The 54332-nt window shown below is 72.3% G+C and carries 58 protein-coding genes and 2 riboswitches (2 of these 60 only partly in view); of the genes, 19 read left to right on the top strand and 39 right to left on the bottom strand.

Features of this window, described 5'->3' with window-relative positions; translation table 11 throughout:
- From ABD978_RS23505 to ABD978_RS23465, 9 genes are all read right to left on the bottom strand, one after another.
- Positions 1–944 carry the 5' portion of an aldehyde dehydrogenase family protein gene (locus ABD978_RS23505; RefSeq protein ID WP_345358331.1) on the bottom strand. 481 nt of this gene lie to the left of the window's left edge, so 944 of the gene's 1425 nt are visible here — the first part of the coding sequence; its start codon is at positions 942–944; its stop codon lies off the left edge, out of view.
- 4 nt (positions 945–948) lie between these two features.
- The gene (deoC, locus tag ABD978_RS23500) at positions 949–1860 is read right to left on the bottom strand and encodes a deoxyribose-phosphate aldolase (RefSeq protein WP_345358438.1); all 912 of its coding nucleotides are present in this window, start codon (positions 1858–1860) and stop codon (positions 949–951) included.
- 25 nt (positions 1861–1885) lie between these two features.
- Complete coding sequence (locus ABD978_RS23495; RefSeq protein ID WP_345358328.1) at positions 1886–2884, bottom strand: ABC transporter permease; 999 nt, start codon at positions 2882–2884, stop codon at positions 1886–1888.
- A 19-nt stretch (positions 2885–2903) separates the two neighbouring features.
- Positions 2904–4379, bottom strand: a complete 1476-nt coding sequence (locus tag ABD978_RS23490; protein ID WP_345358325.1) for a sugar ABC transporter ATP-binding protein — start codon at positions 4377–4379, stop codon at positions 2904–2906.
- Positions 4380–4511: 132 nt separating this feature from the next.
- Positions 4512–5468: a sugar-binding transcriptional regulator gene (locus ABD978_RS23485; protein WP_345358322.1), complete on the bottom strand. Its 957-nt coding sequence runs from the start codon at positions 5466–5468 to the stop codon at positions 4512–4514.
- Positions 5465–6961, bottom strand: coding sequence for an FGGY-family carbohydrate kinase (locus ABD978_RS23480; protein WP_345358319.1), 1497 nt, complete (start codon positions 6959–6961; stop codon positions 5465–5467). Before ABD978_RS23480 ends, ABD978_RS23485 begins: the two co-directional genes overlap by 4 nt.
- Complete coding sequence (locus ABD978_RS23475; RefSeq protein ID WP_345358316.1) at positions 6958–8004, bottom strand: galactitol-1-phosphate 5-dehydrogenase; 1047 nt, start codon at positions 8002–8004, stop codon at positions 6958–6960. Before ABD978_RS23475 ends, ABD978_RS23480 begins: the two co-directional genes overlap by 4 nt.
- 30 nt (positions 8005–8034) lie before the next feature.
- The gene (locus ABD978_RS23470) at positions 8035–9015 is read right to left on the bottom strand and encodes a substrate-binding domain-containing protein (RefSeq protein WP_345358313.1); all 981 of its coding nucleotides are present in this window, start codon (positions 9013–9015) and stop codon (positions 8035–8037) included.
- 708 nt (positions 9016–9723) lie between these two features.
- On the bottom strand, positions 9724–10602 hold the full coding sequence (locus ABD978_RS23465; protein ID WP_345358311.1) for a bifunctional 5,10-methylenetetrahydrofolate dehydrogenase/5,10-methenyltetrahydrofolate cyclohydrolase: 879 nt from the start codon (positions 10600–10602) through the stop codon (positions 9724–9726).
- A gap of 24 nt (positions 10603–10626) precedes the next feature.
- Positions 10627–10708: riboswitch (ZMP/ZTP riboswitch) on the bottom strand.
- 70 nt (positions 10709–10778) lie between these two features.
- On the opposite strand from ABD978_RS23465, the gene ABD978_RS23460 reads away from it, so the two are divergent.
- Positions 10779–11426: an HD domain-containing protein gene (locus tag ABD978_RS23460; RefSeq protein WP_345358309.1), complete on the top strand. Its 648-nt coding sequence runs from the start codon at positions 10779–10781 to the stop codon at positions 11424–11426.
- 40 nt (positions 11427–11466) lie between these two features.
- On the top strand, positions 11467–11940 hold the full coding sequence (locus ABD978_RS23455; RefSeq protein WP_345358307.1) for a GNAT family N-acetyltransferase: 474 nt from the start codon (positions 11467–11469) through the stop codon (positions 11938–11940).
- A 125-nt stretch (positions 11941–12065) separates the two neighbouring features.
- Here the strand turns inward: ABD978_RS23455 and ABD978_RS23450 are convergent, their stop codons facing one another.
- The 3 genes from ABD978_RS23450 to ABD978_RS23440 form a co-directional block, all read right to left on the bottom strand.
- Positions 12066–12464, bottom strand: a complete 399-nt coding sequence (locus tag ABD978_RS23450) for an NUDIX hydrolase (protein ID WP_345358305.1) — start codon at positions 12462–12464, stop codon at positions 12066–12068.
- 164 nt (positions 12465–12628) lie between these two features.
- Positions 12629–14035 (bottom strand): uracil-xanthine permease family protein, encoded by a 1407-nt coding sequence (locus tag ABD978_RS23445; RefSeq protein WP_345358302.1) that lies wholly within the window; start codon positions 14033–14035, stop codon positions 12629–12631.
- 99 nt (positions 14036–14134) lie between these two features.
- Positions 14135–15874: a PucR family transcriptional regulator ligand-binding domain-containing protein gene (locus ABD978_RS23440; protein ID WP_345358299.1), complete on the bottom strand. Its 1740-nt coding sequence runs from the start codon at positions 15872–15874 to the stop codon at positions 14135–14137.
- Between the two features lie 224 nt (positions 15875–16098).
- On the opposite strand from ABD978_RS23440, the gene ABD978_RS23435 reads away from it, so the two are divergent.
- From ABD978_RS23435 to ABD978_RS23425, 3 genes are all read left to right on the top strand, one after another.
- Entirely contained in the window at positions 16099–17037 is a 939-nt protein-coding gene (locus ABD978_RS23435; protein WP_345358296.1) for an oxamate carbamoyltransferase subunit AllH family protein, read from the top strand.
- A 41-nt stretch (positions 17038–17078) separates the two neighbouring features.
- Positions 17079–17984 carry an aldose 1-epimerase family protein gene (locus ABD978_RS23430; RefSeq protein WP_345358293.1) on the top strand — a complete coding sequence of 302 codons (906 nt, stop codon included), beginning with the start codon at positions 17079–17081 and terminating at the stop codon, positions 17982–17984.
- Between the two features lie 279 nt (positions 17985–18263).
- On the top strand, positions 18264–19460 hold the full coding sequence (locus tag ABD978_RS23425; protein WP_345358290.1) for a DUF6986 family protein: 1197 nt from the start codon (positions 18264–18266) through the stop codon (positions 19458–19460).
- Positions 19461–19478: 18 nt separating this feature from the next.
- Here ABD978_RS23425 and ABD978_RS23420 read toward each other — a convergent pair whose 3' ends face one another.
- The 6 genes from ABD978_RS23420 to ABD978_RS23395 form a co-directional block, all read right to left on the bottom strand.
- Positions 19479–19802 (bottom strand): hypothetical protein, encoded by a 324-nt coding sequence (locus tag ABD978_RS23420; RefSeq protein ID WP_345358287.1) that lies wholly within the window; start codon positions 19800–19802, stop codon positions 19479–19481.
- 144 nt (positions 19803–19946) lie between these two features.
- Positions 19947–20531, bottom strand: coding sequence for a nucleotidyltransferase family protein (locus ABD978_RS23415; RefSeq protein WP_345358284.1), 585 nt, complete (start codon positions 20529–20531; stop codon positions 19947–19949).
- 62 nt (positions 20532–20593) lie between these two features.
- The gene (locus ABD978_RS23410) at positions 20594–20734 is read right to left on the bottom strand and encodes a hypothetical protein (RefSeq protein ID WP_345358281.1); all 141 of its coding nucleotides are present in this window, start codon (positions 20732–20734) and stop codon (positions 20594–20596) included.
- Between the two features lie 165 nt (positions 20735–20899).
- Positions 20900–21997 (bottom strand): XdhC family protein, encoded by a 1098-nt coding sequence (locus tag ABD978_RS23405; RefSeq protein WP_345358278.1) that lies wholly within the window; start codon positions 21995–21997, stop codon positions 20900–20902.
- A complete protein-coding gene (locus ABD978_RS23400; protein WP_345358275.1) occupies positions 21990–23090 on the bottom strand; it encodes a vWA domain-containing protein in 1101 nt (366 codons plus the stop codon). Before ABD978_RS23400 ends, ABD978_RS23405 begins: the two co-directional genes overlap by 8 nt.
- Positions 23091–23092: 2 nt before the next feature.
- Positions 23093–24004: an AAA family ATPase gene (locus tag ABD978_RS23395; RefSeq protein WP_345358272.1), complete on the bottom strand. Its 912-nt coding sequence runs from the start codon at positions 24002–24004 to the stop codon at positions 23093–23095.
- 137 nt (positions 24005–24141) lie between these two features.
- On the opposite strand from ABD978_RS23395, the gene ABD978_RS23390 reads away from it, so the two are divergent.
- Entirely contained in the window at positions 24142–25617 is a 1476-nt protein-coding gene (locus tag ABD978_RS23390; protein ID WP_345358269.1) for a glycoside hydrolase family 71 protein, read from the top strand.
- Here ABD978_RS23390 and ABD978_RS23385 read toward each other — a convergent pair.
- Positions 25593–26081, bottom strand: coding sequence for a winged helix-turn-helix transcriptional regulator (locus ABD978_RS23385; protein WP_345358266.1), 489 nt, complete (start codon positions 26079–26081; stop codon positions 25593–25595). The genes ABD978_RS23390 and ABD978_RS23385 overlap by 25 nt on opposite strands.
- Before the next feature lie 66 nt (positions 26082–26147).
- On the opposite strand from ABD978_RS23385, the gene ABD978_RS23380 reads away from it, so the two are divergent.
- On the top strand, positions 26148–26801 hold the full coding sequence (locus ABD978_RS23380) for an NADPH-dependent F420 reductase (RefSeq protein WP_345358264.1): 654 nt from the start codon (positions 26148–26150) through the stop codon (positions 26799–26801).
- On the opposite strand, the gene ABD978_RS23375 is transcribed toward ABD978_RS23380, so the two are convergent.
- Together ABD978_RS23375 and ABD978_RS23370 are read right to left on the bottom strand one after the other, a co-directional pair.
- Positions 26779–27789: an aldo/keto reductase family protein gene (locus ABD978_RS23375; protein WP_345358261.1), complete on the bottom strand. Its 1011-nt coding sequence runs from the start codon at positions 27787–27789 to the stop codon at positions 26779–26781. The genes ABD978_RS23380 and ABD978_RS23375 overlap by 23 nt on opposite strands.
- Before the next feature lie 89 nt (positions 27790–27878).
- A complete protein-coding gene (locus ABD978_RS23370; RefSeq protein WP_345358258.1) occupies positions 27879–28331 on the bottom strand; it encodes a winged helix-turn-helix transcriptional regulator in 453 nt (150 codons plus the stop codon).
- Positions 28332–28418: 87 nt separating this feature from the next.
- Between ABD978_RS23370 and ABD978_RS23365 the strand changes: the two genes are divergently transcribed.
- The 3 genes from ABD978_RS23365 to pdxR all read left to right on the top strand — a co-directional run bounded on the left by ABD978_RS23365 (position 28419) and on the right by pdxR (position 30988).
- Positions 28419–29012, top strand: coding sequence for a dihydrofolate reductase family protein (locus tag ABD978_RS23365; protein WP_345358256.1), 594 nt, complete (start codon positions 28419–28421; stop codon positions 29010–29012).
- Positions 29013–29088: 76 nt separating this feature from the next.
- Positions 29089–29475, top strand: coding sequence for a PPOX class F420-dependent oxidoreductase (locus ABD978_RS23360; protein ID WP_345358254.1), 387 nt, complete (start codon positions 29089–29091; stop codon positions 29473–29475).
- A gap of 118 nt (positions 29476–29593) precedes the next feature.
- A complete protein-coding gene (pdxR, locus tag ABD978_RS23355) occupies positions 29594–30988 on the top strand; it encodes a MocR-like pyridoxine biosynthesis transcription factor PdxR (RefSeq protein ID WP_345358251.1) in 1395 nt (464 codons plus the stop codon).
- Here the strand turns inward: pdxR and ABD978_RS23350 are convergent.
- The 3 genes from ABD978_RS23350 to ABD978_RS23340 form a co-directional block, all read right to left on the bottom strand.
- Positions 30981–31835: an NAD-dependent epimerase/dehydratase family protein gene (locus ABD978_RS23350; RefSeq protein ID WP_345358248.1), complete on the bottom strand. Its 855-nt coding sequence runs from the start codon at positions 31833–31835 to the stop codon at positions 30981–30983. The genes pdxR and ABD978_RS23350 overlap by 8 nt on opposite strands.
- Before the next feature lie 2 nt (positions 31836–31837).
- A complete protein-coding gene (locus ABD978_RS23345; RefSeq protein WP_345358245.1) occupies positions 31838–32236 on the bottom strand; it encodes a cupin domain-containing protein in 399 nt (132 codons plus the stop codon).
- Positions 32237–32385: 149 nt separating this feature from the next.
- Positions 32386–33285, bottom strand: coding sequence for a LysR family transcriptional regulator (locus tag ABD978_RS23340; protein ID WP_345358242.1), 900 nt, complete (start codon positions 33283–33285; stop codon positions 32386–32388).
- An 84-nt stretch (positions 33286–33369) separates the two neighbouring features.
- Here ABD978_RS23340 and ABD978_RS23335 point away from each other — a divergent pair, with 84 nt between their 5' ends.
- Positions 33370–33924 (top strand): NuoB/complex I 20 kDa subunit family protein, encoded by a 555-nt coding sequence (locus tag ABD978_RS23335; protein ID WP_345358239.1) that lies wholly within the window; start codon positions 33370–33372, stop codon positions 33922–33924.
- An 81-nt stretch (positions 33925–34005) separates the two neighbouring features.
- On the opposite strand, the gene ABD978_RS23330 is transcribed toward ABD978_RS23335, so the two are convergent.
- Complete coding sequence (locus tag ABD978_RS23330; RefSeq protein ID WP_345358236.1) at positions 34006–35028, bottom strand: aldo/keto reductase; 1023 nt, start codon at positions 35026–35028, stop codon at positions 34006–34008.
- A 263-nt stretch (positions 35029–35291) separates the two neighbouring features.
- Between ABD978_RS23330 and ABD978_RS23325 the strand changes: the two genes are divergently transcribed.
- Together ABD978_RS23325 and ABD978_RS23320 are read left to right on the top strand one after the other, a co-directional pair.
- Complete coding sequence (locus ABD978_RS23325) at positions 35292–36134, top strand: helix-turn-helix transcriptional regulator (RefSeq protein WP_345358233.1); 843 nt, start codon at positions 35292–35294, stop codon at positions 36132–36134.
- 248 nt (positions 36135–36382) lie between these two features.
- A protein-coding gene (locus ABD978_RS23320) for an IS5 family transposase (protein WP_425550747.1) occupies positions 36383–37233 on the top strand; the annotation gives its coding sequence in 2 pieces (ribosomal slippage) (positions 36383–36740 and positions 36740–37233; 852 coding nt in all).
- Between the two features lie 208 nt (positions 37234–37441).
- Here the strand turns inward: ABD978_RS23320 and ABD978_RS23315 are convergent.
- Together ABD978_RS23315 and ABD978_RS23310 are read right to left on the bottom strand one after the other, a co-directional pair.
- The gene (locus ABD978_RS23315; protein ID WP_345358230.1) at positions 37442–37612 is read right to left on the bottom strand and encodes a DUF397 domain-containing protein; all 171 of its coding nucleotides are present in this window, start codon (positions 37610–37612) and stop codon (positions 37442–37444) included.
- Entirely contained in the window at positions 37600–38397 is a 798-nt protein-coding gene (locus tag ABD978_RS23310) for a helix-turn-helix domain-containing protein (protein ID WP_345358227.1), read from the bottom strand. Before ABD978_RS23310 ends, ABD978_RS23315 begins: the two co-directional genes overlap by 13 nt.
- Before the next feature lie 360 nt (positions 38398–38757).
- Between ABD978_RS23310 and ABD978_RS23305 the strand changes: the two genes are divergently transcribed.
- Complete coding sequence (locus ABD978_RS23305; protein WP_345358224.1) at positions 38758–39480, top strand: hypothetical protein; 723 nt, start codon at positions 38758–38760, stop codon at positions 39478–39480.
- A 267-nt stretch (positions 39481–39747) separates the two neighbouring features.
- Here ABD978_RS23305 and ABD978_RS23300 read toward each other — a convergent pair whose 3' ends face one another.
- Entirely contained in the window at positions 39748–40134 is a 387-nt protein-coding gene (locus ABD978_RS23300; protein ID WP_345358221.1) for an ester cyclase, read from the bottom strand.
- Positions 40135–40228: 94 nt separating this feature from the next.
- On the opposite strand from ABD978_RS23300, the gene ABD978_RS23295 reads away from it, so the two are divergent.
- Positions 40229–40870: a TetR/AcrR family transcriptional regulator gene (locus ABD978_RS23295; protein ID WP_345358218.1), complete on the top strand. Its 642-nt coding sequence runs from the start codon at positions 40229–40231 to the stop codon at positions 40868–40870.
- A gap of 93 nt (positions 40871–40963) precedes the next feature.
- Here ABD978_RS23295 and ABD978_RS23290 read toward each other — a convergent pair whose 3' ends face one another.
- Positions 40964–41638 carry an ABC transporter ATP-binding protein gene (locus ABD978_RS23290; protein WP_345358215.1) on the bottom strand — a complete coding sequence of 225 codons (675 nt, stop codon included), beginning with the start codon at positions 41636–41638 and terminating at the stop codon, positions 40964–40966.
- On the bottom strand, positions 41635–42789 hold the full coding sequence (locus ABD978_RS23285) for an ABC transporter permease (RefSeq protein WP_425550746.1): 1155 nt from the start codon (positions 42787–42789) through the stop codon (positions 41635–41637). Before ABD978_RS23285 ends, ABD978_RS23290 begins: the two co-directional genes overlap by 4 nt.
- 175 nt (positions 42790–42964) lie before the next feature.
- Between ABD978_RS23285 and ABD978_RS23280 the strand changes: the two genes are divergently transcribed.
- Positions 42965–44188, top strand: coding sequence for a sensor histidine kinase (locus ABD978_RS23280; protein WP_345358209.1), 1224 nt, complete (start codon positions 42965–42967; stop codon positions 44186–44188).
- Between the two features lie 46 nt (positions 44189–44234).
- Complete coding sequence (locus ABD978_RS23275) at positions 44235–44870, top strand: response regulator (protein WP_345358206.1); 636 nt, start codon at positions 44235–44237, stop codon at positions 44868–44870.
- A 66-nt stretch (positions 44871–44936) separates the two neighbouring features.
- Here the strand turns inward: ABD978_RS23275 and ABD978_RS23270 are convergent, their stop codons facing one another.
- From ABD978_RS23270 to ribD, 7 genes are read right to left on the bottom strand one after another with little or no spacing between them, the layout of a single operon-like run.
- The gene (locus ABD978_RS23270; protein WP_345358203.1) at positions 44937–45365 is read right to left on the bottom strand and encodes a PH domain-containing protein; all 429 of its coding nucleotides are present in this window, start codon (positions 45363–45365) and stop codon (positions 44937–44939) included.
- A gap of 40 nt (positions 45366–45405) precedes the next feature.
- Positions 45406–46281, bottom strand: a complete 876-nt coding sequence (gene hisG, locus ABD978_RS23265) for an ATP phosphoribosyltransferase (RefSeq protein ID WP_345358200.1) — start codon at positions 46279–46281, stop codon at positions 45406–45408.
- Positions 46282–46330: 49 nt separating this feature from the next.
- Positions 46331–46843: a 6,7-dimethyl-8-ribityllumazine synthase gene (ribH, locus tag ABD978_RS23260; protein WP_345358197.1), complete on the bottom strand. Its 513-nt coding sequence runs from the start codon at positions 46841–46843 to the stop codon at positions 46331–46333.
- 55 nt (positions 46844–46898) lie between these two features.
- The gene (locus ABD978_RS23255; protein ID WP_345358194.1) at positions 46899–48107 is read right to left on the bottom strand and encodes a bifunctional 3,4-dihydroxy-2-butanone-4-phosphate synthase/GTP cyclohydrolase II; all 1209 of its coding nucleotides are present in this window, start codon (positions 48105–48107) and stop codon (positions 46899–46901) included.
- Positions 48104–48751 carry a nicotinamide riboside transporter PnuC gene (gene pnuC / locus ABD978_RS23250; RefSeq protein ID WP_345358191.1) on the bottom strand — a complete coding sequence of 216 codons (648 nt, stop codon included), beginning with the start codon at positions 48749–48751 and terminating at the stop codon, positions 48104–48106. Before pnuC ends, ABD978_RS23255 begins: the two co-directional genes overlap by 4 nt.
- Entirely contained in the window at positions 48748–49347 is a 600-nt protein-coding gene (locus tag ABD978_RS23245) for a riboflavin synthase (RefSeq protein ID WP_345358188.1), read from the bottom strand. Before ABD978_RS23245 ends, pnuC begins: the two co-directional genes overlap by 4 nt.
- Entirely contained in the window at positions 49348–50490 is a 1143-nt protein-coding gene (gene ribD / locus ABD978_RS23240) for a bifunctional diaminohydroxyphosphoribosylaminopyrimidine deaminase/5-amino-6-(5-phosphoribosylamino)uracil reductase RibD (protein ID WP_345358185.1), read from the bottom strand.
- 67 nt (positions 50491–50557) lie between these two features.
- A riboswitch (FMN riboswitch) is annotated at positions 50558–50688 on the bottom strand.
- 188 nt (positions 50689–50876) lie between these two features.
- On the opposite strand from ribD, the gene ABD978_RS23235 reads away from it, so the two are divergent.
- On the top strand, positions 50877–51902 hold the full coding sequence (locus ABD978_RS23235) for an MBL fold metallo-hydrolase (RefSeq protein ID WP_345358182.1): 1026 nt from the start codon (positions 50877–50879) through the stop codon (positions 51900–51902).
- A 1-nt stretch (position 51903) separates the two neighbouring features.
- Here the strand turns inward: ABD978_RS23235 and rpe are convergent, their stop codons facing one another.
- Both rpe and ABD978_RS23225 read right to left on the bottom strand, forming a co-directional pair.
- A complete protein-coding gene (gene rpe, locus ABD978_RS23230) occupies positions 51904–52569 on the bottom strand; it encodes a ribulose-phosphate 3-epimerase (protein WP_345358179.1) in 666 nt (221 codons plus the stop codon).
- 124 nt (positions 52570–52693) lie between these two features.
- On the bottom strand, positions 52694–53626 hold the full coding sequence (locus ABD978_RS23225; protein ID WP_345358176.1) for a LysR family transcriptional regulator: 933 nt from the start codon (positions 53624–53626) through the stop codon (positions 52694–52696).
- Positions 53627–53754: 128 nt separating this feature from the next.
- Between ABD978_RS23225 and ABD978_RS23220 the strand changes: the two genes are divergently transcribed.
- Positions 53755–54332: the beginning of a pyridoxal phosphate-dependent aminotransferase gene (locus tag ABD978_RS23220; RefSeq protein WP_345358173.1), read on the top strand. Its footprint extends 706 nt past the window's final position; only the first 578 of its 1284 coding nucleotides appear in the window; its start codon is at positions 53755–53757; its stop codon lies beyond the right edge, outside the window.

Genomic DNA, 54332 nt, shown 5'->3' with positions numbered 1-54332 from the left:
GTCGCCATCCGCGCCTTCAGCCGGTCGAGCAGCCCGTCGACGACCGACTCCTGCACGAGCAGCCGCGAACCGGCGCAGCACACGTGGCCCTGGTTGAAGAAGATGCCGTTGACGATGCCCTCGACGGCCTGGTCGAGCGGCGCGTCGTCGAAGACGATGTTGGCCGCCTTGCCGCCCAGCTCCAGCGTGAGCCTCTTGTCCGTCCCGGCGACCGAACGGGCGATCTGCCGGCCGACCTCGGTCGACCCGGTGAAGGCGACCTTGTCGATCCCGGGGTGCTCGACCAGCGCGCGGCCCGTCTCCCCCGCCCCGGTGAGGATGTTCACGACGCCGGGCGGCAGCTCCGCCTGCGCGCAGATCTCGGCGAACGCCAGCGCCGTCAGCGGAGTCGTCTCGGCCGGCTTCAGGACGACGGTGTTGCCGCAGGCCAGCGCCGGCGCGACCTTCCACGCCAGCATCAGCAGCGGGAAGTTCCAGGGGATGACCTGGCCGGCGACGCCCAGCGGCCTCGGGTCGGGGCCGAACCCGGCGTGCGGGAGCTTGTCGGCCCAGCCCGCGTAGTAGAAGAAGTGCGCGGCGACCAGGGGCAGGTCGACGTCCCGCGACTCGCGGATCGGCTTGCCGTTGTCGATGGACTCCAGGACGGCCAGCTCGCGCGACCGTTCCTGGATCAGCCGCGCGATCCGGAAGAGGTACTTCGCCCGTTCGGCGCCCGGCATCGGGCCCCACACCGTGTCGTACGCGCGGCGGGCCGCCGCGACGGCGCGGTCGACGTCGTCGGCGCCGGCCTCGGCGACCTCGGCCAGGGTCTCCTCGGTGGCCGGGTCGATGGTCTTGAAGGTGTTCTTCGCCTCGACGAACTCACCGTCGACGAACAGGCCGTACGACGGCTTGATGTCGACGATGTCCCGTGACTCCGGCGCGGGGGCGTACTCGAAACTCATCCGCTCAGTCCATCGTGAAGTAGTCGGGACCGCCGTACACGCCGGTCGTGAGCTTGCGGCGCTGCATCAGCAGGTCGTTGAGCAGGCTGGACGCGCCGAGCCGGAACCAGTCGGGCGTCAGCCAGTCCGGCCCGGCCGTCTCGTTCACGAGCACGAGGTACTTGATCGCGTCCTTGGTCGTGCGGATGCCGCCGGCCGGTTTGACGCCCACCTGGCGGCCCGTCGCCGCCCGGAAGTCGCGCACGGCCTCCAGCATCACCAGGGTGACCGGCAGTGTGGCGGCCGGGCTCACCTTGCCCGTGCTGGTCTTGATGAAGTCGGCGCCGGCCAGCATCGCCAGCCACGACGCCCGCCGTACGTTGTCGTAGGTGACCAGTTCGCCGGTCTCCAGGATGACCTTCAGGTGCACGTCGCCGCACTCGGCCTTGACCGCGACGATCTCGTCGTACACCTTCCCGAGGTCGCCCGCGAGGAACGCGCCGCGGTCGATCACCATGTCGATCTCGGTGGCGCCGTCGTCGATCGCCCGGCGGGTGTCGGCGAGCTTGGCGTCGAGCGGGGCCCGCCCCGACGGGAACGCCGTCGCGACGCTCGCGACCCCGATCCCCGTGCCGTCCAGCGCGCGCACCGCCTCGCCGACGAGGTCGGAGTAGACGCAGACCGCCGCGACCTTCGGCACGCTCGCGTCGGCCGGGTCCGGATGGGCGGCCTTGGCGCACAGCGCCCGCACCTTGCCGGGGGTGTCCGCGCCCTCGAGCGTCGTCAGGTCGACCATCGAGATCGCCAGGTCGATCGCGTACGCCTTCGCCGCCTTCTTGATCGAACGGGTCGCCAGGCGCGCGGCCCGCTCCTCCGCTCCCACTTGGTCCACCGCCGGCAGACCGTGCAGGAAGCCGCGGAGCTCGGCCGGCGACATGGCCGTGTCCGCGAAGGTAGCCAGGTCAGGCACGGTTCCCCCTGTGCTCGAGTAGCCGGTTGAGGATGAGCGCCGCCACCAGGATGACGCCGGTGACGACCATCTGGAAGAACGAGCTCAACCCCAGAAGATTGAACAGGTTGTGCAGGACGGACAGCAACAGCACCGCGATGAAGGTGCCGAACACGCCGCCGCGCCCGCCGAACAGGTTAGTGCCGCCGAGGACGACCGCCGCGATCGCGTCGAGTTCGAGGCCGTTGAACGCCGTCGGCTGGCCGATGGTCAGGCGCGAGGTCAGGAGGATTCCGGCGAGCGCGGCGAGCAGGCCGCTGATCACGAAGACGGCGGCGGTGACCGCGCGGACGGGCAGTCCGGACAGGCGCGCCGCCTCGCGATTGCTGCCGACCGCGTAGACGTACTCGCCGAAGGTCGTCGCGCGCAGCACCAGCCCGGCGACGATCGTGACGCCGATGAAGATCAGGCCGACGATCGGGACGTAGCCGATGAAACCGCCGCCGAGAAGACGGAAGCCCTGCGGGAGGTTCCCGCCGGCCGGGGTGCCCCCGGTGAGCAGGTAGGTCAGGCCCCGGATGCTCGTCAGCCCGGCGAGGGTGGTCATGAAACTGGGCAGGGACAGGTACGCCGACAGGCCGCCCATGAGCAGGCCGGCGACCGCGCCGGCGACGAGGGTCGCCAGCAGGGCGAGGACGGGATTCACGCCGTGCGCGATCAGGACGGCGACGAGCATCCCGGCGAACGCGGCGGTGCTGCCCACCGACAGGTCGATGCCGGCGGTGAGGATGACCATCGTCATGCCGACCGCGACGATGCCGGTGAGGCTGGACTGCTGGAGAAGGTTGGAGATGTTGCGCGTGGTGAGGAACTCCGGCGCCAGCAACGACGCCACGACGCACAACAGCAGGAAGACGAGCAGGAGATTCGAGCCGCGGATCAGGTCGAGCCCCCGCCGGCGGGTGAGGGCGCCGGTCCACGTGAGCCTGGTCTCAGGCGCGGTCTGGGTCATGAGCCCTCGCTTCGCTCGGTCATGTGTGGCTCCCAGTGATGACGGTTTGCGCGATGTCGGCCTCGGGGGTGGTCCGCGGATCGAAGCGGGCGACGTTCCGCCCCTCGTGCAGCACCCAGATCGTGTCGGCGTGCGCGGTGAGCTCGCTCAGCTCGCTGCTGGCGAGCAGGACGGCGACGCCGTCGTCGGCGAGGCGGCGCACCTGGCGGTACAGGTCGGCCTTGGCGCCGATGTCCAGGCCGCGGGTGGGCTCGTCCAGCAGCAGCACCCGTACACCGCGTGTGATCCACTTGGCGAGGACCACCTTCTGCTGGTTCCCGCCGGACAACTGGCCGACCGGCTGTTCGGGCGAGGCGTGCTTGACCCCGAGATCGCCGAGGATCGGAGCGGTCATCCGCCGGCCTCGGGAGCGCGGCATCGTCCAGCCCAGCGCAGAGATGGCGGCGTTCCGGGCGACGGACAGACCGAGGAGGAGCCCCTCCTCCTTGCGGTTCTCCGGTACCAGGGCGAGTCCCTGCCGCACGGCGGTACGCGGGCCCGCGACCGGCAGGGGACGGCCGCCCAGCCGGGCGCTGACCTCGCCGCGGACGGCGCCGAACAGCGCGCTCAGCAGCGTCGTCCGCCCGGCGCCGCCGAGCCCGGCGAGCCCGACGATCTCCCCGGGCCGTACGTCGATTCCGGCGACGTCGAGGAGGCCGCCGATCCGGACGCGGTCGATGGTCAGCAGCGGATCGCCGCCGGGCACGGGCCGGTCCGCACGGCGCACGAGGTCGCGCGCCTGCCCGATCATCGCCGCGACCAGTTCGTCGTGGCCGGTCGTCGCCAGGTCGAAGACGGCGACGCTGCGTCCGTCGCGCATGACCGTCGCCCGGTCGCCGATCTCGGACACCTCGTCGAGCCGGTGGGAGATGTAGATCACCGCCCGGCCCTCGGCCACCAGGTCCCGGATGACGGAGAAGACGACCTTGAGCTCCTCCGCGCCGAGGGTCGCCGACGGCTCGTCCATGACGATCACCTTGGCGTCACAGGTCAGCGCCTTCGCGATGGCGGTGAGCTGCTGGGCGGCGATGGGCAGGTCGCGCACCCGCGCGTCCGGTGAGAACGACCCGCCGACCCGCTCGATGAACTCGGCGGCCAGCGCGGACCGCCGCCGGCGCCGGACGAACGGACCACTGGCCGGCGCCCGCCCCAGGAACAGGTTCTGCGCGACCGTGAGGTCGGGCGCGAGGTCCAGTTCCTGGTAGATGACGCTGATCCCGGCGGTGATGCCCTCGTGCGGACCGGCCAGACGCAGCGGCCGGCCGTCGAGGAGGATCTCACCCTCGTCCGGCCGGTACGAACCGGCGAGGATCTTCATCAGGGTGCTCTTGCCGGCGCCGTTCTCACCGAGCAGGCAGTGGACCTCGCCCGCGTGGACGGACAGGTCGGCGCCGGCGCAGGCGACCGTGCCGGGGAAGCGCTTGACGACGCCCTTCATCTCCAGGAGAGGTGTCATGCGGCCTCCTCCGTCGGCGGAGCGACCAGAGAGGCTGCGCTCATGATTCGCTCGCTCCGCTCACTCATGCGGCCTCCTCCGTCGGCGGAGCGACCAGAGAGGCTGCGCTCATGATTCGCTCGCTCCGCTCACTCATGCGGCCTCCAGCAGGTGGTCGGCGGTGCGATGGTCGGTGACGAGGACGTTGCAGATGCCGCTCGCGACGATCGCGTGGCAGACCCGGTGCTTGGCGGCGCCGGCGGCCACGGCGATCGACGAGGTGCCGGCGCGCAGGTCCTCCAGCGCCACGCCGAGGGTGCGGCGATCGAGGTCCTCGCGGACGACCTGGCCGTCCGTGTCGATGAACCGGCCGACGACGTCGCCGACGCTCCCGGCCGCGGCGAGTGCGTCGACGTCGGCGGAGGTGAGGTAGCCGGACTCCACGAGCACCGAGTCATGCGTCAGCGCGCCGGGGCTGAACAGGTAGGCGCCGCAGTGCCGGGCGAGTTTCAGCACGTCGGCCACTGACCGTTCGCTCTCCAGCGCCGCACGGGTCGCGTCCTGCTCGACGATGGCCGGGACGGGCAGCAAGGTGACGGTGCCACCGCCGTGATGGGCGATGCGGCTGGCCATGTCGGACGCCGACGTCGGCCTGCGCGAGCGGCTCAGCCCTCCGTTGACCTGGACGACGTGCACGCCCCGTGCCCAGCCGGAGGGGATGTGGCCGGCGACCGCGTCGAGCGTACGGCCCCATGAGACGCCGAGGGTGCGGGGCGCGGGGCGCAGGTCGGCGAGGTACTGCGCCGCCGCGGACGCCACCCGGTCGCGCAGTTCGACGTCGTCCGCGGTGTCGTCGGCGGGGACGACGACCGCGTCCCGCAGGCCATAGCGCTGGGTCAGGGCGCGTTCCAGCGCGTGCCGGCGATGCCGCGGGTGGACGATCTGGATCCGCACGATGCCGGCGGCGCGGGCCTCGGCGAGCATGCGCCCGACCTTCCAGCGGGTCAGGTGCAGCGCGCGGCCGATCTGCTCCTGCGTCAGGTCGCCTTCGTAGTACATCTCGGCGACGCGCAGCAGTTGGTGCTCGTACTCCGGTTCCTCGGCGGTCATCGCCGTCCCCCGCTCAGGGCGTGGGCCAGGTCCCGGGTCGCCTCCGTGGCCTGCCGGTACAGCGCGTAGCCCTCGTCGTAGGCGTCCGCGGGGGACGGCTCGACGAGCGTGGTCACCGGCGTGAACGCCGCCGCCGCGGCGGCCAGGTCCGGATGCTCGTCGGTGACGGCCGCGGCGATGACCGCGCAGGCGCGCAGCGTCAGGTTGTCACCGGCCACCAACCGCAGCGGCCGGCCCAGCACGTCCGCGGTGACGCGCAGCCACAGCGGGTTGCGGCGAATGCCGCCGGAGACATAGATGTCCTCGACCGGCACCCCGGCGTCCAGGAAGGAGTCCAGGACCTGACGCGTCCCGTACGCGACACCTTCCACGGCCGCGCGGTACAGCTGCGCCGGTGTGGTGCCCAGCGTCAGCCCGAGAACGGCGCCGCGCAGCCGGGGGTCGCGCAGCGGCGTCCGGTTGCCCATAAAGTAGTCGAGGACGACCAGCCCGTGCTCGCCGGGACGGACCCGCTCCGCCTCGGCGAGGAGTTCCGGCAGCCGCTCGCGCGTTCCGCCGAGGATGTCCTCGCACACCCAGCGCAGCACGGCGCCGGCCGATACCTGTCCCCCTTCGACGAGCCAGAAGCCGTCGCGGAGGGCGTCCGGGTACGGACCCCAGATGGCGGGGGTGAACACCGGTTCCTCAATCTCGGCGACGAAGGCGTTGGACGTGCCGCAGACCATCGACAGGCGGCCCGGCGACAGGCCTCCTGTCGCCAGCAGGGACATGTGCGCGTCGATGCCGCCGACGGCGACGACCGGACGGCCCCGCAGCCCGAGCTCCGCCGACGCCCCGCGGGTCACCTCACCCGCGGGCGCGCCCACCGGCAGCACGACGGGCGGCAGCTTCTTCGCCAGATCCGGCACGCCGAGCAGGTCGTACAGCCCGGCCGGATACCCCTCGCCGCGCGCGACGTGATTGGCCTTGCAGCAGGCGTTCATCCGCGAGCCGGTCCACGTGCCGGTCAACCGCCAGGTCAGGTAGTCGACCGCCTCGACGATGCGGGCGGCGGAGCGGTACGTCTCCGGCTCGTTGCGCGCCAGCCACATCGCCTTCGGGACCAGCCACTCCACGGCGTCGGCCCCGCCGGCGTAACGCAGCACCTCATGGCCGCTCTCCGCCGTCAGGTCGGATTCGGCACCGGCCCGGGAGTCCATCCACAGGATCGCCGGACGGAGCGGGCGTCCCGCCTCGTCGAGCACGACGACCGTCGAGGCGGTCGTCGCCAACCCGACGCCCGTCACCTCCGGGTCGCCCGCCGTCGTCAGCGCCGTACGAGCGGCGACGACGATGGCGCGCCACCACTCGTCGGGGTCCTGTTCGGCCCAGCCCGGTCGCGGGTACCGCGTCGGGTACCCGTGCTCTCCGGTGCCCAGGACCCGCCCGTCCGCGTCGAACACGGCGACGCGGGCCCCCTCCGTCCCGAGGTCGATCGCCAGCAGCGCGGTCATGTCTCCTCCCCCGGCCGGAACAGCACCTTCGAGCTGAAGATCGAGCGTTCGCCGAGCCGGCGCATCGTCTCCGGGAGCGCGTCGAGACCGAGCTCGTGCGTGATCATGAACTTCCAGCGCAGGGATCCGGCCGCCATGGCGTCGGCCGTCGCCCGCCATTCGTCGCCGGGGAACGGCGCGGAGAAGGAGTTCCACGCGCCGTGGAGGCTGATCTCGCGGCGGAGGAAGGTGTTGAAGGTCGATTTGGCGAACTCCACCGGGGCGTGGGGGATCCCGATGAAGGCCGCCTCACCGTGCCGGGCGCACAGCGCGGCCGCCAGGTCCACGGTCGCCGGGTTGCCGGCCGATTCGATGACGACGTGGTAGCCGTCGCCCGCGAGGTCACGCGCCTCCTCCGCGCCGGTCGCGGTCTGGCCCGCCCCGGCCTCGCGCGCCATCGCGACCTTCTGGTCGTTCACGTCGACCGCCAGCACCTCGGAGGCACCCGCCAGCCGCGCCCACTGCACCGCGAACAGGCCGATCGGCCCGGCCCCGATCACGGCGACCCGCTGGCCGATGCCGAGCCGGGTCCGCCAGATCGCGTGCAGGGCGATGGCGGCCGGGTCGATCATCGCGGCCGCCTCCGGGGCCACCCGGTCGTCGACACGGAAGAGGTTCGACGACGGCACCGTGACGTACTCCGCGTAGGCGCCGTCCCGCCTGCTGCCGAAGTAGTCGTAGTCGGCGCAGAGGCTGAACTTCCCCTGCCGGCAGGGGTCGCAGGCGAAGCAGGGGATCAGCGGAGGCACGGACACTAGGTCGCCCTCGGCCACCCCGTCCGCGCCGGGACCGGTCGCGACGACGACGCCGGCGAACTCGTGTCCGCAGATGATCGGCATCCGGTGGGCGCCGGCGCTCAGCATGCGGGCGATGTCGGAACCGCACACCCCGCAGGCCGCCACCTTGACCAGCGCCTCCCCCGGCCCCGGCTCCGGCCTGGGCACCTCCTCGACGCGGATGTCGCCGGGCGCGTGGAGGACGGCCGCACGCATGGTCTCAGGCACGAACGTTCCTTTCTGTGGATCTGTCCCGGGTCACGAGGAGGACCGGGCGAAGACGGTGGCGCCGGCGAGTCCGGCGGCGTTCGACGGATCGACGAGGGCCGTGCCGGCGTCGACGTAGGAGGGCGCCTGCCCGCCGTCGTGCGCCTTTGCCGCGGTCTGCACGGCCAGTTCGCCCTCATGGATCGGGTCGTTGAGCGCGGTGGCGACGTACTGCCCGTTCGGGATCTGCTTGACCGCCTCCATCAGCCCGTCGACCCCGGCGACCTTGACGTCGGTGCGCTTGTTCTCGCGCAGCACCTGCAGGACCCCGAGCGCCATGTCGTCGTTGTGGGCGTACACGGCCTTCACGTCGGGGTTCGCCTGCAGGAGGTCCTGCATCGCGGTGACCGCCTTGGACCTGATGTAGTCGCAGTACGGCCCCTCGACGATCTTGATCTTCGGGTTGGACGCCACCCCCTTGTGGAAGCCGTCCCGGCGGTCCCGGGCCACCGCGCCACCGGCGTCGCCCTGGATCTCGATGACCTTGCCGCCGGCGGGCCCGAGCGCCTTGGCGACCCGCTCGCCCACGATCTGGCCCATCTTCACGTTGTCCCGGCCGACGTGGGAGAGCGCGCCGGAGGGCACTGGGCGGTCCACGGTGATGACCGGGATGTTCGCCGCCTTCGCCGCGGCGAGGCCGGGGGCGACGCCCTTCGGATCGACCGGGTTCACCAGCAGGACGTTCACGCCGCGGGTGATCAGGTCCTGGATGTCGTTGTTCTGCTTCGTGACGTCGCCGTTCGCGTCGGCGAAGAGCAGCTTCGCCCCGGCCTTGGCCGCGGCCTGCTGGGCGCCGTTCTTGAGCTGTACGTAGAAGGGGGACTGCTGGGTGACCTCGCTGAAGCCGATGACCAACTGGCCGCTCTTCTTGGTGTCCGCGGCCGAGGTACCGCCCGGCTGCGTCGACACCGAACACGCCGTCGCGGCCACGGCGATCGCCGCAACCGCCCCAACAAGGGAGATCCTTCGCATTCTGCCCTCCAGGTCCGTTTCTGGGCACCAGACCGTAGGCGCGGCGTTCACAAGGGCGCAACATGTGCGTAATACTTTGCTCATGTGAGCGCGGTCACCTCGTCCCCCGACCGCTGAAGATGGCGAACATCGCAGCTGACCTGCGGATCCACTGCTCCGACGGGGCGGCCGATCGAGCCGACGACCACGCCGCGGTCCACGCGCGTTGAGACCCGCCGCCCCGCTCCGCCAAACCCCGACCGCACGTCACCGCCCCTGCGGCCACGGCATGGTCACCGGCGTCCGCTGCGCATAAAACGCACAGGACACCAGGGATCAGGACGCGCCCCATGCGCCATTACCGACGCGGATGATCAAAAGGTCGTGATCGCACCGGGGAGGCCGTCGAACTTGTGCCTCACCTCGGGCCTTGCCATTCTGCCGAAATGTGCCGAAAAAGGTATCGGCGCGCTCCATGAAGAGCGCGCCGAACCTCCGCCGCAGATCCTGGCCGAGCATGAGCGATCGCCCGTAGGCGCCGCCGTCTCAGCGAGGTCCGCGCCTACATGAGCCGCGCCAGACCATGCGCCGCGTCGAGCGGCTGATCGCACTCTGAGCGCCGAAGATCACGGCCGGATCCTCGCCGACATCTTGGGACCTCATAACGGACGGCAAAACCACGCCGAACGCCCGCGAACATCGGGACGCACCGGAGCCGCGCAGGGGAATTCATCCGGCTTTCTCGTCGGATTCCAGGCCCAGTTGGCGGGCCGCGGCCTGCACGGTCTGTTCGAGCAGGACGGCGATGGTCATGGGGCCCACACCGCCGGGGACCGGCGTGATGAGGCTCGCGCGGGTGAGGGCGGTCTCGAAGTCCACGTCACCGACGTTGCCGGGGTTGTAGCCGGCGTCGATCACGACGGCGCCGGGCTTGACGTCCTCGCCGCGGATGAACCGCGGCCGGCCGACGGCGGCGACCAGGATGTCGGCCTGCCGCACGATCGACGCCAGGTCGGCCGTGCGCGAGTGGCAGTACGTGACCGTGGCGTCGCCGGCCAGCAGCATCATCCCCACGGGCCTGCCGAGGATGGCGCTCCGGCCGACCACGACGGCGTGCCGGCCCGTGAGCTCGACGTCGTACTCCTCCAGCAGCCGCATGATGCCGCCGGGCGTGCAGGACGCGAAGCCCGGCAGCCCGAAGCTCATCGCGCCGAACGAGTGCAGCGTGAGCCCGTCGACGTCCTTCCCCGGCGCGATGGCCTCGAAGGCGGCGCGCTCGTCGATGTGCGGTCCGACCGGATGCTGGAGCAGGATGCCGTGCACTCCAGGGTCCTGCGACAGGGCGGTGACGGCGTCGACCAGCTCCGCCGTCGTGGTGGTGGCCGGCAGTCCCACGTGCCGCGAGGCGATGCCGGCCTTCTCGCAGCGGGCGCGCTTCATGCGGACGTAGGTCACGGACGCGGGGTCGTCGCCGACCAGCACGGTCGCCAGGCACGGCGGCGTGCCGGTCTCCCGGGTGATCTGCGCGGCCCTGGCGGCGCTGCGCTCGACGATGCGGCGGGCCGGGCCCGCGCCGTCCATGAGACGGGCGGTGTGCGTCTGGGTCACGGGCTGCTCCTGAACGGTCTGCGTGAGGGCGGCCCAGGCGCACGGCACGATCGAGCGGGCCGCTCCCCGGTGGTGCTCCACCTCAGCGCCAGTCACGGCCCGAGATTCACTCTAGTGACTCCGCTCGCACCGGGAACACTCTCTGGGGCAGGACTCGCGTTCCCGGGGGGTGTTCGATGACGATCTCCGAACGGTCGGCGGCCGGTGTCACCGTGCCGGACACGAAGCTGGCCGCCGAGGCCACCGAGTTGATCCGCGACGTCACGGACGAGCTGATCTACCACCACTCGCGGCGGGTGTACTGGTTCGGCAGTCTCCAGGGCCGGGCGCGCGGCCTGAGCTGGGATCCGGAGCTGCTCTACATCGGCGCGATGTTCCACGACGTGGGCCTGGGCGAGGCGCACCGCGGCAGCGGGCGGCGGTTCGAGGTGGACGGCGCCGACGAGGCCCGTCGTTTCCTGCGGCGACACGGTGTGCCCGAGGACAGCGTCCGGCGGGTCTGGACGGCCATCGCCCTGCACACCACACCCGGCATCCCCGAGTACCTGGAGCCGGAGGTCGCCCTGGTCACCGCCGGCGTCGAGTACGACGTGCTGGGCATCGGCTACGACTCCATCAGCGACGCCGACCGGGCGGCGGTCGTCGCGCTGCATCCGAGGCCGGATTTCAAGCGGCGCATCCTCCGGGCCTTCACCGAGGGTGTCGCGCCGCGCCCCGAGACGACCTTCGGCAACGTCAAGGCCGACGTCCTGGCCCACTACGTGCCCGGTTTCACCCGCGGCGACTTCGTGACGACCATCCTGGAGTCGCCCTGGTCCGAATAATGGGGTTCGGTCATTCGCCGCAGCTCAGTACGGTGTGCCGGTGATCACTGAAGCGACCTGGGCGATCGGCCCCGAACCGGTCGAGACGGCGGGGCTGCTGCGGACCTATTTCACCGACGTCGCCTCGCGCTACTACGGCAGGCCGGCCACCGAGGCCGAGGTCGACGCCGCGATGGCCGAGGATCCCAGCGACGACCTCGCCTGCTTCCTGGTGGGGCGGTACGCCGGGGTGCCGTCCGGCTGCGTCGGCCTGCGGCTGATCTCCCCCGGCGTCGCGGAGCTGACCCGGCTGTACGTCATCCCGGCCGGGCGGCGCACCGGCGGCGGCCGCGCGCTGCTGGCGGCGGCCGAGGACGCGGCGCTCCGGCTCGGCGCGCGCACGATGCGCCTCGACACCCGCCGCGACCTGGTCGAGGCCCGCGCCCTGTACGCCGCCCAGGGATACCGGGAGATCGAGCCGTACAACAACGGGCCGTACGCCGACCACTGGTTCGAGAAGCACCTCGGCCACTGAGCCCCCGGGCCCTGATCCCTGGCGATCGCTGCCCCTACGGCGCAGTGAACGCCAGTGAGCGAATTCACTACCGTCGCACGAGCGGCCCGGGACCCCGGAAGGGCGGGAGGCGGTATCGCAGGCGCTCAGCGGAGGTGACCGGACGCCCGCAGGTCGTCGAAGATGAGCTGATCGACCGGGGACACCCGGTCACGGTCGGCGTAGGAGAGCCAGACGACCTCCTCGATCTCGCTACTGGGCTCGAGAGTGCCGTGATAGTCGCCGATATAGCAGGTCATCCGCACCGTCACGCCGTCCCGATGGCCGTGCGCCTGCGCCTCGTACGTGCCCAGGGGCGCCACCGTCTCGGGGACGATCGAGACGGTGAGCTCTTCCCGGACCTCGCGGGCCAGGGTCTGCATGTCGCTCTCCCCCGCCTCCCGCTTGCCGCCGGGAAAGTAGTAGGCGTCCTTGCCACGCGAACGCGTGCTGAGGACCCTGCCATCCTCGACCCTGACCCACGCCACCTTGTCGATGACCGACATCTCGCCTGCTCCGATCCCCGGACGACCCTGACCCGCCCGACCCTACCGAGCGTGGCACGCGCCGCCCGGGGGCGGGCGTCGCGGGCCGCCGTGGAGCGCCGGGCGAAGCCGGGCGGCTCGGGTCGCGTGGGCATTTCGTGACCATCCACCAGGCCCTTACCGGATCACCGTGCGTCTTCGTCGGTCTCGGGGCGGCGCTCCGGGGCGCCGGGGACGACGTCGCGCTCGCCGGGCGCGATGACGCCCGCGCCGGTGTCGCGCGGGGTGCGCTGGACGGCGTTGAGGACGTGGTAGCCGAGCAGGACGGCGACGGTGCCGAGCGCGATGCCCTGCAGCGGGAAGTCGCTGGTGATCTTCAGGGTCACGTTGCCGATGGCCAGAATGAGGCCGGCGGCGACGGGGACGAGGTTGACCGGGTCGCCGAAGTCGACGCGGTTCTCGATCCAGATCTTCGCCCCGAGCAGGCCGATCATGCCGTACAGCACGACCGTGATGCCGCCGAGGACGCCGCCGGGGGTGGCGGCCACCAGCGCGCCGAACTTCGGGCACAGGCCGACCAGGACCGCGACGATCGCGGCGACGTAGTAGGCGGCGGTCGAGTAGATGCGCGTGGCGGCCATGACGCCGATGTTCTCGGCGTACGTCGTGGTCGGTGCGCCGCCGACGGCGGTCGCCAGCACGGTGGTGGCGCCGTCCGCGGCGATGGCGCGGCCGAGATACGGGTCGAGGTCGGCGCCGGTCATCGCGGCGACGGCCTTGACGTGGCCGGTGTTCTCCGCGATCAAGGCGATCACCGGGGGCAGCGCGACGAGGATGGCCGAGGTCTTGAAATCGGGGGCGTGGAAGTGCGGGAGGCCGAACCAGTCCGCCGTCTTGACGCCGCTCAGGTCGACGCGGAAGTGGGTGGTGACCTTGCCGCTGCCGTCGGGGGCGGTGATCCGGCCCGCGGTCCGGTCGAGGAGCCACGACAGGACGAAGCCGAAGACCAGGCCGATGAGGACCGCGATCCGCGACCAGAAGCCGCGCAGCACGACGGCGCACAGGACGACGACGGCCAGGGTGGCGAGCGCGACCCACTGGTCCTGCGGCCAGTAGACGTCGGCGACGACCGGGGCGAGGTTGAAGCCGATCAGCATGACGACCGCGCCGGTGACCACGGGCGGGAAGATCCGGTGGATGACCTGGGCGCCGAGGACGTGGATGACCAGGCCGACGACGGCGAGCGCCGCACCGGCGACGAGGATCGCGCCGGTCACCTGGGCGGTGCTCCCGCCGGCCGCGCGGATGGCCGCGACGGCGCCGACGAAGGAGGCGCTGCTGCCGAGGTAGCTCGGCACCTTCCCGGCGGAGACCAGCAGGAACAGGATGGTCGCGATCCCGGACATCATGATCGCGAGGTTCGGGTCCAGCCCCATCACGACGGGGAACACGAACGTCGCGCCGAACATGGCGACGACGTGCTGGGCGCCGATTCCGACGGTGCGGCCCCAGGACAGGCGCTCGTCCGGTCCGACGACCTCGCCCGGCGCGGGTGTGCGCCCGTCACCGTGCAGTTTCCAGCCGATCGCCATGGGGTCCTCCCGGGGGGGTCGCCGCGCGGGCATGGCGTAGTGGCCCGCCCGCGCTCGTGGAGCCGGTGCCTGCCCGACCCGCGCGCGGGCGGTCGGGCCTCAGATTCCCCGCATGCGCAGGACGTGCAGCGCGAGCGTGAGGTTGAGGCGGAGATGGGCGTCGTCGGTGAACGGACCCAGCAGGCGCTCCAGTTTACCGATGCGGTAACGGAGCGTGTTGTAGTGGAAGTGCAGCCGGCGGGCGGTCTCCGCGACGTTGAGGTTGGTCTCCAGCAGCACCTGCAGGGTGCGCCGCAGGTCGACGGCCTCGGGGTCCTGGTCACCGGCAAGTTCGCCGAGGGTCTCCCGGACGAAGGCGTGCAGCTCGGCGGTGTCCTCGACCAGGCTGAGCAGCCGGAAGACGCCGAGCTCGTCGAAGTGCACGACCGCTCCGTCGCCGTTCATCTGCCGCCCGACGCGTACCGCCCTGATCGCCTGGTCGTACGCGGACGGCAGGTCGCCGGGCTGCTGCGCCACCCGGCTCACCCCGGTGGAGAACGTCCGGTCCTGGTCGGCGAACACGGCGGCGGCGTCCTTGGCCAGCGCCGGCACGTCGCAGGCGTCGGCGGCGACGACCGCGACGACCTCGCCCGAGAATCCGGCCACCGCGGCGTTGCGGTCCCGGCGCCGGACCGCCGAGGTCCACGCGGCCACGAGCCGGTCCTGGAGGACGCGCTCCTCGGGACCGCGCGCCGGTCCACGGTCGAGGGCGGCGACGACCACGGTGGCGGACCGGCCGAGGTCCCAGCCGAAACTCGCGCTGTGCGCGATGACGTGCTCGTCGGCGCCGGACCGGCCGGTGAGGACGTCACGCAGGAAGTCGGCGCGGTACTTGCTCTCCACGGCCGACACGGCCTGCTGCTTGGTGATGACGAGGGCGACGACGGTGGCCACGCGTTCGAGGATCCCGACGTCGGCCGCCGCCACCCCGGCCACCGCCATCCGCCCGTAGGTGAACCCGCCCGCGACGACGGGCACCGAGATCGGCCCGGTCCCGGGGTCGTCGTCACACGTCACCGGCCCGGCGGGATCGGGCGCGGGCTCTCCCGGCGCGGCGTCGGTGGGCCACACCGGAGCGACGTCGGCCGGCGGCACGTCCGGGAGGACCTCCGGCATGGGCACCTCGCCCTCCACGGCCGGCGGGACGTCCGTCAGCGCGCTCTGCAGCCGGGCCAGGAGCGCCTCGTCGCCGGAGGCCGCGAGCCGGCGGCCGTCGCCGTCCAGGACGGCGACGGCGGCGTCCAGGAGGGTGGCGACCTCGTCGGTCACCTCCTGCAGGCCGCCGCCGCACAGCACGATCTGGATGAGGGCGCGGTGGACCTCCTCCCCGCGTGCCAGGACCGCGGCCTGCCGGTTGAGGACGCCGGTCAGGACCTGGTTGAGGATGTCGTCGAACCCGGCGTCCTCGGGCAGCCGGATCAGCGGGAAGTCGAGCCGGTCGGCCTGCTGGAGCATCTCGTCCGGCAGGCGGTCGAGATAGCGGCCCGGTTTGACGGCGAGGGCCGTCAGGCCGCAGGCGTCCAGGTCGGCGACCAGCCGGCCGAGGGTCTCGGGACGGTGGCGCAGCGGATAGCCGGTGGTCAGCAGCAGCTCGTGCGGCTTGACGCAGGCGAGGACGTCGGGGACCTCCATGACGTTGAGGCGCTGCACGACACGGTCGAGGCCGCCCGCCCCGGCGACGAGCCGGGCGCCCGCCAGAGTCGACAGCTCCAGAACCTCTTCAACGGACAGTCCGTACGCCGGCGTGCCGGAGCCGGCGGGACGCAGAGCCGGAGGACGAGATCCGCAAGAAGACGACATGGCCGCCCAATCTGCCGAAGTGACCCCCGAGTAACGATCACACGATGACGAGAAACACGAACGCTGGCAAGCATCCTTGGCAGGATTATCCATACGGCCATGGCTCGGAGCGGTTTACGTTCACGACCATGACACCCCGGCCGGGGCCCCGCGACCGAACCTGACGGTCCGCGCCGTGCGGGCCGGCGGGGGCGATCCGACCCATCGCGCCGCGGGAGGTCCGGGTGAGGCCGTCCACCACCGCGGGGCGGCGACGCGGCCCGCGCACCGCCCCGGCCCTGAGCCTGCCCGGCGCCGCCAGCCTCGGTGTCCGTGCCGTGCTCGGCGGTCCCCGGCGCGCCGCCCGCGCGGTCGCGGTGTTCCCCGCCACGACGTACCTGAGGGTGGACGGGCCCGCCGAGCCGGTCGTCGTCGCGCTCGTCACCACGGACGCCGTCCGGCCGCCGAACGCCGTGGTCCTGGCCGCGCCGGCACGGCAGGAGCCGTTCCGCGGCGTCCGCGAGGGAGACGTGGCGTTCATCGGTGACGGCGGCGTGGAGGTCGCCGCCCGGCTCCGCGTGCGGATCCGCCGCTGGTGGGATCCCACTCCGGTGCTCGGTCCGCTGTCGCTCGCCCGGCTGGCGCACGGGGCCCGCGCGCTCGGTGAGCTCGCCGGGCCCTGGGGGCTGAGCGGGCATCCGGTGCCGGACGTTCTCGCCGACAGTTGCGCGGCGGGCGACCTCGCCCACGCCGTCGACGCGGCGGAACGGATCGTCGGTCTGGGCCCCGGGTTGACGCCGAGCGGCGACGACGCGCTGGCCGGCCTCCTGCTCGCGCTGCGCCTGCTGGGCGGGGCGGTCCCCGGCGGGGGCCGGGCCGTCCGGCTGGCCGACTGGATCGGCGCCGCCGTCACCGCGTACGCGTGCGAGCGCACGACCGCCCTGGCGGCGACCCTGCTGCAGTGCGCCGCGCGGGGGCAGGCGAGCGTGGAGACCGCCGCCGTGCTGCGGGGCATCGCCGGCCAGGAACCCGTCGCGCCCGCCGCGCGCCGCCTCATCGACATCGGTCACACCTCGGGCAGCGACGTCGCCTGGGGCCTGCTGACCGGCTGCCGCGCCGCCCTCGCGCTCAGCGGCCGTGACCGCGGCGGCCGATCCCTCCCCCCGCGCTCCGGTCAGCCGTGACCGGGGAACGGCGCCGTCCTCCCACCGGCCACAATCGACCCATGACACTTTCCGGGAACCAGTACGAGATCGCCGCCGGCCCGTACGCCGCCGTCGTCACCGAGCAGGGCGGTTCGCTGCGCGCGCTGTCGAGGGACGGCCGGCCGCTGGTCCTCACGCACGACGCCGACGAGCAGCCGCCCGCGGCCTCGGGACAGTTGCTGGCGCCGTGGCCGAACCGGATCGATCGGGGACGCTATGAGTTCGGCGGCGAGGCGTACCAGTTGCCGATCAACGAGCGCGCGCTCGACAACGCCATCCACGGCCTCGTGCGCGAGGGCGCGTGGGCGGTCGCCGAGCACGAGGCGCACCGGGTGCTCCTCACGTACCGGCTCCTCGGTCACGGCGGCTATCCGTTCCGGTTGAACCTGACCGTGGACTACTCCCTCGACGCCGAGCAGGGCCTGACCGTACGCCTGTCGGCGCACAACGCCGGCACGCGGCCCGCCCCGTACGGGCACGGCGCGCACCCGTATCTCACGCTGGGCCGCCCGCTGGACGAGTGCGCCCTGACGATCCCCGCCGACCGGTACCTGGAGGTCGACGAGCGCGCCGTCCCCGATCCGGCGGCCCGGGACGTCGCCGGCACCGCGTACGACCTCCGCGACGGGCGGCGTCTCGGCGACCTGAAGATCGACAACCCGTTCACGGAGCTGCGCCGGGACGCGGACGGGCGCGCGTGGGTGCGCTTGGAGGACGGGGCCCGCTCGGTCGCGCTGTGGACCGACGAGGCGCATCCGTGGCTGGAGATCTACACCGCCGACGCGGCGCCCGGGGACATGCGCCGGGCGGGGGTGGGCGCCGAGCCGATGACCTGCCCGCCCAACGCGTTCGTCACCGGGACGGACCTGATCACGCTCGAGCCGGGCGCGAAGTTCGGCGGCTCCTGGGGGATCGTCGGCCACTGACCGGCGGCCCACGCGAACCGACCGCCGCGGGCGGCGATCACACCCGGGGCATCGTCGGCCACTGACCGGCGGCCCACGCGAACCGACCGCCGCGGGCGGCGATCACACCCGGGGCATCGTCGGCCACCGACCGGCGATCCGCGCGAACCGACCGCCGCGGACCGCGATCACACTCCCCGGAGGTCTCCCCCGGCCCCGGTGCCCGCCTGTCGGCGATCACCGCGGGCGGGCGGCCCCGGATCGGTAACGTGTGACGCGGTGTCTATGGGAAGGAACTGCATGAAGCTGACCCTGTCCTCCGTCGACGACCTGAGCGCCCGGGTGGAGGAGGCGCGCGCGGAGTACAACCGCCACCACCCCGGCCTGCCGGACCAGCGCCGCCCGGTGCACACCCTGTACGTCCCGGCCGACCAGTTCACCGCCACCACCCCGGCCGACCTGGGGAAAGAGGCGCTGCGGCTGCTCGAGACGCACGTCGCGGACGGTGCCGCGGCGGCGGGCGCCTTCGGCATCGACGCGGCCCTGGCCGAGACCGTACGGGAGCGGGTCGCCGCGAAGCTGACCCGCGAACCGGTGGAGGACCTGCGCATCGACTTCGAGGACGGTTACGGCGTCCGCGACGACGCCGAGGAGGACGGGCACGTCGCCGCCGCCGTGGAGGCGGTCGCCCAGGCGTACGAGACGCGTTCCCTCCCCTATTACTGGGGGCTGCGGGTCAAGTCGTTCGCGGACGGCGGGCACGGTCGCGCCATGCGCACCCTCGACGGCTTCCTCACCGGGCTGGCCGAGCGCCTCGGCCGGCTGCCGGGCGGCTTCGTCGTGACCTTCCCCAAGATCGTGACACCCGAGCACGTACGGATCTTCACCGACTTCCTCGCCCGCTTCGAGGCGGAGATCGGCCTGCCGGAGGGGCTGCTGCGCCTCGAGATCCAGATCGAGACCCCGCAGTCGGTCGCCCGTCTCCCGGAGGTCGTGTCCGCCGCCGGTGACCGGCTCATCTCGGCGCAGTTCGGCGTCCACGACTACACGGCCGCGTGCGGGCTGCCCCCGTCGGAGCAGCGGCTCGACCACCCGGCCTGCGACCACGCACGCCACGTCATGCAGGTGACCCTCGCCGGCACCGGCATCCGCCTGTCGGACGGCGCGACGAAGATCGCCCCGGCCGGCGAGGACACCAAGGACGTGCACAAGGCGTGGCGACTGCACGCCGGGCTCGTCCGCTACTCCCTGATGCACGGCTTCCAGCAGGGCTGCGACCTGCATGTCGCGCAGCTGCCGAGCCGCTACGCCGCGGTGTACGCGTTCCTGCTGAACGGCCTGGACGACACCCTCGACCGCCTGCGTGCCCACCGTGCCGGGCAGGCCGACGCCACCGTCGACGACCCGGCGGCGGTCGCGGCGCTGACCGCCCGGCTGCGGCACGCGGTCGACTGCGGCGCCGTCGACCGCGACGACGTCCGCGACCTGATCGGCTGATCGGGCGGGGCGGGCGCCCTACCGGTCCACCACCGCGCCCGGGCGGGGCAGCGGCACGCCGTCGTCGACGAGCCGGTCCTCACCGCGGTCGTCGACCCCCATGAGCTGCCGCAGGTCCTCGATCGCCATGGTCTGCTCGCGCATCTTGGCCATGATGTCGCGCAGCGTGTGAACGACCACGAGGGTCGCCTCCGCCTGGGCGAGGGTGGCGTGGACCTGTGCCGCCGCCGTGTCCGGGGGCGTGCGCGCCAGGGCGTTCTCGGCCTTGAGCAGGTGGGAGGCGGCACTGTCATTGTGCGTCACCCAGTGGTAGCCGGGTTCCTCCGGCCAGGCAGACGTCATAGCGGGCTGCTTACCTCTCCAGCCGGTGCCCCCGGCCCGGCGATCTAATCCGACCGTATACACGTCCCCGCGCGTCAGTATGACGCGCGAGTCAGCCCGCCGGTTGACAGTCGAAACTTCACGCTCCGGCCTTCCTCTCCCGCTTCACGGCCGGCTCAGGCGCTCGAGATCCTCAGGGGTGTCGATGTCGTCGGGGGCGGCGACGTCGTCACAGGGCACGGTGGCGACCAGCTCGGGATGGGCGCGCAGGAAGGCGCGGGCGCCGACGTCTCCGGAGGCGCCGGCCGCCGCCTCCGCGAAGTGCTCGTGCGCGATGAGGACGGGGTTCCGGGGCCGGCCCGCGTAGGTGGCGACCGCCGCCCGCGCCCCCGAGTCGTACGCCGCGCGGAGCCGGCGCACGGCCGCCGCGGTCACCCGCGGCTGGTCGACCAGGGCGATGACGACGGCCGGGCAGTCGGCCGCCAGCGCCGACAGCCCGGCGCGCAGCGACGAGCCCATGCCCGTGGGCCAGTCCGGATTGTGGACGACGACCGCGCCGGCCACGTCGATCGCGGCGGCGCCGGTGACGACGACGATCGGGGTACAGCCCGCCTCGTGGAGCATGCGGACCCCACGGTCGACGAGCCGCACCCCGCCGATCTCGACGAGCGCCTTCGGTGTACCGAGCCGGCGCCCCTCTCCGGCGGCCAGCAACAGCCCGGCCGGGGCGCCCGCGTGTCTGATCCCCACCTTGGGAGCGTATCCATCGATGTGGTCCCGGTCACGTGCTGATCGGGAGCCCGGCGGATCCGTCAGCGGTGGCCGGCGACGGGTGGCAGCACGCCGTGGCCGGTGTGGTGCGGGGCCGCCGCCGTCCCTCCGGCCACCGCCGCGGCGATGAACGCGGCGACGACGAACCGGCGCATGACGATCTTCCGGGCGTTCTGCGACATGATGATCGGCCTTCTTCCCCGTTCGGCTGGACTCTTCCGAGTCTGGGCCCCGGCGCGCGCCCGCGCAGTGGGGCCAGGCCGACTCTTGGACGGTGGGGCCAGCCCCCCTGGATCCCTCGCGGTGGCACGACCGCCGCGAATTCCCTCGGCCCGGTCCCGGCGGGGTCACTCCCCGTGGATCCGGCCCTCCGTCTCGCTGAGGGGACGCCCGGTGCCGCCCCAGCGGAGCCGGATGAGCTCGGCCGCCACCGACACCGCGGTCTCCTCCGGAGTACGGGCGCCGATGTCCAGGCCGATGGGCGAGCGCAGCCGCGCGAGCTCGTCCTCGGTCACGCCGGCGTCGCGCAGCCGCTTCAGCCGGTCGTCGTGGGTGCGCCGGGAGCCCATCGCGCCGATGTAGCCCGCCGGGGTGCGCAGCGCCACTTCCAGGAGCGGCACGTCGAACTTCGGGTCGTGGGTGAGCACGCAGATCGCCGTGCGCTCGTCCACCTCCGTCTCGGCCAGGAACCGGTGCGGCCACTTGACGACCACCTCGTCCGCGTCGGGGAACCGCTTGGCGGTGGCGAAGACCGGACGGGCGTCGCACACGGTCACGTGGTAGCCGAGGAACCTGCCGACGCGGACGACCGCCGCGGCGAAGTCGATCGCGCCGAACACCAGCATCCGCGGCGGGGGCGCGAAGGAGTGCACGAAGACGGACAGTTCGTCGCCGCGTCGCTCGCCGTCCGGCCCGTAGCGGCGGATGCCGGTGCGGCCCTGGGCGAGCATCCCGCGGGCGTCGTCGTCCACGGCGGCGTCCAGCCGTTCGAGCCCCAACGAGCCCGCCACGCGGTCGGGCCAGACGATCCGCCGGGCACCGGTCTCCCGAGGGCCGTCGACGACCGTCACGACCGCCACCGGCTCGTGCCGTTCGATGGACGCCGCGACGTCCGCGAACTCCGGGTACGTCGCCGGGCCGACCGGCTCGACCAGCACGTCGAGGATGCCGCCGCAGGTCAGGCCGACGGCGAAGGCGTCGTCGTCGCTGACGCCGTACCGCCGCACCACCGGCCGGCCCGTCTCCATGACCTCGCGCGCCAGCTCGTACACCGCGCCCTCGACACAACCGCCGGACACGCTGCCCACGGCCTCGCCCGCGGCCGACACCGCCATGGCTGCGCCCGGCGGGCGCGGCGCGCTGCGGAACGTGTCCACGACCGTGGCCAGGCCGAACGTCTCCCCCGCCGCGTACCAGGGGCGGACCTCGCCGAGGACGTCACGCATCGCCGATCACTCCCGCCAGTTCCTCGAGGGCGGCCAGGCTGTGCCCGGCCACGAAGTCGTCGACGTGCGGCAGGGCCGCCGCCATCCCGGCCGTGAGCGGTTCGTACCCCGGCCGGGCCTTGTGCGGGTTGGCCCATACCACCCGGTGGGCGAGCCGCCGCAGCCGCGCCATCTGCGCGCCCAAGAGCGTAGCGTCACCGCGTTCCCAGCCGTCCGAGGCCACCACGACGACCGCGCCGCGCGCCATGCCCCGCTGACCGAACCGGTCCAGGAACTCCTTCAGCTCTTCGCCCAGCCGGGTGCCGCCGCTCCAGTCGGGGATCGCGGACGACACCGCCGCCATCGCCGCGTCGGGTTCGCGGTGCCGCAGTTCCCGGGTGACCCGGGTCAGCCGCGTGCCGACCGTGAACACCTCGGTGCTGCGCGGTGCGCAGCGCAGGGCGGCGTGCGCGAACCGCAGGAGCACGTCGGCGTACGGGCTCATGGACCCGCTGACGTCGATGAGGAGCACCACCCGGCGCGGGCGGGTCCGGTGCGCGCGGTGGTGCGGCCGGGAGATCTCCCCGCCGCGCCGGAGGATGGCGCGGACCGTCCGGCCCGGGTCGAGACGGCCCCGGTGGGCCGGGGCGAACCGCCGGGAGCGGCGGCGGGCCGAGACGTTGTCGAGCAGCGCGACGAGCCGCCGCACCTCCTCCCGCTCGGCCGCGCTGAGCCGGGCGACGTCGCGTCTGCGCAGGACCTCGGCCGCGCTCGCGGCCGTCACGCTCGGGTCGCCGCTCCCCTCGGTCCCCTCCCCCTCGGACCCGGCGGCGGGCCGGGCGGTGAGGACCGGCGACCGGGACACGCGGCGCACCGAGGCGGACTCGCCGGAGAAGTACGCGGCGAAGCACCGGTCGTAACGCGGCAGGTCCGCGGGGTCGGCGCACAGGGTGAGACGGCCGGCCCAGTAGACATCGCGCGGGTTCCGCACGTCGAGGCGGTCGAGCGCGCCGATCATCGCCTGAAGCCGCTCGGGGTCGGCGGGCACGCCGGCGGCGCGGAGCGTACGGGCGAAGCCGGTCAGCGTCTCGACCAGGTCGCGCGGCACGCCCATCGTCAGGACCCGTCGAGCAGCGCGTCGAGGCCCTTGGCGACGCGCTCGGTGTCCTCCCGGTACTTCAGGACGGCGCCGAGCGTGCCGGCCGCGATGTCGGGATCGAGCTCACGGGCGCCGAGGGCGACCAGCGCCTCGGTCCAGTCGAGGCTCTCGGCGACCCCGGGCGTCTTCAGCAGGTCGAGGCCGCGAAGCCGGGCGGCCGCGCCGGCGACCTGGCGGACGAGCCGTTCGGACGCCTCCGGCAGCCGCCGCCGGATGATCGCGACCTCCCGGTCGAACCCCGGGTGCTCCAGCCAGTGGTAGAGGCAGCGACGCTTCAGCGCGTCGTGCACCTCGCGCGTACGGTTCGAGGTGACGATGACGACGGGCGGGCGCTCGGCCCGTACGGTGCCCAGCTCGGGGATCGAGATCGTGAAGTCGCTCAGCACCTCCAGCAGGAACGCCTCGAACTCGTCGTCGGCGCGGTCGATCTCGTCGACCAGGAGCACGCTCGGCCGTTCCGCCGAGGAGGTCTCCAGCGCCCGGAGCAGCGGCCGGGCGACGAGGAACCGCCGGTCGTACAGCTCCGACTCCAGCCGCTGCACGTCGGTCACACCCGCGGCCTCGGCGGCGCGCAGGTGCAGCAACTGGCGCGGGAAGTCCCAGTCGTAGAGCGCCTGTGCGGCGTCCAGGCCCTCGTAGCACTGGAGCCGGATGAGCGGGACGTCGAGCACGGTGGCGAGCGTCTTGGCCAGTTCGGTCTTGCCGACGCCGGCCTCGCCCTCCAGGAACAGCGGGCGGCTCATGCGCAGGCTCAGGAAGCAGGCCGTGGCGAGCCCCTCGTCGGCGAGGTAGGCATGCCGGTTCAGGGCCTCGCTCAAGGCCGCCGGCGAGGTGAGGTCGGATGCCGGGAACGTCGTGGGGTGCGGCACGCCTCAAGGCTACTTCGCCCGCCAGATCGCGCACCGTACCCGAAATAGCCGTCTTGTCGGAACTGCCGGAATCTGTGGACGGTGCACACTACGCTCCGATGATCATGAAAAGAGCGACCATGGCGAGGAGCCGTTCGATGGGCTGGAGATCTCCGGTGATGGGCACCGCCGCGGCGGCGCTCCTGGTGGTGGGGATGGCCACGACCGCGTGCTCGCCGGCGCAGCAGGCGTCGCAGACCGCGGCCGGCGCGGCGGCGAACACGGGGCCGCTCCCGTTCCAGTTGCCCGCCCAGAGCGTCCTGCGCTCCTCCGGGCACAAGGTCTTCGCGCACTACTTCACGCCCTACCCCGTCTCCCTGGACAACAAGGACGCGGCGGGCGACTACTACACCAGGAACTACCTGTCGCCGACCGGTGAGAGCGGCAAGCACGCGGCCTACGGCGGGCTGCTCCGGGACCGGCCGATCGGCCGTGCCCCGATCAGCGGAAACTGGCAGTTGGAGGACATGAAGACGGAGGTCCGGCGCGCCGCCGCGGCCGGTCTCGACGGCTTCACCGTGGACCTGCTGTCGGTCAGCTCCTCCAGCCCCAACTGGGCCCGCGTCAAGCTGCTCATCCAGGCGGCCGAGCAGGTCGACCCCGGCTTCAAGATCGTCCTGATGCCCGACATGAACGGCCTCGCGAACGTGGACGCCGCCACGCTCGCGGCCGCCGTCGCGAGCGTCGCCAAGTCGCCCGCCGTCTACCACCTCGCCGACAAGCGGCTCGTCGTCTCGCCGTTCAAGGCCGAGGGCAGGACCGCGGCGTGGTGGTCGTCCTGGATGACCATCATGCGCGACAAGTACGGCATCGAGGTCGCCCTCGTCCCCTGCTTCCTCAACTTCGGTTCGAACGCGAGCGCCTTCGCCCCGATCAGCTACGGCTTCTCCAACTGGGGGAACCGGAACCCGGCCGCCAACGCGAGCCTGGCCGCGAACATCACCAAGGCGCACCAGCTCGGCAAGAAATGGATGCAGCCCGTCTCGGTCCAGGACGAACGGCCGAACCAGGGCAAGTACGACGAGGCCGGCAACACCGAGAACCTGCGGGTCACCTGGAACGCGGCGATCAACGGCGCCGACTGGGTGCAGATCCCCACCTGGAACGACTACTCCGAAGGCGCGCAGCTCTCGCCCTCGGCGAAGCACGGGTGGACCTACCTCGACCTGTCGTCGTACTACCTCACCCGGCTGAAGACCGGGAAGTACCCGACCATCACCAAGGACGTCGTGTACGTCACGCACCGCGTCCAGCCGGCGGCGGCCAAGCCGACGTTCGCCGAGACCAAGCTCATGACGCTGCGCTCGGGCAGCACGCCCGCCCGCGACCAGGTCGAGGTGCTCACGATGCTGACCGCCGCCGCGACGGTCACCGCGACGATCGGCGGCACCGCCCACACGTACAGCGCGCCGGCGGGTCTGCACGTCCAGACCTTCCCCCTGAAGGCGGGCACGAACAGCGTCTCGGTGACGCGGAACGGCACGGTCACGGCGAAGGTCACCTCGCCGTTCACCGTGACCGCCAAGCCGCAGGTCCAGGACGAGCAGTACTACGGCGTGACCAGCGGCCGGTAGGCCCCTGAGCCCGGCACGGACCGGCGGTTCCCGTCGCCGGTCCGTACGGCGTCCTCCGGCCGGCGGCTCGCGTCGCCGGCCCGCCGGCCGTCCTCCGGTGGGCGGACGGCCGCGCGCTCCTGGGCCGCGCGCTCCTGGGCCGCCACCACCGCGTCGGCGTACTCCTCGGTCCAGCGGCCGAACGCCTCGATCGGCTCCAGCAGGCCGCGACCAGCCTCGGTCAGCTCGTACTCGACCCGCGGCGGCGCCTCGGCGTACGCGCGCCGCGTCACCAGCCCGTCGTCCTCCAGCCGGCGCAGTGTCTCGGTGAGGACCTTGCCGCTGATGCCGCCGATCACCTTGCGCAGTTCGACCGGCCGCCCGGGCCCGTGGCGCAGCGCGTAGATGACGACGGCGTTCCAGGTGTTCGCCAGCAGGTCGAACGCCAGCCGCGTCTGGCAGTCGGCGAGGAGATCCCGGTCCATCCCTAAGTCCTTACCGCATCGGCCGGGCACCGATCGGTGCCCATCGGAACTCCTAGTGTCGCGCCCATGCGAATCGGAATCCTCGGAGCGGGGAACATGGCGGGCGCGCTCGGCGCCCAGTGGGCGCGTGCGGGGCACGAGGTGCTCGTCGGCGCGCGCGATCGGGACAAGGCGGCGAAGCGCGCCGCGGAGATCGGACCGGGCGCTCTCCCGGGCGGCCTGCGCGAGGCGGCCGCCTTCGGCGACGTGACGCTGCTCGCGGTGGCGTACGAGGGCGTGGCAGAGGTCCTCGGGCAGGTCGGGGACGTCCTGCGCGGGCGGACGGTGATCGACTGCGTGAACGGCATCGTGCATCCGGGCGTCACGCTCGCCACCGGCACCGGGCCGTCCGTCGCCCGGCGGATCGCCGACGCGACCGGCGCCCACGTGGTGAAGGCGTTCAACCTGTGCCCCGACGCGATGTGGCGGATGACGCCGCCCCGGGTCGACGGCCGCCCGCTGACCGTGCCCGTCTGCGGCGACGACTCCGGCGCCCTGGCGGCGGTACGGACCTTGATCACCGATCTCGGCTGCGTCCCGGCCGACGCCGGGGACCTCGACCGGGCCGGCGTCCTGGAGGCCACCGCGGCGTACGTGATCGGCCTGCACATCGCCGGCGTCGATCCGCGCTCCGCCCTCCCCTCGCCCGAACCGGAGGTCAGCGGCGCCAGGCCGGCATGACGGCGAACATCGTCGCGGTCTTGGCGGGATCGCGGTCGACGAGTTCGTCGAGCACCTCGTCGATCCGCTTCATGATCGAGTCGTCGAGACGCCGCCCGCCGACGGCGGCGTTCTCGGCGACCTGCTCGGGCCTCGAGGCACCGATGATCGCCGCGGCGACGTTCGGGTTCCGCAGGACCCAGGCGACGGCGAGCTGGGCCATCGTGAGCCCGGCCTCCTCGGCGATCGGCCGCAGCCGCTGGACCCGTTCGAGCACCGTGTCGGACATGTAGCGGCTGACGAAGCGCGAACCCTGTGCGTCATCGGCCCGCGACCCCGCGGGGGCCTCGCGGCCGGGCAGGTACTTGCCGGTGAGAACGCCCTGGGCGACCGGGGAGAACACGATCTGGCTCAGGCCGAGGCGCTCACACATGGGCACGACCTCCGGCTCGATGACGCGCCACAACATGGAGTACTGCGGCTGGTTGGACACCAGCGGCACCCCCAGCGGGCGGGCGAGCTCCTGCCCCTTCTCGATCTGGGCGGCCGTCCACTCCGACACCCCGATGTGGAGCGCCTTCCCCTGCCGCACCAGATCGGCGAACGCGCGGATGGTCTCCTCGAGCGGAGTGTTCCCGTCGAAGCGGTGCGCCTGGTAGAGATCGACGTAGTCGGTGCGGAGCCGCCGCAGGGATGCGTGGCAGCTCTCCATGATGTGCTTGCGAGAAAGCCCCCGGTCGTTCGGGCCCGGACCGGTCGGCAGGCACACCTTCGTCGCGATCACGAGTGACTCGCGGCGGATCCCGGCCAGCGCGCGGCCGAGCACCTCCTCGGCATGTCCCCGGGAGTAGATGTCGGCCGTGTCGAACGTCGTGATGCCGGCGTCCAGGGCCGCCCGGACGCATGCCGCCTGCGTGTCCTCCGCGATCTGGCCGTCCAGCGTCAGCCAGTTCCCGAAGATGATCTCGCTGACCTTCAGGCCGCTGTGCCCGAGGTATCGATGCTCCACGACGATCATCGTAACGACACGCCGACGACCGCCCCGGTCCGCCTACCAGCGGCATCGACCCACGCTGGAGTCTGTGGACGCCGCCTCGGTCACACGGCAGCGCCGGGGCCCGGCAGCAGGTCGACGTCGCCGGCGTGCATCGGCTCGCCGCAGTGGGCGCAGCGCAGGTCGACACCGCTGATCTCACCGCACGCGTGGTGGCGGTAGAGCACCGGCGGGCCGGCCTCGCCCGCGAGCCACTTGTCCCCCCACCCGACCATGACCATGAGCAGGTCGACGAGTTCGGCGCCCTTCTCCGTCAGGCGGTACTCGTAGCGCGGCCGTTTGTCATAGGGACGGCGCTCGAGCACGCCCTGGTCGACGAGGTGGTTGAGCCGCTCGGTCAGCACCTTGCGCGAGATTCCCAGGTCGGCCTGGAGCTGGTCGAACCGGCTCACCCCGACCCACACGTCCCGCAGGATCAGCGGCGACCACGGCTCTCCGATCACGTCGAGGGTGCGCGCGATGGAGCAGGCCATCTCCCCGAAGTTCGTGCGTTGCATGGAAGCAGTCTAACGATTGGAGTTCCCTTACGGAACTCCACCTGTTACTGTCGTGGCGTCTCTTGAAGGAACTCGGAAGGGGTGGAGATGAGCAAGGTCTTCAGCGCGATGGCGGTCTCGGCCGACGGGTACGTCACCGGTCGCGGTCCCGGCCCCGGGCGAGGGCTCGGTGACGGAGGGATGCTCTTCGACTGGTACTTCGACGGCGACACCCCCAGCCGGGTGTTCGGCGGTTTCAAGCTCAGCGAGCCCAGCGCCCGGGTCTTCGACGCCCTCGCCGGTCGCGTCGGCGCCGTCGTCGCCGGCCGCAACACCTACGAGGACTCCGACCGCTTCGGTGGCGGGAGTCCGCACCCGGCGGCCCCGCTCTTCGTCCTCAGCCACCGGCCGGCGCCGGAGATGACCGACCGCCAGACACTGGTCACGGCCGGGATCGGCGAGGCGGTCGCGGCGGCCCGCGAGGCGGCCGGCGACAAGGACGTCGCGCTCATGGGCGGCGGCGTCGTGACCGAGGCCCTGAAGGCGGGGATGGTGGACGAGCTGGTCCTCCACCAGGTGCCGGTCCTGCTCGGCGCCGGCCGTCCCTACTTCCAGGAGCTGCCCGAGCACGTCCGGCTGCGCCTCGTCGAGGTGGTGCCCGCCCCGGGCGTCACCCACCTCCACTACGAGGTCGAGCGCTGATCCTCATCACCGACGGCCTCGCGATGATCGGCGATGAGGTCGTCGTCCACGACATCGGCAGAACCCACGCCAGGAGATGACCACGATGCTGAACCTCGACGTACGCCGCGTGCTCGACGGCACCTCGCTCGCCCACCTCGCCAGCGTTCTTCCCGACGGCGCTCCCCACTCCGTTCCCGTCTGGGTCGGCACGGAAGGCGACCACGTCGCGATCCTCACCGGCCCGGACTCCCGCAAGGCCCGCAACCTGCGGCGCGACCCGCGGGTCGCGCTCTCCCTGACGCCGGCCGACAATCCGTTCCAGCCGGTCATCGTCCGCGGCAGGGTCGTCGAATGGGTGGAGGGCGACGCCGCCTGGGAGATCATCGATCGGATCTCGACGAAGTACATCGGCGGCCCCTACTCGCGCGACGAGGAGCGGGTCGTCGCGCTCATCGAGCCCGACCGACAGAGCGTGGGCTGAGACGCGTCGTCCCATCGCGCCGGCAGGTGACGGGATACCCGCGCTGATCCCCGGTCTGTGGCCAGGATGGAATAGGCGGTGATCGCCAGGAGGACGGCGGCCTGGGACGGAGGCTGGGATGGGTGAGCGCGGGCTCGGTCTTGACCTGCACCTGGACGTGCCATGCGGCAGCGGGGTCGGGCGGGCCCTGGAAGCGGCGCTGCGTGAGGCGGTGCGCTCCGGGCGGCTTTCGGCCGGCACCCGGCTGCCGGGGAGCCGGAGTCTCGCGGCCGATCTCGGGGTGTCCCGAGGGACGGTCGTTCAGGTCTACGGCCAGTTGATGGCCGAGGGGTGGCTGGCGGGAACGTCGGGGTCGGGCACCTGGGTGGCCGACGTCGGGATGGTGGAGGTCGAACCGCGGGTCGAGCGGCGGGCGAGCCGTCCCGGTCCAGAGATCGATCTACGGCCGGGACGGCCGGACCTCAGTTCGTTCCCGCGTACGGCGTGGGCCTCGGCGGTGCGGCGGGTGTCGGCGTCGGCCGACCCGGCGGCATGGGACTACGGGGAGCCCGGCGGGCTGCCGGCGCTGCGGTCGGCGATCGCCGGTTACGTCGCCCGTACGCGGGGGGTGCGGGCCGGCGCCGACTCGGTGGTGGTGACGGTGGGGTTCGCCCACGGGCTGGCGCTGTTGGGGCGTGCGCTGTGGAGTCTGGGCGTCCGGTGCGTGGCCACGGAGGATCCGGGACTGCCACGGCATCGGGAGCTGCTGCGGGCGGCCGGGATGGACATCGTGCCGCTGAGGGTCGGAGCCGAGGGCGCCGACCCCGCGGGGCTGACGGAGGAGGTGGGGGCCGCGCTGCTCACACCGGCGCACCAGTATCCCCGCGGCGTGGTGCTGGCACCGGACCGCCGGGCCGTCTTCACCGAGTGGGCACGGCGGCGGGACGGCTTCGTGATCGAGGACGACTACGACGGTGAGTTCCGCTACGGCCGGCAGCCGGTCGGGGCGATGCAGGCGCTGGCCCCCGACCGGGTCGTCTTCGCGGGGAGCGCCAGCAAGTCGCTGGCCCCGGGGATGCGCCTCGGCTGGCTCGTCGTGCCGCCGGCGGTACGCGAGCCCCTGCTGAGGGCCGTCGAGGAGACCGGCGCGACGGTGCCCGCCATCGACCAGCTCGCCTTCGCCGATCTGCTGGAGCGCGGCGACTACGACCGGCACATCCGGCGGGTCCGTCTGGTCTACCGGCGGCGGCGCGCGGAACTCGCGGAACGGCTCGCGCGCCCGCTGGACGGGGTGGCCGCGGGTCTGCACGCCCTGATGCCGGTCGGCTCGGTCGAGGAGGAGCGGCGGCTGGTGGCCACCGGCCGCTACGCCGGGCTGCACCTGCACGGCCTGCACACCGCCGGCTACTGGCACGAGCCGGTCGGCGGACGGCAGGCCGCGCTCATACTCGGCTACGCCACGCCTCCTCCGCACGCCTGGCGACGAGCGTTGGAAACGCTGGCCGAGCTCGTCGACGCCGTCGAGGTCAGGTGAAGAACCCGGTGCGCCACGACGGGTGTTCCGGTACCCAGCCGAGGTGCTTGCGCGCGTAGTGGTTGTCGGCTCCCCGCGCCCAGGGCGCCCGGGGAGCCGGGGGCCGGTCCACGGGCGGCGGAGCCCCGACGGCCGCGCAGAAGACGGGCACCCACTTGCGGGCGGGGGCGGGCTCGTCGTCGGTGATGTTGACCGTCGCGCCGGACGGCCAGGCGAGGGCCTGGACGGCGGCGGTGGTGGCGTCCCCCACGTGGACGAAGCTGCTGACGTCGTCATCGGCGGCGAGCGTGCCCGCCTGGGACTTGCCGGCCATGAGCTCGCCGGGCGCGTACCAGGTGCCGGGCCCGTAGAGCAGCCCGTACCGCAGCACCACCCATTCGGGCAGCTCGCGCACCGCGCTCTCCAGCGCCACCACGCCCTCGATGGTCGTCTTACGCGGAGCGGCCGCGGTCAGGTCGAGCGGGGTGCTCTCGTCGGCCGGATCCGGGCCGCCCTCGTACGCCCACGCGATGCTCTGCGCGACGATGCGCCGGACGCCCGCGGCGCGGGCCGCGTCCACCAGATTGCGCGTGCCGGTCTCGCGCATGCGGGCATTGGCGTCGCTGCTGCCCTCGCGCAGGTCGGTGAGCTGGTGCATCACCGTGTCGGGCGCGGCCTTGCCGAGGACGCGTGCGAGCTCCTCCCGGTCGTAGACGTCCCCGATGACGGGGACGCCTCCCGCGGCACGGATGGCGGCGGCGCCGTCGTCGGTACGGGTCAGCGCGGTGACCTGGTGGGCCGCGGCGCGGAGACGAGGGAGGACACGTCGTCCGAGCACACCGGTGGCGCCGGCCAGGAAGACGTGCACGGTCAGGCCCCCGTTTCGGCGGTCGGACGCGGGGCGCGGCGGTCGCGGCGCGCTTCGAGCTCGGCCTCGTCGACCGGGGTCAGCATCGGCTCACCGGGAACGCCGATCATGACGACGACGAAACGCGTCCATCCGTCGGTGAGGTTGTTGGCGGCCTGGTAGTGGATGACGTCGCCGCCGGGCTCCCAGAACGCCTCACCGGCGCGGATCACCCGCTCGGGCTCGCCTTCGAGTTCGAACATCATCTCCCCTTCGAGCAGGTAGCCGAAGACCGGCCCCGAGTGCCGGTGCGGCGGCGTACCCGGGTCGCCCGGCGGCAGCTCGATCGTCGCGGTCATCACCTCGGCGTCGTCGGGGAGGAAGGGCGGAATCTGATGCATCAAGGTCGTGAGAGTGGACATGCCGCCGACGCTAATCCGCCACCGGTTCACGGAAATAGACCACTTGACGCGCGTTCCACTGGACCGGTCGGTCGCTTCCGTACGGCACCGGCGCGGACATCCGGGATGGCCCCGACCGACGCGGGGACGGAGCGTCCCGAGCGGAGCGGTCAGCTCGATCGGGCTCCGCTCGTCCCGGTGACCCGGGCGAAGTCGCGGATCACGGCGCTGTCCGTGCCGGCCGGCCAGACCGGGGCGCAGAGCATCGGCGGCAGGCCGGTCACCGGCACGGTGACGACGTGGGGGTTGTCCGGGCGTACGGCGGCGATCGTCAGATGGACCACGTCTCCCCCGGCGACCAGGACGATCGCCTCCTCCAGCGACGTGGACGTGTGCCGGGGAACCCGGCGGAACGGGACGCCGCCGGGGGTGGCCGATGGTATCCACAGGTCGGCGACCTGCTCCGGCATGTTGCTCGGATACAGGATGTCGTGGTCGGTCAGCTCCTCGGCGTCGACGGCGACGCGCCGGGCCAGCGGGTGCCCGGCCGCCACCAGCACCGCGCGTTCTTCGCGCAGCCACGCCGGGCCGACACTGAAGCCCATGGCCTGGACCAGCGCGAGATCGGCGGGCAGCCAGCCGACGAAGACGTCCACCGGCCAGTCGTCGCCCCAGCGGACCGGGTCGGTGTTGGGATGCGCGGACCGCACCACGGCACAGTTCGGACGGGCCCGTCCGAACGCCCGGATCGGCCCGTCGACCACGGCGTCGGGCAGGCTGGTCGCGACGCCGACCCGGAGCACCTCGGTGCTCGCGCTGCGCCGCGCCTCCCGCAGCGCCCGCTCCATCCGCTCGTACGCGGGCCGGAGCTCGGCGTGCAGGTGTTCGCCCAGCGGTGTCAGCCGGACCCGCCTGCTGGTGCGCTCGAACAGCGGACCGCCGACCCGGCGCTCCAGTGCGCGCACCGCCTGGCTCACGCGCGGCGTGGAGACGCCCAGCCGCGCCGCCGCCCGGCCGAAGTGCAACTCCCGGGCGACATCCAGGAACGCCTCGATCTCCCGCATCTCCATGCACCCATTGTGTCGCCCCGCTTAACGATCGTGGCGCGATCCGTCATTGATCGGTCTTCCCGGCGCGGCCAGCCTGGAAGGGCTATGGGACTCGAAGAGCAAATTCCCGGCGGTTTCCTTCTCACGACCGTCGAGGCGGTGGCCGGCATGGCCCGTAAGTCGTCGATGTGGCCGATGACGTTCGGGCTGGCCTGCTGCGGCATGGAGCTGATGGCCGTCGGTGACCCGCGGCACGACTTCTCGCGGTTCGGCATGGAGCGCCCGTCGGGCTCGCCCCGGCAGGCGGACCTCATGGTCGTCGCCGGGCGGGTGAGCCAGAAGATGGCGCCGGTGCTGCGGCAGTTGTACGACCAGATGGCCGCGCCGAAGTGGGTCATCGCGATGGGCGTGTGCGCCTCGTCGGGCGGCATGTTCAACAACTACGCCGTCGTCCAGGGCGTCGACCACATCGTGCCGGTCGACATCTACCTGCCCGGCTGCCCGCCCCGGCCGGAGATGCTGCTGGACGCCATCGTCAAGCTGCACGACAAGGTCCAGAACACGAGACTGGGCGCGCACCGACGGGCGGAGATCGTGGCCGAGGAACGCGCCCGCCTGACGCGACTCCCCCTGGCCGACGCCTGCTCGACCGCCCACTGAGGCTCCGGCTCCGCCGCGTCATCGATGCCGGGGACGTTCGTCGTTTCAGCGACGAACATCCCCGGCACCGACGGCCGTCCGTCAGGCGGCGGCGCGTTCGCCGGCAGGACGGCGGCGGAGACGCCCCTGCTGGAGGGCCGGCGGCACGTACGCCTGGTCGAGCGTGCCGACGTCGGTGCCCGGCGGGACGATCTCGTCGATCCGGTCGAGGACGTCGTCGGTGAGCGTCACGTCGATGCCGGCCAGAAGGTCGTCGAGGTGGCTCATCGTGCGCGGCCCGACGATCGCGCTGGTCACGCCGGGATGAGTGATCGCGAACGCCATGGCGAGGTGGGTCAGCGGCAGTCCGGCCTCCTCGGCCAGCGAGATGAACCGCTCGACGGTTTCGAGACGGCGTTCGTCGTTGACGTGCTTGACGAAGGCGGCGCGGCGGAGTTCGTTCGGCTCACCCTTGCGGACACGCCCGGTGAGCAGTCCCTGCCCGAGCGGGCCCCACACCAGCATGCCCATCCCATGGCGTTGGGCGACCGGCAGCACCTCGCGTTCGATGCCGCGGTTGAGCAGCGAGTACGGCGGCTGCTCCGTGCGGAACCGTGCCAGACCGCGCCGGTCGGCGACCCACTGGGCTTCGACGATGTCGGACGCCGGCATGCCAGACGTCCCGATCGCACGGACCTTCCCGCTGTGGATCAGGTCGGAGAGCGCGGAAAGCGTCTCCTCGATGTCCGTGGTGGGGTCCGGCCGGTGGATCTGGTAGAGGTCGACGTGGTCGGTCCGCAGGCGGCGCAGCGAGTTCTCGACCGCGGTCACGATCCACCGCCGCGAGGCGCCCTGGTGATTGGGGTCGTCACCCATCGAACGGCTCACCTTGGTCGCGAGGACGACCTCGTCCCGTCGCCCCTTGAGCGCCTTCCCGACGATCTCTTCGGAGTCCTGGTAGGCGTCGGCCGTGTCGATGAGGTTGATCCCCGCGTCCAGCGCCTTGTGGATCATGCGGGCCGAGTCGCCGGGGTCGGGGTTGCCGACGGACGTCGCGAACATCAACGCGCCGAGCGCGTAGGGACTGACCTTGATACCGGTCCGGCCGAGCGTGCGGTACTGCATACGGAAGATGCCTCTTTTCGCGGAAAGGAGCGGAACGAGCTACCACGCCGGCGAATCCGCACCAGGCGGATATGGCAGTCGTGTGGCTGCCGCATGTGCCACGCGGCGGCTCTTCGGTGCTCGTCTCGTCGAACCCGCAGGTGCCGCCGGTCCGCCGAGCCGGTTCCCAGCCTGCGGCGGTACGGGCGCCGGCGGAAGAGACGTCCTTATCCGGGGACGGGCCGTCCCTGGCTGCGTCCGGTGTCACAGGGCATGGTGGAGGCGTGGACCGAAGCGAACTCGCCGACTTCCTGCGCCACTGCCGCGCCCGGCTCGCCCCGGCCGACGTGGGACTGTCGCAGAGCGCACGGCGCCGCACCCCGGGACTGCGCCGCGAGGAGGTGGCGCAGCTGGCGGGCATGTCCACCGACCACTACACGCGGCTGGAGCAGGCCAGAGGCTCACGCCCGTCTCGTCCGATGCTCGCCGCCGTCGCCCGCGCGCTGCGGCTGACCGACGACGAACGAGACCACCTGTTCCATCTGGCCGGTGAGGAGCCTCCCCGCAACCGGCCGACCACGGAGCACGTCCGCCCCGGCCTGCTCCTTGTCCTCGACCGGCTGACCGACACCCCCGCCCGAGTGGTGAGCGACCGCGGCGACGTCCTCGCGCAGAACGCGATGGCCAGGGCGCTTCACGGGGACGCGTCCGCCCGCCCCGAGGCGGAGCACAACGTCGTCTGGCGCTACTTCACGGACCCCGCCGCACGGGAACTCTTCCCGGCCGATGACCGTGACCGCGCCGCCCGCACGGCGGTGGCGGATCTGCGCGCCACACTCGCCCGCCGCCCGGACGACGCGTGCCTGGCAGCGCTCGTACGCCGGCTCCGCGCCCGCAGTGAGGAGTTCTCGGCGCTGTGGGACGCCCACCACGTCGCCGTACGCCGCAGCGACGTCAAGCGCTTCCTGCACCCGGTCGTCGGCCTGCTGGAACTGGACTGCGAGGTGCTGCTGAGCCCGGAGCACGACCAGCGGCTGGTCGTCTACACCGCCCGCCCGGGCAGCGAGTCCTACGAGCGGCTGGAGCTCCTGCGCGTGATCGGCCTCCAGAATCTGACCCCCGGCTGAACCGCTTCGGCGGGTGCGCCGGGCCTGGCGGCGTGACCGCGATCAGCATCGTCAGTGCCGAGGATGTTCGTCGCTGAGACGACGAACATCCTCGGCACTGACGGCTCCCCCGGGTAAGAAGGCCTGGACGGGCCAGGCCGTCTCCGGGATCACGGGGTGAGCGTCACGGTGCTGTCCGCCTAGGACCTGTCCGGTGGATCTTGGCGTTTGGCTGAGGTCGATCTTGCGGCGGGCTTTGATGGTGGGTCATGGCCCGGCGACATGAGTTAACCGATGCGGCCTGGCAGCGGATCGAGCCGTTGCTGCCTGCCCAGCCGGCCCGCGGCGGGCGGTGGCTGGATCACCGCACCGTGCTGAACGGGATGTTGTGGAAGCTGGCCACCGGCGCGCCGTGGCGGGACCTGCCCGAGCGGTATGGGAACTGGAAAACCGTCTATGAGCGGTATCGCCGGTGGGCCGGTGACGGCACCTTCGATGCGATCCTGGCCCATCTGCAGGTCCACGACGATGCGGTCGGCCGGCTGGATTGGACCGTCAGCGTCGACTCCACCATCGTGCGGGCACACCAGCACGCGGCCGGAGCCCGCAAAAAGGGGATGACGCAGGGACGAACCGGACACGCCAGGCGCTCGGGCGATCCCGCGGCGGACTGACCACCAAGATCCACCTGGTCTGCGACGGACGCGGTCTGCCCCTGGCGTTCTGCATCACGCCCGGCAACATCAACGACTGCACCCGCCTGGTCCAGGTCATCGAATCCATCCGCATCCCCCGGCCCGGCGCGGGACGACCCCGGATACGGCCCGATCGGCTGATCGCCGACAAGGGCTACTCCACCAACAAGATCCGCACCTACCTTCGAGGCCGGCAAATCCCCCACACCATTCCCGAACGATCCGACCAGCAGGCGATCCGCACACGGCGCGGACACCGCCCCTGCGGGTTCGACCCGGGCATCTACCGGCTCCGCAACGTCATCGAACGCTGCTTCAACCGCCTCAAGCAATGGCGCGGCATCGCCACCCGATACGACAAGCTCGCCCGCCACTACCGGGCAGGCATCACCCTGGTCTCCGCACTGCTGTGGATCACCACGTGATCCACCGGACAAGCCCTAGCCGTCGCCGAGGCGCGCGGTGATGGTGACGTTCGAGGGCGAGTCGACCGGCACCGTCGACTCGCCGGAAAGCATTGGGACAACTGAGCGAAAAGCTCGTCGATAACGGCTCGCTACCTCGAAATAATGGGATCAGCCCATCCACAGACGCCGTTCGGCCGAGCCATCAGCACACCACGACGCCGGACCGTCATGGGCGGTCGGACGCCCCCTCGCCGCCCCACTCGACCACGGCCACTTCGACACAGTCGCCACCGTTGGCCGTGCTCCGCGCGGCCTTTCGCCACGTCACCGCCAGCTCCACGCAGTCGCCGCCGTTCGAACCGCTGCGAGTCGGCTTCCGCCACGTCAGGTCGTCCATTGCTCCGACTTCCTCCGGATCAACTCGATCGACTGTCGCCTGGGGAGGGCGTCCGCGCGGAACACCTCGAACATTCGCCGCAGGGCCGCGACGTCGTGGGGATTGCCGATCACCTCTCCGCTGAGCTGACTGTCAACGTAGGCCAGTTCGGCTCCGCCGTCGAGGGTCGCGATGGCGAAGGGACCCGTGAATCCGGCGCACGCCTCGGCGCTCGCCGGGACGATCTGGACGATGACGTTCTCCCGCTTGGCCATGGCCGCCAGGTGCAGGAGCTGGTCGGCCATGACCTTGGCGCCGCCGACGTTCTGGCCGAGCACGCTTTCGGCGATGACGGCGACCAGTACGGGCGGCGAGTCCTCCCGGGAAAGGATCGCCTGGCGGTCCAGCCGTGCGCTGACCATGTCCTCCAGGTCGGCGATGTCGTGCGGAAGTGCCCGCAGCACCGCGCGGGCGTAGTCCTCGTTCTGCAGCAGACCCGGGACCACGGTCGACTGGAATGACAGCAGCGAGGTGGCCCGACGTTCGGCCACCAGCCACTTGTCGAGCCACTCGGGCGGGACCTCGCCGGCGACGAGTTCGTCGATGATGCGGGTCAGGATGTCGCTCGTGCCGAGGAGCGGGATGAGGCGTTCGAGATGCTCCGGCCTCGGCAGCATTCGCGGGACCTCCCACGCGGCGACCAGGGAGTCCGAGACGAAGAGGGCCTTCCCCACCGCCGCCCGGCTCAGCCCTTTCGCCTCGCGAGCGCGGCGAAGCTCCTTCGCGACGAATACTCGTGCCGTCATCCGGTTTCCGCTCATCGACCCGTACCCTTTCGCCCGAAATGGGAAGCGTCCCATTCGCCCGGTAACAGTGGAGCGCTCCCTAGCGTACGCACATGATCACGCTCCGTGTCCAGATATTCGTCACGTCGGATGCGAAAAGCTCGGTGACCAATGGACCAGAGGTCCGGAAAGGCGGGATTCGCCACTTCTCACGGCCGATTAGCCGAGCATTCGGCACGCACCGCCCTCACGGTCGATCGTGTGGCGGGAGGTCGGCAGAAGGATTGCGCGTCGCTCGGCGTCCGGTGAGTTGCGATCGTCCCGACTTCCGGGACGATCTCCGACAAACCGACAATCGAGAGACAACGAAGGGATCTTGCCATGAGCGAGACCATCACGTCACCGGCGCCGAGCGTTCCGACTCCCAAGGACCTGATCATGTCGTCGCGGCTGCGCGAGCTCGTCCGTCTGGGGATGGTCTCGCCGCTGGACCGCGACGCCGTTCTGAAGGTCGCCACCACCGCGCAGGTGGTCGAAATCGTCGACGGCGGCTTCGACCTCATGCGCTACCGCCGGATGCGGACTGTGGCGACGCACCCGGAGTCGGTCGAGATCCTCACCCTCGAACGGGAACTCGGCAAGGGCGCCGGTAATGCGTACGTCGACATCCGTCGGGTCGCCACCGGCGTCACTCACGACCAGGTGAAGGACGTCATCGAGAACCACGACCTCGGATGGGGCTATCTCCCCCTGTTCCGTGCCACCGGGTCACACGCCAAGACGCTCGAACTGCTCAAGGACGGTGTCGATGGGCACCAGTACGTCCGGGTGCACGAGTACGCCGGCAGCCACGAGAACACCCTTGAGGTGATCGCGGTGACCGGACCCGAACTGTACGCGCCGCTCGCCGGCGACTACATCTACCTGGGTGCGAACGGGGTGTCGCACGCGGAGGCGATGGAGGTCATCGTCGCCGCCCGCGACAAGAACATCAACCCCGCCCTGTACCTGTCCTACCGTGGGCTGCACCACGCCAACCGGCCCGGCGACGTCGCGCTGGGCCACCGCGAGGCGCTCCAGGAGGCCGTGAAGCACCCCCTGTAGCGGCTCACCCGATCCCCGTCGGCCCCCACTCCTCGAAACGGAGTGGGGGCCGAACGTCGTCATCAGGTGTTGCGCCTTCGGAGGCGCCGCCGACATTTTGGCCGACCCCGCTTTCAGCGATGATGGCAGCCAATGCGGGCGCGAAAAGCTCGGTGACCAATGGATCGGAGGCGCGGAAAGGCGGGATTCGCCGCTTTTCACGGCCGGTTAGCCGAGCATTCGGCACACGCCGCCTTGACCTCGTTGACGCCCCCGGCGGCGCAGCCCTCAGGGTCGGCCGAGCACGTCCTCAGGACTGATCGAGGGCGGGAATCCCGTGCTGGCACCCCACATCTCCGCGAACCGGCCGTCGTCGAAACGGAAGATCTCGAACAGCATGGGCTGCGCGCCGTCCGGGGTCTCGATCCCCTCGACGGTCGAGCGGACGGCGGCCCTGTCGCCGTCGACCAGGATGTCCTGGGCGACGACACGCATACTGGGGAACCGGGCGGTGAGCATCCGCCAGGCGTCCTTACCCGCCGCAAATCCGGTGGTGCCGAGCGGATGGCTGAAGAAGCCAGGCGTGTGCAGGTCGGCGGCCTGGTCGAATCGCCGGGTGTTGAAGCACTCCTGCATCCGCTGGATCAGGGCACTGGCGTCATCGCGTGTAGTCACCGGCGATCTCCTCACGGCTGATGGGGCCGGTCACAGTGAGCGGCGCGGTCCCATAACCGGTGCGCCGCCCCGGTTATGGTTCCGATGATAAGCGGTGCGCCGCCCCGGTTATGCTGATATCGACATGTCCGGCCATCCTCACAAGGCCGTCCCGGCGGCTCCCGGGAGCGACCGTGGGCTGCGCGCCGACGCGCGCCGCAACCGCGAGCGGGTGCTTCGCACCGCGCAACGCCTGTTCGCGACCGAAGGCCTCGGCGTCTCGCTGGATGAGATCGCGCGCCGCGCAGATGTCGGTCCCGGCACCGTTCATCGGCACTTCCCTACCAAGGAGGCGCTCTATCTCGCCGTCGCGACCGATCAGCTCGAGCGGCTGGTCGCGGAGGCGGAAGCGCTCGCCGCCACGGACGACCCCACGGCCCTGTTCACGCTGCTGTCCCGGATGATGGCCAACGGCGCCGAGAACGCGGCGGTCAAGAGCGCGCTCGCGGCCGCCGAGTTCGACTTGCGCACCGCCGCGCCGAACGTCGCAGCGGACCTCACCCGCCATGTCGCGGACCTGCTCGGCCGCGCGCACGCCTCCGGCATCGTGCGTGACGACGTCACCGTTGACGAGGTGATGGCACTGGTCGCCGGCGCCTTCGCCGCGATCCGCCACGCCGGCGCGGAGACCAGTCCCGAGCGCTCGGCACACCTCGCCCGGCTCATCCTCGACGGGCTACGGTCCCAGCCTCGGTGAGCGCAGGTGAGTGTCGATGCCGCCGACCGGCCGTGACGTGGTGGTGACGACCGGCCCGAAAGGCAGGGGGATCACCGGACCACGCTGAGCGGCTCATGCCGGGAAGCTGAGACGTCCGTCGTGGACGCGGACGATCCGGTCCGCGGCGGTGAGGTGGGTGCGGTCGTGGGTGACCAGGACCGTGGCGGTGGCCCGCTGGTGGGTGAGGCGGGTGAGCAGGTCGATGATCGCGGCACCGCGTTCGTGGTCGAGGGCGCTGGTGGGCTCGTCGACGAGGAGGACGGTGGGGTCGTTCATCAGGGCGCGGGCGATGTTGACCCGCTGGCGCTGGCCGCCGGAGAGCTGGTGGGGACGCCGACCGGCCTGCTCGGCCAGACCGACCGCGTCGAGCAGGTCCATCGCCCTGGGCCGGGCCTTGGCCGGGGAGCGACCGTCGATCTGGGCCATGACCTGGAGTTGTTCGGCGGCGGTGAGGGAGGGCAGCAGGTTCGGCTGCTGGAAGACGATGCCGATCTTGTCGCGGCGTAGGGCGGTCAGCTCGCCGCGTGTCATCCCGGTGGTGACGGTGCCGTCGATGGCGACGGTGCCGGCGTCGGGTGTGATGAGGGTGGCGGCGACGGCCAGCAGGCTGGACTTGCCGGAGCCGGAGGGGCCGACCACCGCGGTGAGACCGCCCTCGGGCACCTCCAGGTCGACGTGGTCGAGCGCGGTGACGCGACCGTCGCCGTCGGGGTAGGTGAGGGTGATGTCGGTCAGGGTGAGGCTCAACGGGCGCTCCCGAGGGCGGTCAGCGGGTCGACGGACGTGATGCGGCGGACGGACAGGGCGGCCCCGATCGCGCCGAGGAGGATCATCACGGCGGCGGGGAAGAGCACGGTGGCGAGGGTGAGGACGAAGGGCACGGACGAGCCCGCGACGAGCGCGCCGAGGGCGACGGCGACGGCGGTGCCGACGAGGGTGCCGCCGGTCAGCAGGACGATGGCCTGGCCGAGGGCGTCACGCAGGAGACCGGCGGTGGAGGCGCCCAGCGCCTTGAGGATGGCGACGTCGCCGCTTCGCTGAATGGTCCAGACGGTGAAGAACGCCCCGATGACCAGCGCGGAGATGGCGAACAGGAAGCCGCGCATCAACTGCAGCGAACCGTTCTCGGAGGTGTAGGAACCGATCGCGGACAGCGAGGCGCCCTTGGACACCGTCCTGGTGCCCGCCGCCTTGTCGGCGGCCTTCACGTCGGCGCGGGAGGTCGTGGTCAGGGCGATGACGGTGGCGGTCGGGCCGTCAGCGGCCGGGCCTCCGGCGGTCAGGCCGTCAGCGGCCGGGCCTGCGACCGCCGCACCTCCGGCGGGCGGGCCTTCGGGTCCGGTGGGAGGGGCGGTCCTTCGCCAGACGTCGAGGCTGGTCCAGATGACCGGGGTGTGGCTGAAGTGGGCGTCGCCCCGGATCGCGGCGACCGTCAGTTCCCGCCCGGCGAGGGTGAGGGTGCCGCCGGGCCGTACGCCGAGGTCGTCGGCGGCGGAGGCGGACAGCACCGCCGTGTGCTCGCCGATCCCGGCACCGTCCGGCGCGAGCGCGGAGCCGGGCCGGACGCCGAAGGCCGAGACGCCGACGGTCTTGGCGCCGGCGACGGCCCGGGTGACGGTGATGCCCAGTGGTTCGGCGCCCGTCACGCCGGGGGTGCCGGCCCACTGGCGCCACTGCCTCGCGGTGACGGTGGAGTTCGCGTACGACAGGGCCGCTCCCCCGCTGGGCGCGTTGAACGCGATCCGGTCGGCGCGCAGACCGGTGATCGCGGAGACGTTCTGCCGGCCCAGCCCGGCGGTCAGCCCGGACAGCAGCCCGACGAGCACGGTGATCAGCACGATGACGGTCCCCATCAGGGCGAAGCGCCCCTTGGCGAACCGCAGATCTCTCCAGCCCACGAACACGGCTTGGACCTGTCCTCTCGACGGCGGAACGGTACGTCTCCACCATCGCCGTCGCCCCCGGTCCGCACATCCGGCCCACGACACGACCTCCCGGTTCGAACGGTGGCGGATGGGTTCTAACTTTTGATGGAGGCCTCCGCCGAGGCTCGGCTTCTAGGCTGGAAGGACCGTGAACACCACCGCCCCCGCCCTGACCGTCACCGTCCGGGCCCTGACCTGGTGCCTGCACGTGCTGACCGCCGGCCTGCTGGCTCTCGCCGCCGTCCGGACCATGGCCGGAGGCGGGTCGTACGCCGTGGCCGCCGTCGCGGTGGCCGCGCTGCTCGGGCTGGTGTACGCGGCGGGTCCGCTGCTGCCCCGCGTCGGCCGGTCCCGCCGGGCCGCCGCCGTGTGGCTCGCCGCCGTGGGCGTGGTGTGGCTGGTGCTGCTGGCCCTGTCCGCCGACGGAGTGTGGTTGGCCTTTCCCCTGTACTTTCTCCAGCTTCACCTGCTGCCCCGGGGCGCGGGCCTGGTCGCGGTGGTCGCCACCGCGCTCGCGGCGATCATGACCTTCGCCGCCCATCAGGGCTCCTTCACGCCCGCCGCCGCGATCGGCCCGACCCTCGGCGCGGCGGTGGCGGTCGCGGTGGTGTGGGGATATCAGGCCCTGTACCGGGAGGGCGAACGGCGCCGGATGCTGATCGAGGAGCTCACCACCACCCGCGCCGATCTCGCCGCCGCTCAGCACACCGCGGGGGTGCTGGCCGAGCGCGAGCGCCTGGCCCGAGAGATCCACGACACCCTCGCCCAGGGCTTTTCCAGCATCCAGTTGCTGCTGCGCGCGACCGAGCGCGCGCTGCCCGGCAGGCCCGATGCCGCCGCCCGCTACGTGGACCAGGCCCGTCAGGCCGCCGTGGACAACCTCGCCGAGGCCCGCCGCTTCGTCGCCGCCCTCACCCCGCCCGCCCTGGAGGGCACCAGCCTGGCCGGCGCGCTGGAGCGGCTGTGCGTCACCATCTCCGCCCGCCACCGGCTCGCCGTGTGCTTCCACCTCTCCGGTGACCCGGTGCCGATGCCGACCGCGCAGGAGGTCGCGCTGCTCCGCGTGGCCCAGTCCGCCCTGGCCAACGTCGTCCAGCACGCCCACGCCACCACCGCCGAGGTCACCCTGAGCTACCTCGACGACGACGTCACCGTGGACGTGGTCGACGACGGGATCGGCTTCCACCCCGACCGGCCGCCGGTCCCCGACCCGGCCGACGGCGGGTTCGGACTCGCGGCCATGCGTTCCCGCATGGCCGCCCTCGACGGCACCCTGACCATCGAGTCCGCCCACGGTCACGGCACCGCTCTGGCCGCCCGGCTTCCCCTGACTCGAGTCGCCGCGGACCCCGTACCCGGGACCACCCCGTGACCGCCTCTCTGATCCCGGCCGCGTGCCCCGCATCCGAGGCCCGCCCGTGACCGATGCGCCCATCCGCCTGCTGCTGGCCGACGACCACCCCGTGGTGCGGGCCGGGTTGCGCGCCGTGCTGGAGACCGAGCCCGGCATCACCGTGGTGGCCGAGGCCGCCACCGCCGAGGAGGCCGTCCTCCGCGCCGCCGCCGGCGACGTGGACGTCGTCCTGATGGACCTGCGGTTCGGCGAGGGAATGACGGGCGCCCAGGCCACCGCCGCCATCACCGCCCGCCCCGGAGCCCCCCGCGTCGTGATCGTCACCACCTACGACACCGACGCCGACACGCTGGCCGCCATCGAGGCCGGGGCCACCGGTTACCTCCTCAAGGACGCCCCGCCCGAGGAACTGGCGGCCGCCGTGCGCACCGCCGCGGCCGGCCGTGCCACGCTGGCTCCTGCCGTCGCCGACCGGCTGATGAACAGGATGCGCAGCCCCGCGACCGCGCTGACCCGGCGCGAGACCGAGGTCCTCGCGCTCGTCGCCGACGGCCTGTCCAACCAGGCGATCGGCCGACGGCTCCACCTCACCGAAGGCACCGTCAAATCCCACCTGGCCCGCGTCTACGCCAAGCTCGGTGTCGACTCCCGTACCGCCGCCGTAGCCACCGCGACCGACCTCGGCCTCATCCGCCGCTGACCGAACGGGCGATCCCGGCGGGTCGTCATCGGCGGGGGGCGTCCCACCGGGCGGCCGGGAACGGGCTCAGTGGTTCTTGGCCTCGCCGCGTTCGTGGATCAGGGCGGCCAGCTCAGCGAGGGCCCGGTTGGCGCGCTCGCCGTCGGAGGCCTGGATGCCCATGACGGGGGCGGTCGAGCCGTCGGCGAGGTCGAGAGTGGGCCAGGGCGCGCCCTCGGACATCGTGATGCCGAGCAGCTCGGCCCATTCGTACTCGTGCGTGAGCAGGCCGTTGACGACCGTGAGGCCCTCGTCGTCGGCGGTCACCCGGCTGCGGGCGAGGATGTGCAGGACCCCGGCGACGGCCAGCCCGATCGCCACCAGGCCGATCCGGTCGCCGAGGCTCCAGGGCGCCGGCATGACCACGGCGAGAGCGATCATGCTGAGAATGACCACCGCCGCGAGGACGTACGGGACGATCCTGGCCCGCCGGGGTCGCCACGTCGCCGTGGTCATGAGGGTGCCGCCGCCTTACGGAATCAGTCGACTTACGGGATCAGTCGACGATCTTGCTGATCGGGATCTCGAGGATGTCGCGGGCGCCCGCCGCCTTCAGCGCCGGGATCAGGGTGTTGACGCCGTGCTTGGCGACGACGCTCTCCACCGCGTGCATCTCGCCGCCGGCCAGCGGCGTGACCGTGGGGGACGACATCGACGGGATGATGTCCAGGACGCTCTGCAGCGCGCCGTTCTCGACGTTCAGCTTGAGCAGGACGTTGCCGCGCGCCCGGATCGCGCCCTGCAGCAGCAGCGCGATGTCCTCCATGGCCGCGCGCTTTTCGGCGTCCTCGTACGCCTCGCGGTTGGCGACCAGCTCGGTGTAGCTGGTCAGGAGGGTGTCGAGGATGCGCAGGCCGTTCTTGCGCAGCGACGACCCGGTCTCGGTGAGGTCGACGATCACGTCGACGATGTCGGGGACCTTCGCCTCGGTCGCGCCGTACGACGGCACGACCCGCGCCTTCACGCCGTGCTTGGCGAGGAACCGCTCGGTGAGGGCGGGGAACTCAGTGGAGATCCGCACGCCCTCGGGCAGGTCGGAGACGGTCTGCCAGGGCGCGTCGTTCGGCACGGCCATGATGACGCGCACCGGGTTGGACGTGGCCTTGGAGTACTTCAGCTCACCGAGCGAGACGACGTCGGAGTCGGTCTCGGTGATCCAGTCGCGCCCGGTGATGCCGAGGTCGAACAGGCCCTGTTCGAGGTACGTCGGGATCTCCTGCGGGCGCAGGACGCGGACCCGGTCGATCCGGGGGTCGTCGATGGAGGCGCGGTAGTCGCGCTCGGAGGCCCGGCGGACGGTCAGGTCGGCGGCGTCGAACAGCTCGAACGTCGCCTTCTCCAGGGAGCCCTTGGGCAGCACGAGTGACAGCACGGTTCAGCAGGCCTTTCTTCGAAAGAGATGGGTTTCGCGGCGTCGACGCTCAGGAGCCCAGATGCTCCGCGTCATGCCGCGCGTGACCGTGGTGCCGAAGACCTCGCAGGGTCAGTGCCGTATCGAGTGCGGCCACGGTCGCCTCCATCCCTTTGTCCTCGCGGCTGTCGTCCAGCCCGCAGCGGTCCAATGCCTGGTCGATCGTCTCACATGTTAGTACGCCGTTACCGACGGGGGTGCCCTCATCCAGGGCAACCCTCGTCAAACCCGCGGTGACGGAGTCGCAGACATAGTCGAAATGGGGCGTATCGCCGCGGATCACCGCACCCAGGCAGACGACCGCGTCATTGTCGCGGGCGAGCTGCTGGGCCACGACCGGGATCTCCAGCGCGCCGGCCACCCGTACGACGACCGGATCGGCGACCCGGCACTCCTTGGCCGTGGCGACGGCCCGCTCCAGCAGCCGGTCGGTGATCCGCGTGTGCCACCGGGTGCAGACGATCCCCAGCCGCAGCCCGGAGGCGTCGACGAACGTCTCCCCCGGGCGTCCGATTCCACTCATGCGCTTTCCTTAGTCCGAGGAGTTGCCAGAGGCGCGATGCTCATCAGCCGCCCGCTCATCCGAGATCTCCGATCTCATGGCCCAGCCGGTCGCGCTTGGCGGCGAGGTAGCGCCGGTTGTGCTCGGTGACGAGGACGGGCAGCCCGATGCGCCCGCGCACCTCGACGCCGAAGCGCTCCAGCCCCGCGACCTTGGCCGGGTTGTTGGTCAGCACCCGGACGGACCGGACGCCCAGGTCGAGCAGCATCTGCGCGGCGTTGCCGTACTCCCGGGCGTCCACCGGCAGGCCGAGCTCGAGGTTGGCGTCGACGGTGTCGGAGCCGTCGTCCTGCCGCTGGTACGCCCGCAGCTTGGCGACCAGCCCGATGCCCCGGCCCTCGTGGCCGCGGAGGTACAGCACCACGCCGCGCCCCTCGGCGGCGATCGCGCCCATCGCGGCCTCGAGCTGGGTGCCGCAGTCGCAGCGCTCCGAGCCCAGCACGTCGCCGGTCAGGCACTCGGAATGGGCCCGTACGAGGACGTCCTCGCCGTCGCCCAGGTCGCCGTACACGAGGGCGACGTGCTCACCGTCGTCCAGGTGGCTGGCGTACCCGATCGCGCGCCACTCGCCGTACCGGTTCGGGATGCGGGTCTCGGCGGCCCGCTCGACCATCCGCTCGGTGCGCTTGCGGTACTCCACGAGCTGCTCGATCGAGATCAGCTTGAGGTCGTGTTCCTTGGCGAAGATCTCCAGCTGCGGCAGCCGCGCCATCGTGCCGTCGTCGTTGACGACCTCGGCCAGCACCCCGGCCGGGGTGAGCCCGGCCAGCCGGGCCAGGTCGACGGCGGCCTCGGTGTGCCCGCGCCGCCGCAGCACCCCGCCCTGGCGGTAGCGCAGCGGGAAGATGTGCCCGGGGCGGACCAGTTCGTACGGCTCGGTCGCCGAGTCGGCGAGCACGCGGATCGTGTGGGCGCGGTCGGCGGCGGAGATGCCGGTGTCGACGCCGTCGCGAGCGTCGACGCTCACGGTGTACGCCGTGCGCATCCGCTCGTGGTTGTGCGCCGTCATCAGCGGGATCTGCAGCCGGTCCAGGTCCCGGCCCTCCATGGGCACGCAGATCACGCCGCTGCTGTACCGGATCGTGAAGGCGACCAGCTCCGGCGTCGCCTTGGCGGCGGCGAAGATGATGTCGCCCTCGTTCTCCCGGTCGGCGTCGTCGACGACGAGCACGGCCTTGCCGGCCGCGATGTCCGCGATCGCCTCCTCGACGCTGTCGAGACTCATGCCGCCACCACCTTGGGCTCGGTGTGCCGCCGCTGCCGGCGGTACTGCTTCAGCCAGTCACGGAAACCGGCCAGGACGAGGATGAAGAAGATTCCGTACGCCGCGCCGGAGACGTACAGCCCGGACTTGAACGCCAGGGGGACGCCCACCAGGTCGACGAGGACCCAGATGACCCAGAAGTCGACGAGTGCCCGGCTCTGCGCGTACGTCGCCACCGCGCTGCCGACGAAGATGTACGCGTTGGCCAGCGGCGACCACGAGATCTGCAGCCAGGGGATGTTCGCGAACAGGAGCGCGACCGCGACGGTGCCCACCGCGAGCGTCCCGACGAGTGCCAGGCGCTCCCGCCCGGTGGCCGGGCGCACCGGCAGCTCCCGGCTCTCGCGGAGGCCGCGCAGCCACCGGGCCCAGCCGTACGAGGCGAGCATGAGGAACATCACCTGCTTGAGCGCGTTGCCCGGCGCGTGCGCGCTGACCGAGGCGACCAGCAGGAGGACCGCGCCGGTGAGCTGCACCGGCCACGTCCAGAGCGTGCGCCGCATCGCCAGCCACACCGTGGCCAGGGACAGGACGTTGCCCACGAGGTCGGTCCACAGGACCTTCTCGCCGAGGACGGTGATCCCCGCCTGCGTCCAGGAGCTCACTTGACCGCTCCCGCGGTGACGAGCCGCTCGACGTACTTGGCGACGACGTCGACCTCGAGGTTGACCGGGTCGCCGGGGCCCTTGCGGCCCAGCGTGGTCAGTTCGAGCGTCGTGGGGATCAGCGCGATCGTGAAGGCGTCGTCGCGCGCCTCGACGACGGTCAGGCTGACCCCGTCGACCGTGATCGAGCCCTTCTCGACGACGTAGCGGGCGAGCCGCTGCGGCAGTTCGACCGTCACGACCTCCCAGCGTTCGCCCGGCTCGCGGGAGACGATCCGCCCGACGCCGTCGACGTGGCCCTGGACGATGTGGCCGCCGAGCCGGTCGGCCGCCCGGACGGGGCGCTCGAGGTTGACCGGTGAGCCCGGTTCCAGCGCGGCGAGGCTGGACCGGTCCAGTGTCTCCTTCATGACGTCGACGGTGAACGCGTCGTCCTTGAATTCGGTCACGGTGAGGCAGACCCCGTTGACCGCGATGGACGCGCCGTGCGTGGCGTCGGAGACGACGAGAGGGCCGCGCACCGTGAGCCGGGCGGAGTCCCCCGCCGGTTCGAGCGCGATCACCTCGCCCAGCTCCTCGACGATTCCGGTGAACATTCAGGTCTCCCTTCGGGCCGCTACCGGCCGGGTGGGGGTTTCGACGGCCGGCCTGACCGCGGTGATCCGCAGGTCCGTGCCGATCCGGGTGACGTCGTCGATCTCCAGGTGGTGGGCCGCGGCGAGCGTGGCGACACCGGCGTCGCCGAGGGCGGCCGGGCCCGCGCCGAGCAGCCGGGGGGCGAGGTAGGCGACGACCCGGTCGACCAGGCCGGCGGCCACGAACGAGCCGGCGAGAGTGGGGCCGCCTTCGAGGAGGACGGAGACGATCTGCCGCTCGCGCAGCTCGGCGAGCAGGGCGGTCAGGTCGAGGCCGCCGTCGTCGCGCGGCAGGCGTACGACGGCGACGCGGCCCTCCAGCGCGGTGGCGTCGGTGTCCTCGGCCACGGCGATCAGGGTCGGGGCCTCGTCATCCAGGACCCGGCTGGTCAACGGCGTGCGCGCCCGGGTGTCGGCGACGACGCGCAGCGGCCGGCGCGGGGTGAGCCGGTGATCGTGCCGGTGGACCCCGCGCACGGTGAGCCGGGGATCGTCGGCGAGCACCGTGCCGGAGCCGGCGACGATCGCGTCGCAGCGCGCGCGGAGCTCGTGGACGTCGTGCCGGGCCTCGGGGCCGGTGATCCACTGGCTGCTGCCGTCGGCGGCGGCCGACCGGCCGTCGAGCGTGGCGGCGAACTTCCAGGTCACGTGCGGCCGGCCCAGCCGGGTGCAGGTGAGCCATTCGGCGTTGACCCGTTCGGCCTCGGCGGCGAGCAGCCCCTCCTCCACCTCGACGCCCGCCTCGGCGAGCCGGCGGGCGCCGCCGCCCGCGACGGGGTGGGGGTCGGCGACCGCGTACACGACGCGCCGGACACCGGCCTCGATGACGGCCTCGGTGCACGGGCCGGTACGGCCCTGGTGATCGCAGGGTTCGAGGGTGACGAGGAGGGTGCCGCCCTCGGCGCGGCCGGCGGCCTCCCGGAGCGCGACGACCTCGGCGTGCGGGCCGCCGGCGTAGGCGTGGTACCCCTCGCCCGCGACCTGTCCGGCGGCGTCGAGGACGACGCAGCCGACGACGGGATTCGGGCTGGTCTCACCGCGGGCGCGGGCGGCGAGCGCCAGCGCCCGGCGCATCGCGCGCTCCTGCGCGGGATCAACGAACACCCGGGCCTCCCTGATCAGGCTCCGGGTGCGCGGCAAGGCCGCAGGGGCCATGCCCCGAAGGACACGGCCGCGTGCTGCCTCCCATCCGGACTTTAACCGTCGGTCCCGGAGTTCCACCGGGTCAACCGGCCGATGGTTTCGGCCGGGTCGCGGACTGTCACCGCCGGTTCGGACTTTCACCGACCCCGGAGCACGCTTTCACTGACTCACAACCAGTGTGCCATGCCGGGCATTCCGTGCCACATGTGAGGATGCACACGCGTCCACATCTGGACAAGCAAGCGCTCGCTTGGTAGCGCGACCAGGGTCGGCGCGCGAACGCTTCTCGCGCCTCTGGTTCCATATAGGTCGAATGTCGTTCTGGTTGGAGAGATGAGGGCGGGCCGATGACGCAGCGGACGGAGTGGATCGAGCCTGGAGCGTTCCAGGTCGCGCCGGGTGTGCACCGCATCCCGCTACCGCTCCCGAGCGACGGCCTGCGCGCCGTCAACGTCTACGCCATCACCGGCGAGGACGGCCTGGTGCTGATCGACGGCGGCTGGGCGCTGGAGGAGTCCCGGCGGCAGCTGGAGGCGGCGCTGAAGGAGCTCGGCCACGGCCTCGGGGACATCACCCGGTTCCTCGTCACCCACGTCCACCGCGACCACTACACGCAGGCGGTCGCGGTCCGCCGGGAGTTCGGCACGCGGGTCAGCCTCGGCATCGGCGAGCGGCCCACGCTCGAACTCCTCACCCGGCCGGTGCGCCGGGAGGACTCCCCGCAGCTCGCTCGGCTCCTCGCCTGCGGCGCGGGCCCGCTCGTGGAGCGGCTGAAGGCCGCCTGGAAGGAGGGCGGTCAGGACCGGCTCGACTGGGAGATGCCCGACGACTGGATCGACGGCCGCACCGCGGTGCCGCTCGGCGAACGCGAGCTCCTCGCCGTCCCCACGCCGGGCCACACGCGGGGGCACCTCGTCTTCGCCGACCTCGACGCCGGGCTGATGTTCGCCGGGGACCACGTCCTGCCGCACATCACGCCGTCCATCGGCTTCGAGAGCGCGCCGGACACGTCCCCGCTCGGGGCGTACCTCGACTCCCTCCGGATCGTCCGGGAGATGCCCGACCTGCGGCTCCTGCCCGCCCACGGGCCGGTCACCGACAGCGTGCACGCCCGCGTCGACGCCCTGCTGGAGCACCACGCCGAGCGCCTCGACGCGAGCGAGGCCGCGGTCACCGCCGGCTCCGGCACGGCGTACGAGACGGCGCGCGCGCTCACCTGGACCCGGCGTGGCCGCGCCTTCGACGATCTGGACCTGTTCAACCAGATGCTGGCCACGACCGAGACCCAGGCGCACCTGGAGGTGCTCGTCACCCAGGGCCGGCTGCGCGGCCGCGCGGACGGCGACGGCGTGACGATCTACGAGACGCCGTGAGTCAGGGGGCGTACGCGCCGCTCGCCCGCTCGCGCAGGGAGCGGACGGCCTCGGCGGGGTCGTCGGCGGAGTAGACCGCCGACCCCGCCACGAAGACGTCCGCGCCCGCCTCGGCGCAGCGCTCGATCGTCTCGGCGCCCACGCCGCCGTCGACCTGCAGCCAGACGTCGAGGTCCCGGCCCTTGATCAGGTCACGGGCGCGGCGCACCTTCGGCAGCACCATGTCGAGGAACGACTGCCCGCCGAAGCCCGGCTCGACCGTCATCATGAGCATCATGTCGATCTCGGGGAGCAGGTCGGCGTACGACTCGACGGCGGTGCCCGGGTTCAGGGCGAGACCCGCGCGGGCGCCCGCCGAACGGATCGCCCGCAGCGTGCGGATCGGGGCGCTCGCGGCCTCCGCGTGGATGGTCACGCTGCCCGCGCCGGCCTCGGCGTAGCCCGGCGCCCACCGGTCCGGGTCCTCGATCATGAGGTGGCAGTCCAGCGGCAGGGGCGTGACCTTGAGCAGCGACTCGACGACCGGCAGCCCGAGCGTCAGGTTGGGAACGAAGTGGTTGTCCATCACGTCGACGTGGATCCAGTCGGCGTTGGACACCGCCGTGACCTCGTCGGCGAGGCGGGCGAAGTCGGCGGACAGGATGCTGGGAGCGATTTGCACGGCCATGATGCCGTCAAGTTTAAAGACGGCGGTCCGCGCGCCGACCGCGGGCGGCGCGGTTCACGCCGGTGACCGTCGCTCATCCGTCCTCGGGAGCGCGGGCGGCGCGGTTCACGCCGGCGGCCGTCGCTCACCCGTCCTCGGGAGCGCGGGCGCCGGGGCGGCGGGCGTCGAGGTCGGCGGCGGCGGACTTCAAGGCCTCGACGGTGACCGCGACGGACGGGCGGCGCACGCTCGCGGTCCGCACGACGGCGTACACGTAGCGGGTCATCGCCCGGGGCAGGCTGCGCACCGCGATGCCCGGCACGCCCAAAGTGAGGGCGAGGCTGGGGATGGCGGCGACGCCGACGCCCCGGGCGACGAGGCCGAGGATCGTGCCGAGGCCCTCGAACTCCCACGGCATCGACGGGGCGCCGCCGACGTCCGTGAGGAGCCGGTCGAACGCCTCGCGCGACGGTTCGCCGGGCGGCGCCGCCATCCACGGCTCCTCCCGGAGACGCCGCAGGTCTAGCCGGACGTCCGGGTCGGCCGCCCAGTGGTCGGACGGCACGACCAGGACGACCGGGTCGTGCATGAGGAGCGTGAACCGCAGGCTGCCGCCCCCGCGCGTCGGCAGGCGGCCCGTCCAGTCGTCGATCAGCGCGACGTCGACCTCGCCGGAGCGCACCTGCGGCAGGCCGTCGCCGGCGCTCTGGCGGAGCTGGAACGTCAGGCCCGAATGCCGGCGCAGACCGTGCGCCAGCGCCGGCGCGAACGCCACGGCCGCGGTCGGGAACGCGGTGAGGACCACGTGCCCCGAGGGCTCGGGCTCGGCCATGTCGGCCTCGGCGAACTCGATCATCCGGAGGATGCGCTCGGCGTGCCGGACGAGCCGTCGGCCGGCATCGGTCAGCTCGGCGCTGCGCGCGGTGCGGTCGAGGAGCGTCGCGCCGACCTCCCGCTCGAGCACGGCGAGTTGCTGTGACACGGCCGACGCGGTGTAGCCCAGCGCCTTCGCGGTGGCCGCGATGCTGCCGCGCTCGGCGAACTCGCGTAGCAGGCGGAGCCGCCGGACGTCCAGCATAAGCGCATCTTATGCAGACCAGCGGAAAGCCTCGCTTGTGGTGATGCACTGGAAAGCTGAACGATTGAGGGGCACGGCGCCGCGCACGACCACTTTTCCGTCCAAATGCTCCCTTGGAGTCGTCCGATATGTCAGTCGCAATCTCCGCGACTCTCGCCGCCAACGAAGCGCTCGACCACCGCCGACGGGCCGGTCTGCCAGTTCTTCCCCTGGCCTTCGGGGAGGCCGGGCTGAACGTCCACCCCGGGCTCGAACGCCGGCTCGGCGCGGCGGCCGGGCGCGGCGCCTACGGCCCCGTCGCGGGCAGCGCCACCCTGCGGGACGCCGCCGCGGGGTACTGGCGCCGCCGGGGGCTGCCCGCCGATCCGGACCTCGTCGTGGCCGGACCCGGCAGCAAGCCCCTCTTGTACGCCCTCCTGCTGGCGATCGGCGGAAGCGTCGTCGTCCCCCAGCCGAGCTGGGTCAGCTACGCCGCCCAGACCCGCCTGATGGGCGCCGAGCCGATCTTCGTCCCCACCCGCCCCGGCAAGGGAGGCGTTCCCGACCCCGAGCTCCTGACCGGCGCGGTGTCCCGGGCGAGGGCCGCCGGTCACGCCGTCCGCAGCGTCGTTCTCACGCTCCCCGACAACCCGACGGGCACACTCGCCCCGGAGGACACCGTCCGCCGGCTCTGCGAGGTCGCCCGCGAGCTGGACCTCGTGATCAT

The organism is Actinoallomurus liliacearum, from assembly GCF_039542035.1.
In the GTDB taxonomy this organism is placed as follows: domain Bacteria; phylum Actinomycetota; class Actinomycetes; order Streptosporangiales; family Streptosporangiaceae; genus Actinoallomurus; species Actinoallomurus liliacearum.
The sequence above is the reverse complement of the archived record's forward strand: the minus strand, read 5'-3'. Positions and strand labels throughout refer to the sequence as shown.

What these genes read in the sequence shown, in the direction of transcription:
- deoC (WP_345358438.1), bottom strand. Translation starts at nt 1,860, where the DNA reads ATGTCGCCGGCCGAGCTCCGCGGCTTCCTGCACGGTCTGCCGGCGGTG.
- ABD978_RS23495 (WP_345358328.1), bottom strand. Translation starts at nt 2,884, where the DNA reads ATGACCCAGACCGCGCCTGAGACCAGGCTCACGTGGACCGGCGCCCTC.
- ABD978_RS23490 (WP_345358325.1), bottom strand. Translation starts at nt 4,379, where the DNA reads ATGACACCTCTCCTGGAGATGAAGGGCGTCGTCAAGCGCTTCCCCGGC.
- ABD978_RS23485 (WP_345358322.1), bottom strand. Translation starts at nt 5,468, where the DNA reads ATGACCGCCGAGGAACCGGAGTACGAGCACCAACTGCTGCGCGTCGCC.
- ABD978_RS23480 (WP_345358319.1), bottom strand. Translation starts at nt 6,961, where the DNA reads ATGACCGCGCTGCTGGCGATCGACCTCGGGACGGAGGGGGCCCGCGTC.
- ABD978_RS23470 (WP_345358313.1), bottom strand. Translation starts at nt 9,015, where the DNA reads ATGCGAAGGATCTCCCTTGTTGGGGCGGTTGCGGCGATCGCCGTGGCC.
- ABD978_RS23460 (WP_345358309.1), top strand. Translation starts at nt 10,779, where the DNA reads ATGACGATCTCCGAACGGTCGGCGGCCGGTGTCACCGTGCCGGACACG.
- ABD978_RS23450 (WP_345358305.1), bottom strand. Translation starts at nt 12,464, where the DNA reads ATGTCGGTCATCGACAAGGTGGCGTGGGTCAGGGTCGAGGATGGCAGG.
- ABD978_RS23445 (WP_345358302.1), bottom strand. Translation starts at nt 14,035, where the DNA reads ATGGCGATCGGCTGGAAACTGCACGGTGACGGGCGCACACCCGCGCCG.
- ABD978_RS23440 (WP_345358299.1), bottom strand. Translation starts at nt 15,874, where the DNA reads ATGTCGTCTTCTTGCGGATCTCGTCCTCCGGCTCTGCGTCCCGCCGGC.
- ABD978_RS23430 (WP_345358293.1), top strand. Translation starts at nt 17,079, where the DNA reads ATGACACTTTCCGGGAACCAGTACGAGATCGCCGCCGGCCCGTACGCC.
- ABD978_RS23425 (WP_345358290.1), top strand. Translation starts at nt 18,264, where the DNA reads ATGAAGCTGACCCTGTCCTCCGTCGACGACCTGAGCGCCCGGGTGGAG.
- ABD978_RS23420 (WP_345358287.1), bottom strand. Translation starts at nt 19,802, where the DNA reads ATGACGTCTGCCTGGCCGGAGGAACCCGGCTACCACTGGGTGACGCAC.
- ABD978_RS23410 (WP_345358281.1), bottom strand. Translation starts at nt 20,734, where the DNA reads ATGTCGCAGAACGCCCGGAAGATCGTCATGCGCCGGTTCGTCGTCGCC.
- ABD978_RS23405 (WP_345358278.1), bottom strand. Translation starts at nt 21,997, where the DNA reads ATGCGTGACGTCCTCGGCGAGGTCCGCCCCTGGTACGCGGCGGGGGAG.
- ABD978_RS23400 (WP_345358275.1), bottom strand. Translation starts at nt 23,090, where the DNA reads ATGGGCGTGCCGCGCGACCTGGTCGAGACGCTGACCGGCTTCGCCCGT.
- ABD978_RS23390 (WP_345358269.1), top strand. Translation starts at nt 24,142, where the DNA reads ATGGGCTGGAGATCTCCGGTGATGGGCACCGCCGCGGCGGCGCTCCTG.
- ABD978_RS23385 (WP_345358266.1), bottom strand. Translation starts at nt 26,081, where the DNA reads ATGGACCGGGATCTCCTCGCCGACTGCCAGACGCGGCTGGCGTTCGAC.
- ABD978_RS23380 (WP_345358264.1), top strand. Translation starts at nt 26,148, where the DNA reads ATGCGAATCGGAATCCTCGGAGCGGGGAACATGGCGGGCGCGCTCGGC.
- ABD978_RS23370 (WP_345358258.1), bottom strand. Translation starts at nt 28,331, where the DNA reads ATGCAACGCACGAACTTCGGGGAGATGGCCTGCTCCATCGCGCGCACC.
- ABD978_RS23365 (WP_345358256.1), top strand. Translation starts at nt 28,419, where the DNA reads ATGAGCAAGGTCTTCAGCGCGATGGCGGTCTCGGCCGACGGGTACGTC.
- ABD978_RS23360 (WP_345358254.1), top strand. Translation starts at nt 29,089, where the DNA reads ATGACCACGATGCTGAACCTCGACGTACGCCGCGTGCTCGACGGCACC.
- pdxR (WP_345358251.1), top strand. Translation starts at nt 29,594, where the DNA reads ATGGGTGAGCGCGGGCTCGGTCTTGACCTGCACCTGGACGTGCCATGC.
- ABD978_RS23345 (WP_345358245.1), bottom strand. Translation starts at nt 32,236, where the DNA reads ATGTCCACTCTCACGACCTTGATGCATCAGATTCCGCCCTTCCTCCCC.
- ABD978_RS23340 (WP_345358242.1), bottom strand. Translation starts at nt 33,285, where the DNA reads ATGGAGATGCGGGAGATCGAGGCGTTCCTGGATGTCGCCCGGGAGTTG.
- ABD978_RS23335 (WP_345358239.1), top strand. Translation starts at nt 33,370, where the DNA reads ATGGGACTCGAAGAGCAAATTCCCGGCGGTTTCCTTCTCACGACCGTC.
- ABD978_RS23330 (WP_345358236.1), bottom strand. Translation starts at nt 35,028, where the DNA reads ATGCAGTACCGCACGCTCGGCCGGACCGGTATCAAGGTCAGTCCCTAC.
- ABD978_RS23315 (WP_345358230.1), bottom strand. Translation starts at nt 37,612, where the DNA reads ATGGACGACCTGACGTGGCGGAAGCCGACTCGCAGCGGTTCGAACGGC.
- ABD978_RS23310 (WP_345358227.1), bottom strand. Translation starts at nt 38,397, where the DNA reads ATGACGGCACGAGTATTCGTCGCGAAGGAGCTTCGCCGCGCTCGCGAG.
- ABD978_RS23305 (WP_345358224.1), top strand. Translation starts at nt 38,758, where the DNA reads ATGAGCGAGACCATCACGTCACCGGCGCCGAGCGTTCCGACTCCCAAG.
- ABD978_RS23270 (WP_345358203.1), bottom strand. Translation starts at nt 45,365, where the DNA reads ATGACCACGGCGACGTGGCGACCCCGGCGGGCCAGGATCGTCCCGTAC.
- ribH (WP_345358197.1), bottom strand. Translation starts at nt 46,843, where the DNA reads ATGAGTGGAATCGGACGCCCGGGGGAGACGTTCGTCGACGCCTCCGGG.
- ABD978_RS23255 (WP_345358194.1), bottom strand. Translation starts at nt 48,107, where the DNA reads ATGAGTCTCGACAGCGTCGAGGAGGCGATCGCGGACATCGCGGCCGGC.
- ABD978_RS23245 (WP_345358188.1), bottom strand. Translation starts at nt 49,347, where the DNA reads ATGTTCACCGGAATCGTCGAGGAGCTGGGCGAGGTGATCGCGCTCGAA.
- ABD978_RS23235 (WP_345358182.1), top strand. Translation starts at nt 50,877, where the DNA reads ATGACGCAGCGGACGGAGTGGATCGAGCCTGGAGCGTTCCAGGTCGCG.
- rpe (WP_345358179.1), bottom strand. Translation starts at nt 52,569, where the DNA reads ATGGCCGTGCAAATCGCTCCCAGCATCCTGTCCGCCGACTTCGCCCGC.
- ABD978_RS23225 (WP_345358176.1), bottom strand. Translation starts at nt 53,626, where the DNA reads ATGCTGGACGTCCGGCGGCTCCGCCTGCTACGCGAGTTCGCCGAGCGC.